52 protein-coding genes and 1 pseudogene (2 of these 53 cut by a window edge) are annotated in these 57671 nt (G+C 46.4%); 12 read left to right on the top strand and 41 right to left on the bottom strand.

What is annotated here, in order from left to right; all coding sequences use genetic code 11:
* From GO755_RS10400 to GO755_RS10415, 4 genes are all read left to right on the top strand, one after another.
* Nucleotides 1-1079, top strand: partial view of a glycosyltransferase family 4 protein gene (locus GO755_RS10400; protein ID WP_157584673.1) — the 3' portion only. Its footprint begins 178 nt before the window's first position; the window shows 1079 of its 1257 coding nt (coding positions 179-1257); its start codon lies beyond the left edge, outside the window; the stop codon is at nt 1077-1079.
* Nucleotides 1080-1223: 144 nt separating this feature from the next.
* On the top strand, nt 1224-2492 hold the full coding sequence (locus tag GO755_RS10405) for a glycosyltransferase family 4 protein (RefSeq protein WP_157584674.1): 1269 nt from the start codon (nt 1224-1226) through the stop codon (nt 2490-2492).
* A gap of 27 nt (nt 2493-2519) precedes the next feature.
* A complete protein-coding gene (locus tag GO755_RS10410) occupies nt 2520-3719 on the top strand; it encodes a glycosyltransferase family 4 protein (RefSeq protein WP_157584675.1) in 1200 nt (399 codons plus the stop codon).
* 7 nt (nt 3720-3726) lie between these two features.
* Nucleotides 3727-5430 (top strand): IPT/TIG domain-containing protein, encoded by a 1704-nt coding sequence (locus GO755_RS10415; protein ID WP_157584676.1) that lies wholly within the window; start codon nt 3727-3729, stop codon nt 5428-5430.
* Between the two features lie 351 nt (nt 5431-5781).
* Here the strand turns inward: GO755_RS10415 and GO755_RS10420 are convergent, their stop codons facing one another.
* Nucleotides 5782-6951, bottom strand: a complete 1170-nt coding sequence (locus GO755_RS10420) for a glycosyltransferase family 4 protein (protein WP_157584677.1) — start codon at nt 6949-6951, stop codon at nt 5782-5784.
* Between the two features lie 525 nt (nt 6952-7476).
* Here GO755_RS10420 and GO755_RS10425 point away from each other — a divergent pair.
* The 3 genes from GO755_RS10425 (at nt 7477) to GO755_RS10435 (ending at nt 9996) form a co-directional block, all read left to right on the top strand.
* Nucleotides 7477-7761, top strand: coding sequence for a transposase (locus GO755_RS10425; protein ID WP_157584678.1), 285 nt, complete (start codon nt 7477-7479; stop codon nt 7759-7761).
* A gap of 236 nt (nt 7762-7997) precedes the next feature.
* A complete protein-coding gene (locus tag GO755_RS10430) occupies nt 7998-9365 on the top strand; it encodes an IS110 family RNA-guided transposase (protein WP_157584679.1) in 1368 nt (455 codons plus the stop codon).
* A 100-nt stretch (nt 9366-9465) separates the two neighbouring features.
* Nucleotides 9466-9996, top strand: a complete 531-nt coding sequence (locus GO755_RS10435; RefSeq protein ID WP_157584680.1) for an IS3 family transposase — start codon at nt 9466-9468, stop codon at nt 9994-9996.
* A 172-nt stretch (nt 9997-10168) separates the two neighbouring features.
* Here GO755_RS10435 and GO755_RS10445 read toward each other — a convergent pair whose 3' ends face one another.
* The 17 genes and pseudogenes from GO755_RS10445 to GO755_RS10525 form a co-directional block, all read right to left on the bottom strand.
* Nucleotides 10169-10633, bottom strand: a complete 465-nt coding sequence (locus GO755_RS10445; protein ID WP_157584682.1) for a response regulator — start codon at nt 10631-10633, stop codon at nt 10169-10171.
* A gap of 170 nt (nt 10634-10803) precedes the next feature.
* On the bottom strand, nt 10804-11247 hold the full coding sequence (locus GO755_RS10450) for a response regulator (protein WP_157584683.1): 444 nt from the start codon (nt 11245-11247) through the stop codon (nt 10804-10806).
* Nucleotides 11248-11278: 31 nt separating this feature from the next.
* Nucleotides 11279-14401 (bottom strand): PAS domain-containing protein, encoded by a 3123-nt coding sequence (locus GO755_RS41400; protein WP_227686930.1) that lies wholly within the window; start codon nt 14399-14401, stop codon nt 11279-11281.
* Nucleotides 14402-14974: 573 nt separating this feature from the next.
* Nucleotides 14975-16330, bottom strand: a pseudogene (locus tag GO755_RS41405) (chemotaxis protein CheB); the annotation flags it as partial.
* Between the two features lie 118 nt (nt 16331-16448).
* Nucleotides 16449-16700, bottom strand: a complete 252-nt coding sequence (locus GO755_RS10460; protein WP_157584685.1) for a hypothetical protein — start codon at nt 16698-16700, stop codon at nt 16449-16451.
* A 150-nt stretch (nt 16701-16850) separates the two neighbouring features.
* The gene (locus GO755_RS10465; protein WP_157584686.1) at nt 16851-17015 is read right to left on the bottom strand and encodes a hypothetical protein; all 165 of its coding nucleotides are present in this window, start codon (nt 17013-17015) and stop codon (nt 16851-16853) included.
* Nucleotides 17016-17054: 39 nt separating this feature from the next.
* A complete protein-coding gene (locus GO755_RS10470; RefSeq protein WP_157584687.1) occupies nt 17055-17624 on the bottom strand; it encodes a recombinase family protein in 570 nt (189 codons plus the stop codon).
* Nucleotides 17625-18078: 454 nt separating this feature from the next.
* Nucleotides 18079-18567, bottom strand: a complete 489-nt coding sequence (locus GO755_RS10480; RefSeq protein WP_157584689.1) for a low affinity iron permease family protein — start codon at nt 18565-18567, stop codon at nt 18079-18081.
* A 78-nt stretch (nt 18568-18645) separates the two neighbouring features.
* A complete protein-coding gene (locus tag GO755_RS10485; RefSeq protein ID WP_157584690.1) occupies nt 18646-19392 on the bottom strand; it encodes a DUF3891 family protein in 747 nt (248 codons plus the stop codon).
* A 147-nt stretch (nt 19393-19539) separates the two neighbouring features.
* Nucleotides 19540-20505: a gluconolaconase gene (locus GO755_RS10490; protein WP_157584691.1), complete on the bottom strand. Its 966-nt coding sequence runs from the start codon at nt 20503-20505 to the stop codon at nt 19540-19542.
* 57 nt (nt 20506-20562) lie between these two features.
* Nucleotides 20563-21765 carry a PQQ-dependent sugar dehydrogenase gene (locus GO755_RS10495; RefSeq protein ID WP_157584692.1) on the bottom strand — a complete coding sequence of 401 codons (1203 nt, stop codon included), beginning with the start codon at nt 21763-21765 and terminating at the stop codon, nt 20563-20565.
* 193 nt (nt 21766-21958) lie between these two features.
* Nucleotides 21959-23107, bottom strand: a complete 1149-nt coding sequence (locus GO755_RS10500; RefSeq protein WP_157584693.1) for an alpha/beta hydrolase — start codon at nt 23105-23107, stop codon at nt 21959-21961.
* 395 nt (nt 23108-23502) lie between these two features.
* Complete coding sequence (locus GO755_RS10505; protein WP_157584694.1) at nt 23503-23682, bottom strand: hypothetical protein; 180 nt, start codon at nt 23680-23682, stop codon at nt 23503-23505.
* Nucleotides 23683-24217: 535 nt separating this feature from the next.
* A complete protein-coding gene (locus GO755_RS10510; protein ID WP_157584695.1) occupies nt 24218-25384 on the bottom strand; it encodes a glycoside hydrolase family 43 protein in 1167 nt (388 codons plus the stop codon).
* A 366-nt stretch (nt 25385-25750) separates the two neighbouring features.
* Nucleotides 25751-26113: a hypothetical protein gene (locus GO755_RS10515; RefSeq protein WP_157584696.1), complete on the bottom strand. Its 363-nt coding sequence runs from the start codon at nt 26111-26113 to the stop codon at nt 25751-25753.
* 616 nt (nt 26114-26729) lie between these two features.
* Complete coding sequence (locus GO755_RS10520; RefSeq protein WP_157584697.1) at nt 26730-27038, bottom strand: helix-turn-helix domain-containing protein; 309 nt, start codon at nt 27036-27038, stop codon at nt 26730-26732.
* 398 nt (nt 27039-27436) lie between these two features.
* Nucleotides 27437-27712, bottom strand: coding sequence for a hypothetical protein (locus GO755_RS10525; RefSeq protein WP_157584698.1), 276 nt, complete (start codon nt 27710-27712; stop codon nt 27437-27439).
* Nucleotides 27713-28062: 350 nt separating this feature from the next.
* On the opposite strand from GO755_RS10525, the gene GO755_RS10530 reads away from it, so the two are divergent.
* Entirely contained in the window at nt 28063-28443 is a 381-nt protein-coding gene (locus GO755_RS10530; RefSeq protein ID WP_157584699.1) for a beta/gamma crystallin-related protein, read from the top strand.
* A 49-nt stretch (nt 28444-28492) separates the two neighbouring features.
* Here GO755_RS10530 and GO755_RS10535 read toward each other — a convergent pair whose 3' ends face one another.
* The 19 genes from GO755_RS10535 to GO755_RS10625 all read right to left on the bottom strand — a co-directional run bounded on the left by GO755_RS10535 (nt 28493) and on the right by GO755_RS10625 (nt 47691).
* The gene (locus GO755_RS10535; RefSeq protein WP_157584700.1) at nt 28493-33349 is read right to left on the bottom strand and encodes a tape measure protein; all 4857 of its coding nucleotides are present in this window, start codon (nt 33347-33349) and stop codon (nt 28493-28495) included.
* A 238-nt stretch (nt 33350-33587) separates the two neighbouring features.
* Complete coding sequence (locus GO755_RS10540) at nt 33588-33986, bottom strand: hypothetical protein (protein WP_157584701.1); 399 nt, start codon at nt 33984-33986, stop codon at nt 33588-33590.
* Between the two features lie 423 nt (nt 33987-34409).
* Nucleotides 34410-35045 carry a hypothetical protein gene (locus tag GO755_RS10545; RefSeq protein ID WP_157584702.1) on the bottom strand — a complete coding sequence of 212 codons (636 nt, stop codon included), beginning with the start codon at nt 35043-35045 and terminating at the stop codon, nt 34410-34412.
* A 357-nt stretch (nt 35046-35402) separates the two neighbouring features.
* Entirely contained in the window at nt 35403-35792 is a 390-nt protein-coding gene (locus tag GO755_RS10550) for a LytTR family DNA-binding domain-containing protein (RefSeq protein WP_157584703.1), read from the bottom strand.
* Nucleotides 35789-36037 carry a hypothetical protein gene (locus GO755_RS10555; RefSeq protein WP_157584704.1) on the bottom strand — a complete coding sequence of 83 codons (249 nt, stop codon included), beginning with the start codon at nt 36035-36037 and terminating at the stop codon, nt 35789-35791. The genes GO755_RS10550 and GO755_RS10555 overlap by 4 nt, the downstream gene beginning before the upstream one ends.
* 48 nt (nt 36038-36085) lie before the next feature.
* On the bottom strand, nt 36086-36619 hold the full coding sequence (locus tag GO755_RS10560) for an antA/AntB antirepressor family protein (RefSeq protein ID WP_157584705.1): 534 nt from the start codon (nt 36617-36619) through the stop codon (nt 36086-36088).
* A complete protein-coding gene (locus tag GO755_RS10565; RefSeq protein WP_157584706.1) occupies nt 36619-37092 on the bottom strand; it encodes a hypothetical protein in 474 nt (157 codons plus the stop codon). Before GO755_RS10565 ends, GO755_RS10560 begins: the two co-directional genes overlap by 1 nt.
* A 200-nt stretch (nt 37093-37292) precedes the next feature.
* Nucleotides 37293-37502 carry a helix-turn-helix domain-containing protein gene (locus GO755_RS10570; RefSeq protein ID WP_157584707.1) on the bottom strand — a complete coding sequence of 70 codons (210 nt, stop codon included), beginning with the start codon at nt 37500-37502 and terminating at the stop codon, nt 37293-37295.
* Nucleotides 37503-37918: 416 nt separating this feature from the next.
* The gene (locus GO755_RS10575; protein WP_157584708.1) at nt 37919-38383 is read right to left on the bottom strand and encodes a hypothetical protein; all 465 of its coding nucleotides are present in this window, start codon (nt 38381-38383) and stop codon (nt 37919-37921) included.
* Nucleotides 38384-38403: 20 nt separating this feature from the next.
* Complete coding sequence (locus tag GO755_RS10580; protein WP_157584709.1) at nt 38404-39762, bottom strand: phage terminase large subunit; 1359 nt, start codon at nt 39760-39762, stop codon at nt 38404-38406.
* Nucleotides 39752-40303, bottom strand: coding sequence for a terminase (locus GO755_RS10585; protein ID WP_198174802.1), 552 nt, complete (start codon nt 40301-40303; stop codon nt 39752-39754). Before GO755_RS10585 ends, GO755_RS10580 begins: the two co-directional genes overlap by 11 nt.
* Nucleotides 40304-40562: 259 nt before the next feature.
* Nucleotides 40563-40853 carry a hypothetical protein gene (locus tag GO755_RS10590; protein WP_157584710.1) on the bottom strand — a complete coding sequence of 97 codons (291 nt, stop codon included), beginning with the start codon at nt 40851-40853 and terminating at the stop codon, nt 40563-40565.
* 141 nt (nt 40854-40994) lie between these two features.
* Nucleotides 40995-42500: a replicative DNA helicase gene (locus tag GO755_RS10595; RefSeq protein ID WP_157584711.1), complete on the bottom strand. Its 1506-nt coding sequence runs from the start codon at nt 42498-42500 to the stop codon at nt 40995-40997.
* Nucleotides 42501-42647: 147 nt separating this feature from the next.
* Nucleotides 42648-43247: a hypothetical protein gene (locus GO755_RS10600; protein ID WP_157584712.1), complete on the bottom strand. Its 600-nt coding sequence runs from the start codon at nt 43245-43247 to the stop codon at nt 42648-42650.
* Between the two features lie 450 nt (nt 43248-43697).
* The gene (locus tag GO755_RS10605; RefSeq protein WP_157584713.1) at nt 43698-44081 is read right to left on the bottom strand and encodes a helix-turn-helix transcriptional regulator; all 384 of its coding nucleotides are present in this window, start codon (nt 44079-44081) and stop codon (nt 43698-43700) included.
* A gap of 159 nt (nt 44082-44240) precedes the next feature.
* The gene (locus GO755_RS10610) at nt 44241-44504 is read right to left on the bottom strand and encodes a hypothetical protein (protein WP_157584714.1); all 264 of its coding nucleotides are present in this window, start codon (nt 44502-44504) and stop codon (nt 44241-44243) included.
* A 35-nt stretch (nt 44505-44539) separates the two neighbouring features.
* Nucleotides 44540-44692 carry a hypothetical protein gene (locus GO755_RS10615; protein ID WP_157584715.1) on the bottom strand — a complete coding sequence of 51 codons (153 nt, stop codon included), beginning with the start codon at nt 44690-44692 and terminating at the stop codon, nt 44540-44542.
* A gap of 579 nt (nt 44693-45271) precedes the next feature.
* The gene (locus GO755_RS10620) at nt 45272-46324 is read right to left on the bottom strand and encodes a hypothetical protein (protein WP_157584716.1); all 1053 of its coding nucleotides are present in this window, start codon (nt 46322-46324) and stop codon (nt 45272-45274) included.
* A 134-nt stretch (nt 46325-46458) separates the two neighbouring features.
* Nucleotides 46459-47691: a site-specific integrase gene (locus GO755_RS10625; RefSeq protein ID WP_157584717.1), complete on the bottom strand. Its 1233-nt coding sequence runs from the start codon at nt 47689-47691 to the stop codon at nt 46459-46461.
* A 478-nt stretch (nt 47692-48169) separates the two neighbouring features.
* On the opposite strand from GO755_RS10625, the gene GO755_RS10630 reads away from it, so the two are divergent.
* Together GO755_RS10630 and GO755_RS10635 are read left to right on the top strand one after the other, a co-directional pair.
* A complete protein-coding gene (locus GO755_RS10630) occupies nt 48170-48865 on the top strand; it encodes a hypothetical protein (protein WP_157584718.1) in 696 nt (231 codons plus the stop codon).
* On the top strand, nt 48858-49418 hold the full coding sequence (locus tag GO755_RS10635) for a hypothetical protein (protein ID WP_157584719.1): 561 nt from the start codon (nt 48858-48860) through the stop codon (nt 49416-49418). The genes GO755_RS10630 and GO755_RS10635 overlap by 8 nt, the downstream gene beginning before the upstream one ends.
* Nucleotides 49419-49459: 41 nt before the next feature.
* On the opposite strand, the gene GO755_RS10640 is transcribed toward GO755_RS10635, so the two are convergent.
* The 4 genes from GO755_RS10640 to GO755_RS10655 form a co-directional block, all read right to left on the bottom strand.
* Nucleotides 49460-49657: a hypothetical protein gene (locus GO755_RS10640; RefSeq protein WP_157584720.1), complete on the bottom strand. Its 198-nt coding sequence runs from the start codon at nt 49655-49657 to the stop codon at nt 49460-49462.
* 262 nt (nt 49658-49919) lie between these two features.
* Complete coding sequence (locus tag GO755_RS10645) at nt 49920-53072, bottom strand: fibronectin type III domain-containing protein (protein ID WP_157584721.1); 3153 nt, start codon at nt 53070-53072, stop codon at nt 49920-49922.
* 363 nt (nt 53073-53435) lie between these two features.
* Entirely contained in the window at nt 53436-54068 is a 633-nt protein-coding gene (locus GO755_RS10650) for a hypothetical protein (RefSeq protein ID WP_157584722.1), read from the bottom strand.
* Nucleotides 54069-54696: 628 nt separating this feature from the next.
* Nucleotides 54697-55398, bottom strand: a complete 702-nt coding sequence (locus GO755_RS10655; RefSeq protein ID WP_157584723.1) for a response regulator transcription factor — start codon at nt 55396-55398, stop codon at nt 54697-54699.
* Between the two features lie 508 nt (nt 55399-55906).
* Between GO755_RS10655 and GO755_RS10660 the strand changes: the two genes are divergently transcribed.
* Both GO755_RS10660 and GO755_RS10665 read left to right on the top strand, forming a co-directional pair.
* A complete protein-coding gene (locus GO755_RS10660) occupies nt 55907-56995 on the top strand; it encodes an efflux RND transporter periplasmic adaptor subunit (protein ID WP_157584724.1) in 1089 nt (362 codons plus the stop codon).
* Between the two features lie 25 nt (nt 56996-57020).
* Nucleotides 57021-57671, top strand: partial view of an efflux RND transporter permease subunit gene (locus tag GO755_RS10665; protein ID WP_157584725.1) — the beginning only. It continues 2556 nt past the right edge of the window; the window shows 651 of its 3207 coding nt (coding positions 1-651); it begins with the start codon at nt 57021-57023; the stop codon falls past the right edge of the window.

The raw sequence follows: 57671 nt of genomic DNA on the forward strand, positions 1-57671 counted from the left end.
TGACGTTTCATTATGTGATTGTGCCCGACTGGGTCGACAAATTTTGTCACTCTAACCTGATCGGCATGTATTTTCACTACATCTACTGGCAGTGGAGCGCCCTGAAAGTAGCCCGGCGATTAAATAAAATCCACAACTTCGATCTGGTTCATCACGTTACCTACGGCAGCATTCAACTAGGTAGTTTTATGTATAAGCTCCGTAAGCCTTTTGTGTTCGGACCTGTGGGTGGCGGGCAGCACGCACCTAAAGCGTTTAAGCGTTATTTCGGTGCTTATTGGTCACGGGAGTGGATGCGCGACTGGGTCAGTACGTTTTTGCAGTATATCAATCCTGGTTTCTATAGATCGGTGGCAACCGCTGATCGGCTGGTGGTAACGAATGCAGATACCTACAAACTAGCCCGAAAACTACGTCCCAGTCTACCCATCGATCGAATTTGGGACGCGGGTCTAAGTCCTTCATTTTTACCGCCAAGACCCATTGAACGGTACCCTGGCAACACCCTAAAACTGCTATGGACAGGCCGACTGCTCCCGCGTAAAGCACTTGAATTAACCATTCAGGCGCTGGGACAAGTTGATCCAACAATACCCATTATGCTCACTATTGTAGGTGGAAAAGGCGAAATGGTTGATCAGGTGCCCGAGTACATCCAGCGCTATGGCGTTCAGAATCGGATACACTGGGTTGGACATGTGTCCTATCAGGAAGTGAAGGATTACTATGAGCACTCGGATGTATTCTTTTTTACAAGCCTACGCGATTCCTGTCCGCACCAGTTGCTAGAGGCAATGGCTTACTCGCTGCCTATTGTCACACTGAATTTGCACGGACAAGCCGAATTGGTGAGTGATGAAACAGGCCTGCGTGTGTCGGTAACAAATGAAAATCAGGTTGTATCAGATCTGGCACAGGCTATTGAATGGATGTATACCCATCCTGACGAGCGCCTAAAAATGGGCCAGGCGGGTTATGCTTTTTCCCAATCTCAGATTTGGGAAACTAAAATCCGTCGATTCATTGATGAGCTCTATTCTCCTCTACTAGGAGAGAATGTGACCGTATCAATACGCTAATAGGAATATTGCCCTTGGAATCAGATCAAAACGATCTACTACATTATTCTTATAAAGCCATGGGCTAATCTAATACTATCAATACGACTAATAGCTTATGTAATTTATCCTCTGTAAAACCGATAATCTATCTTCTCTATCGTTATGAAAAAAGTATTAATCTCTGCTTATGCCTGCATTCCGGATCGAGGATCGGAAGAAGGAAACGGGTGGTATTATTCATCACTGGTCAGCCAGCAGGGCTATCAAGTCTGGTGTCTGACCCGTGATATTGGGAAAACCGAAATCGAGCGAAAACTACAGCAGTCCCCGCATCCAAACCTGACAATTGTTTACGTTACTGTACCTCTCTGGATTGATAAGGCATACTCTTGGGGACTGCTCGGATTGTATTTTCATTATATATACTGGCAATGGGCCACATTGAAGGTTGCCTTAGAACTTTCCAAAACGTATCAATTCGACTTAATACATCATGTGAGCTATACTAGCCTTCAGTTGGGCAGCTTTTTATATAAGCTAAAACTTCCATTCATCTATGGACCAGTAGGTGGTGGTCAAATAGCACCCAAGTCAATGCGTCATTATTTTAAAGGCTATTGGAGGAAGGAGCAAATGCGGACTTGGGTGAGCAATCTTATGCTCCGCTTTAATCCCGGATGCTACAAGTCAGTGCACTTTGCAACCTATGTGTTGGTCTGGAATGAGGATACCCGCAAGATGGTTCAAGCGTTGGGTAGAGAGAAGAACGTTGTGAAAGAGTTTGGCGGGGTTGGACGGTCATTCATTCCTTCTGAACCTATTTATCGACCCCATGATAAAACCTTGCAACTCGTTTGGGTTGGTCGCCTAATGCCTCGTAAAGCACTTGAACTGTCGCTACACGGGTTGAGCAAAGTAAATCCGCAAGTGCCTGTTCACTTGACTGTTGTGGGCGATGGTGAGATGGGAGAATACGTATCCGAATACATTTCTACCTACAATTTAGCGGATCGGGTCACCTGGGTGGGTAAAGTCAACTATGAACAGGTGAAAGAATATTACCGAAAAGCCGACGTCTTTCTGTTTACTAGCCTACGGGATACTGGTCCTGCCCAGTTAATGGAGGCCATGGCCTACTCACTACCTGTAGTTACTCTCGATTTGCACGGACAGGCTGAGCTTGTCGACTCATCGACGGGTATACGTGTGCCCGTTACAGAACCCGAAATGGTAGCCAACGATCTGGCGAAAGCAATTGAATGGATGTATCATAATGCAGACAAACGCACCATTATGGGGGTAAATGCTTTCCGGTTTTCTCAACAGCAGAATTGGGAATTAAAGGTTAATCATATTATCAAGACCTACTATCAATCAATCACTAATCCAGGACTTAGTTTAGCCCTTGTTGTTAGTCAGATCACAAATTGACCTTCCTCTTTTAAACTAACTTCAGCCATGTACATTGGTGTTTTAGGTGCCATTGCCACCAATGACCTACTTTCGGAATCGGCTAGACAGCAGCTGGATTCCTATCCTAAAGGTCAGGGGTGGGCTCCGTTGATCAGCAATCTCATTCATGAGTATCTGGCCCGTGGCTATAAAGTGCTGGCCATTACGACCGATGCTGAGATGGACGATAATGATCCGCCGTTTGTATATGAAGAAGGTCTGTTAACGTATGTCGTTATACCTAGTCGTAAACATACTTTCCGACCCAACGGTTGGCGATTGGGTCGTACCACCGATTTTTATCGATATGAGCGCAGCCGAATTCTGACCGTGCTGCGACAATATAAGCCCGACGTTGTGCATGCACACTGGACGTATGAATTTGCCTTAGCTGCACTCACCTATACGCCCGACGCACTCATTACGGTACATGATAATGCACAGATCATTTATAAGTATGTGCCAACGCTGGAACGTTACTTCATGCTGCTTTTGGCGCGCTATGTTTTTCGAAAAGGACATTGGTTTACGGCAGTCTCACCCTATATGGCTGAGTCTGTACAGAAATGGGTGAAATTACCCGTAACCGTTGTGCCTAATCCAGTGATTATACCATCGAAACAGCTGGGGTCAGCAATACCTAATGTGCCCATTATCAGCATAGTCGTCAATGGCTGGGATGAGCGCAAGAACTGTAAAACGGCGCTACTAGCCTTTAAGGGTATTCAGAAATTACATCCCAAAGCAGTACTATGGGCATTTGGAACGGCCTTTGACCCAGAAGCGCAGGCAGCCGCTTTTTGCCGGGAGCATCAGATTCAAAACGTTGTGCTTTTTGGACATACCCATCAGGCCAGAGTACTGGAGAAAGTAGGCCAAAGTACACTCCTGCTCCATGCATCTCTCGAAGAATCATTCGGGATGGTATTGGCCGAAGCAATGAGTTATGGAGTTCCGGTTGTAGCCGGAAAAAATAGTGGGGCTGTACCCTGGGTAGTCGAAGATGGCGGTATACTGGTCGATGTAACAAATGTTGAGGCAATTATCAAAGCCGCGGATAAACTCTTATCTGACCCAATAGTCTATGAGAAATTATCGACAAGAGCCGCTCAGATTATAAAAACACGATTCCAAATGCAACGAGTGGCCGATAAATACATAGCTCTTTATGATCGTACTAATATATCAATAACCGTTAACGATTGACTAACGTATGAAAACTGTAAAACACTTACTTACCATGCTGCTCCTGCTGTCGGGCCTGGCAGCGGTTATTGTCGCCTGTAAAAAAAATCCGGATGAGCCTACACCAGTTATAAAGCCCACCCCCAAGACAACGATAGCTAGTGTCGATCCGGCCACGGCTCCGGTTGGAAGCACTATTGCCATTACCGGAACGAACTTCAGCACAGATCCTGGTAGTAATACGATTACTATTGGTGGTGTAACAGCTACTGTAGTTTCGGCTACTGATACGCGCCTTGTCGTTGTAGTACCTGCTGGCGCGACAAGCGGCCCTGTCTCGGTAACTGCCGGTGGACAAACGGCGCAGGCTCCGGGTACATTTACGGTTTCTTTGCCTGCTGTTAAACCGGTGAAAGAAGTATCGGGAACCACCTTTGCTAATTTGAACTGGAAAAAGGACACTATTTATTTACTACGAGGTTTGGTATACATTCCGGCTAACTATACGCTGACCATTGAGGCAGGAACAATTATTAAAGGAGCTGGCCCAGAACGAGACCCTACCAGTACTAATCATGCAGGAGCCCTAATCATTGAAAAGAGGGGTAAACTAATAGCCCAGGGAACAGCGACACAGCCCATTGTATTTACCTCAGCCAAGGCTGTTGGCCAACGCAATTACGGTGATTGGGGTGGCCTTGTCCTGATTGGTAAAGCCCCTGTTAACCAGCTTGGCACAACGCTTTATCCAAATGGTATTCGAGGAACAGTTGAAACCTATGGTGAGCCGTTGGATAACTCCGGTACCCTGCAATACGTTCGGATCGAATATGCAGGTGCCGTACAGCCAACTACGCCCGTAACCAGACTTAGTGGGTTGTCTTTATATGGAGTTGGATCAGGTACCGTTATCGACCATATTCAGGTCTCATACAGTGGCAGCGATGGCTTTTCGTGGTTTGGAGGTTCGGCAAATCTGAAAAATCTGTTTTCTTACCGCAGTTTCGATGACGACTGGAGTGTTGACTGGGGTTATGTAGGCAATGTACAGTTTGGCGTCGCACTTCGTGATCCAGATGTGGCCGACCAGTCTGGGTCAAACGGGTTTGAGGTAGAAAATTTCACACCAACAGAAACCGCTGATGTTACCGCTGTTGTGCTAGTTAATGGGCTGACCCAAAACGCACCTGTTTTTGCTAACGTGAGTAATTTCGCGTTTAACACGACACCTACAGCGAATAATACAGCAAAAGGAACGGGGGGCTACCAATCAGGTATATATCTGCGCAGAAACAGTGCCATTAGTATTTACAACTCCATAGTGTATGGATACCCGGTTGGATTAACGCTGGATGGTTCCGGGGCAGGCCTGACGAGCGGCACCATTGATTTAAAAGGAGTTGTAGTGGCTAACGTATTAACGCCTGTGGTAGGGGTGGGTGGAATTTCTGCCGACCAGGCTACAGCTTATTTCACGGTAGCTGGACGAAGTAACCAGATTGTTCAGACATCAGACATGGCATCGCTATTGCTAAATGGGGCTAATTTCAGTCTAACTGCTCCTAATTTCTTACCCCAAGTTCTTTCCCCATTATTGGGATCTGGAACAACAGGTGGAAAATTAACCAATTCATTCTTCACCCAAGTAGCCTACCGGGGCGCGTTTGGCTCTGACAACTGGACCTCAGGCTGGATAAACATCGATCCTCAGAACAAGGATTACGACCGGTAAACAAACCCAAGTTGTTATAAAGTCAACTCTCTATGGGTGAATTCTGGCTAGAGTATACGTTTTATTACTTATCAGTTTAAAAATCGAGGAAATAAGTGTATGCAATAAAGGTGATTTAGGTCAAGTCGCCCCATCTTGGGACGACTTGATTTGTGAAAGGATAACACCACAAATACTCTTCCCAGTTAGGTTCTAGAGTGCTCGCTAGAATCTAACTGGGAAGAGTTCTTATATTGCCATTGGGCCTAAATCAGCTGATTTTAGAAAATCTATTAAATCGAGGAAAAGGCTTAACAAATCGTTCCTGTACCCCTCAACAAGTGCCAAGAATCGTAAGCCAATAAAGTTAGATCATCCCATTGCGTGGCTGGAGTGAATGATTGAGGAGGCAGGTTTTCCAGTGGTTTGCTCATAAAAAGCAAACAATTTCTTCAGATTAACCCGATGATTGAATCTTTGGTTGCCAAAAATGGATTGCTCTTCTGTCAACTGGGCGCGATTTTCTGAGTTGAAATAGTAAATTACCTCATCTGTTAGCGTACCAACATCAGTACCGCGTAATAGCCCAAAAGCATCAGGCAACATTTCTGGAATCCCGCCAACAGGAAGTGCCAGAACTGGTGTTTTTACGGCTAACGCTTCAATGATAGAATACGGACAATTGTCGTTTAGTGATGTATGGACATATAGATCGGATTGTGCTACTAACTGCCAGGGAGCTGGGTACTGCCCATAAAAATGCACCTGTTTCGAAAGGCCCAGCGATGCAGCTAATTGCTCATACTCGGTACGCTTCGGTCCATCGCCGATGAGCCAGATCGTAAAATTGGAAATACCTCTCTTACAAAGTTCGTGTCCAATCTGAAGCAGTAATTTCTGATTTTTTCGTTCGTCGATGTAGCCCACATTGCTAATCCGAAACTGGTCGGATGGGAGTCTAGTCAATTGGGAAGCAGTGGCTTTTAGGTTAACCGCATTGTAGAGAATTAGCTTGTTAATAGTAGCTGGTAAGTGATGTTTCGATTTTGTATAAGCGTACTCTGAGCTGAATACATAGTTTTTTATGTTTGATAATAGATATTTATACCAGCTTGTAAGACGAGCTGTGGCCCAGGATTTTAGTGAAAACCGAAGGACTAATTCCGTTACGGGATCATCGTTGAAATGGCAACTAAGAATTACTGGCACTTGTCTGTCAAGAGCCAGCCAGGCAGCCACTCCCGAACGGGCATCCTGAGCATGGATAAGATCAAAGTTGGAGTGGCGAAATTTACGCGTTGATAGATATATACCTGTGAAATAGGCAAACTCTTCATAGATAGCCCGGAAAGCCCCTCCCAATGGTTGAACTATACGTTTCAACAGGCCTAGACCTTTACGCCAGATAACAGGTGTATGCGACGAATCTACAATCTGTACACCCATACCAGCCTCTGTCAGATCATTGGCTAATGTTTGATAAGAGGTAACCACACCTGAAGGTGATGATGATACTAGGTAAGTTGCAATTAATACATTCATTCGGGTGCTTATTTGTTGACCAATAGGTATTGTTGAATCGAGTAGATTATAATTAATGGCAGATTCGGGTGATCTATATAGCTGAACTCATAACTAAAGGGCGTCAGTTTAATAATCTTGATTGGTAAGAGGCTGTCTAAAAATCAGGTTTTTAGTTTGATTAACCTATCCCCAACCTTTGAAGAGGGCTTATTTCCACGATGAACTAAGCCAGGGGATTGGGGGTAAAACTGAGATTGTTTTTAACAAATTTAGACAGCCTCTCAGTTTCATGCATTATCTCCATTAAAAATGGGCTTTAATAAGAAACCCGTTGAGAAGATATAACAAAGATAACACTTAGAAAAAATCCGTTTTAAGGACTTTAGACATTTAGCAGTATAAGTAATTGCTTTTAAGCCAGTAATAGCGTCAAAATTATCAGTCAAGACCTAATCTGATATAACATTAAGCATGACTTAGCTCTCACTGGACCTGCTCCCTTTAACTGGACATTAAGTTAAGCATGATCTAACTTAGTGAACTATGAAAACTAGGAGGCAGTACGACGACGAATTTAAACGAATGGCGGTGGAGTTGGTGGATGCCAAAGTCTCTCTAAAAGTGACCGCGCAAGAATTGGGCATAACCCCACAAATTCTAACCCGATGGCGCCGAGAACGAGGAGTTGCTCAAGGCACCCCAACCGTTAGCCGGGCTCAAGTGAGCCAAGAGCAGCAAGAAATCTTACGTCTAAAAAAGGACCTTAAGCAGGCTGAATTAGAACGCGAGATACTAAAATCAGTATACAGCGCGTACGCTGTTGAATGACCTTTACAACTTAAGTTCCGGCAAGAAACCCTACCTTTGGTCGACTTCCTGAACCAAGCCTCCCGCTTTTACTGGTATCTAACGGAGTCCTTCCTAAAATCTGGGCTGGAGCGCATGATGCCTTTCCTTCTTGGAAAGCATTTGACGAATGCATTGGTGATCGCTTCGGCGAATCCCGTACAGAAAACTCTTACTCTCTCGGTGCGCTCCCTGAAGTCATTAACCGTCAATGTCCAATGGAAAGCAACCAAGCCTCGTTTAAGATCATTCATCCCCGTGCCGCTGGCATCGATGTGGGCTCACGGAGTCATCTAGTGGCCATCGATCAGAACAAAGACAACGTTCGAGAATTTGGCGTCTATACCAAAGACCATCAGCAACTCATTGACCATTTGCACTTGCATAACATTACGACCATTGCGATGGAAAGTACCGGCAGTTATTGGCAAACGCTGTTTAATGCCCTTCAGCAGGCAGGTTTTGAGGTGCTGCTAGTAGGTGGTAACCAAACTAAAAATGTAAAGGGACGTAAGACGGATGTGATTGCTTGCATCTGGATTCAGAAGCTGCACTCGCTTGGCTTATTATCGGGAAGTTTGTTGCTGAGTGATACCTTTCAACAGCTATGTACTTACTATTATCATCGGCTGCATCTGGTTCAGCAGTCGGCTCGTTACTCGAATAAGATGCAAAAGGCACTACGGCTGATGAATATCCGACTGGATGTAGTGCTCAATGATATCACCGGTCAATCCGGTATGGCTGTCATTGAGGCTATTTTGGCTGGCCACCGCGAAGCCGACCAGTTAGTGTTGCTGGTCAGTGACCGGGTTAAAAAATTACGTCAGGAGATTGCCAATGCCCTACAAGGCTGGTGGCGGGAGGAGTTGCTCTTCGAGCTACAGGCTTCTTTAGATTTTTATCGACTTTACGAAGGTAAGATCAAAGAATGTGACCAGATCATTGGAATGTTTCTGATCAAGTACGCCCCACCCGTTGAGATAACGGTGGATGAAAAGAAGCAATTGAAAGCCCACCGCAAGCGAGCCGATAAACATGCACCCAGTTTTAATCTATCACATCTGGCTTACCAATACTTCCAAACCGATTTATTTGCCGTATCGGGCATCAGTTATAACACGGTGCTTTGCTTGTTGACTAGTCTGGGGCATGACATCCATAAATTTCCGAATGCCAAAAGTTTTGCCTGCTGGCTGGGCCTGGTCCCCAATAATAAGGTTAGTGGCGGCAAAGTCATTAGTAACCGTAGGCCTTCAGGTCGCAGTTATATCGCCAAAGCGTTGCGACATGCGGCCAATTCTATTGGGAACCAGAAAGATCATGAGCTAACCCCTTTCTTTAAGCGGATCGCTTTTAAGAAAGGGCGGGTTGCCGCCATTATTGCTACTGCCCGTAAACTGGCGGTTATTATCTGGAACATGATCACGAAAGTCGAAGCTTATCATAAGGAGCGAGTGGAAATGAACCAAGAAAAGCAGCGGACGATGAAACTGAAGCATCTGGATAAGAAGCTTCACGCTCTTCAACTGACGAAAGAGGAATTAGCAAGGCTATTCGTAAAGCACTCGTTGTCAGTAGGGTAGAAATCAGTTGTACAGAAAAAGGCGGTTGGCATCTTCTCCAGGAGCGACAGGAAATTTTTGGATTTATAAAGGCTCACCAAGCCCAGTTTCTGTTGAGACGATGTGTAAAGTACTACAAGTAAGCCGCAGTAACTATTATTTTTGGTTAGCCCAACGGCCCACCAAAAGAACAACAGAGAATGATACTATTCTGGCAATGATAAGTGATTCATTTACAGCTAGTGAAAAGCGTTATGGTAGTCCAAAAATCACGCAGGACCTCAGGGCACAAGGCGTAACCGTATCCCGCCCCCGAGTAGCCAGATTGATGAAGCAGGCCAATCTAAAAAGTGTCATTCAGAAGAAATATGTAGTTACCATCACTGATTCCAAGCACACATACCCAGTGGCCGAAAACCTTTTAAACCGCCAGTTCAATCCTAAAAAGTCGGGGCAAGCATGGGTTTCTGATCTGACGTACATTGCCACTGCTGAAGGCTGGCTTTATCTAACCATCATTATGGATCTGCTTAATCGAAAAGTGATCGGTTGGTCGTTAAGTACGTTGATGAAAGCGGCTGAGACGACCATTCCAGCTTGGCAAATGGCCCTGAAAAACCGGCCTATCGAACGGAATTTGATTTTTCCTTAGTAGCTACACCACTTACTTGCAAAGGTGTCCAGATAGGCCTTGGAGCTATCCCATTCACCCGGATGCCTTTGGGAGTATTTCTTCCAAATGGGCGAAAATTTACGGTTTCAAACCGCAATGGCGGACCGTGAGGTTTATAGTTGGCACTAAGTAAATGAGCGTTCATGATGACTCAAAATTCATGTCGGACAGGGGGGAGCGTTACGGTTTCCCACCAATACACACGCAACTGAGTAATACAAGTCAGCCAGTCCGCCAACTCAATTGGTTTTGTCAGGTAGGACGAAACGCCGAGTTGATATGCTTCTTCGATGTTGGCCACCGCTGACGAGTTCGTAAACATCACAACGGGAATGCGACGCAAGGCTGGAGACAGTTCTTTTACTTGTTTGAGTAGCTGCCAGCCAGCAGCCTCCGTCGGCAGAAAAAGATCCAGCAAAATAAGATGGGGTAGTTCCCCTTCCTGAGTGCGCCATTGCGCTAAGAAGCCTAACGTTTGCTCAAGGGTGGCTGTGCGCTGAAGCGTTGCCTCCCGAAAACGCAGATTGAAGGCCTCCTGCATGATAATCCATTGATCGTCATTATCCTCAATGATAAGAAGTTTAAGGGATTTTCTGGTAATCGTGTGGCCTGTCATGATTTCAGAAAGTTAGTTTGCTCTCGTAACTCGCTACCGCCCAAATTGATGAACTGGAATTGACTGGCTGTGTGGGTAAGTCACTTCTAACTAATTTTAGTAATGGCACATAAGAGGACATAATATAATAGGCAGTTGGGGGCTGGATGATCAGCCGCGCAACCGCTGAGTTACCCGTCCAGCCATTGATGACAGAGTTGCTCCAGGGTGTCTTTCAGCTCAACAAGTTCCATTGGTTTGCTCAAGTAGGCATTAGCGCCTAACTGATAAGCCCGTTCGAGTAATTCGGGCTCAATGCGATGACTCATCAGTACCACCGGTATGGATTGCCAAAGCGGATATTGTTTCAGGCGCTCCAGGGTTTGTAAACCACCCAAGCCCGGCATATCCATATCCAGCACAATCAATCCGGGCCTCGTCAGGTCGGGTACGATCAGTCCCGCCCCGACTGAACCCGTTGCAAGTTTAGGAACGAGGGGAGCCTGCTGCTCCACATACGCCAGTAGTTCTTGGCCGTCGACGAAGAAGCGCAAGGCATAGGCAGGCAAAAATAAACTAAATACTTGCTGGACTAAAAACCGGTAATCAGCAGCATCATCGACCAAATAGAGCATGTCGTAGGGAAAAATTAAAGAGGTACCTTCGTTAAGATGTAGGGGATAAATCGCTGTAGGTCCGGGGAAAGTGGATCCGAAACCGGCTCCCCACTCCCAGCTCGCTGATCACATGAAGCTGCGCGTCGAGCAAGCCGGTCAGTTGACGCACAATCCGCAGGCCGATGCCTTCACCGGGCAACTGGATCCAGTGTGTCTCTTTCGTAGGTTCAGTCGACGGAGCGGAAGGCGTCGCTTCGGTCCGATTGAGACCGGCGGTTAGTTCAGCCCCTAGCCCAGGCCCTGTATCCACCACCTCAAACCACCATCCGTCTCCGACTGCTTCCCAATGAACCAGTACTTGCCCCTGGTTGGTATATTTGAGAGCATTAATAATGAGGTTCTGGGCTAATCGGTACACCAGCTTGCGGTCATTGTCGACCAGCAGCGTATCGGATCCCGATGTGCCCAAGACTAGGTGTTTCTCCTGGGCCACGGGCTGAAGGCTCTGCACTAATTCCACAAGCAGCACACTGATGTCAAAGGTGGTAATGGTTCGTTGCTGCTGCCCGCTTTCCAGGCGGGCCAGTTCCAACAAATCCGTTAATAGGCCCGTTGCCTGTTTGACATTGCGGACTACCATGTCCATCATTCTAGCCCGGTCACTTTCGGTGATGGCCATCGCCAACAAGCCTAACCCCCCCTGAATAATGCCGAAGTTGCCCCGCAGGTCATGCGAAAAGGTTCTTAGTAGATCCGTACGCTGAGCTACTGATTCTTTTAGGGCGGCTAAAGCCTCGACGCTGTTACGGGAGGCTTCCAGTTCACCCAGCCATTGCTGCTGCTGAGCCTGAATCTGTTTGAGCTCGGTAATGTCGAGTCCCGTCAGTACCACCCCATCATCCTGGTGCGTGACGGTAACGCCCAGCCAGCGATCCTGATGCGGGGCGGGCATCCGTCTTTCATGGTAGCGGAGCGCGCTGGTCTGGTAAACCTGACGCAGATTGTCCAGTGTTTCCTCCTCCCATAGCATCGCCCCAAAGGGTTTGGTCGTTTGGCCCAGCAACTCCGCTAAGGGCTGGTTGAAAAAGCGCGCTAATTTGTTATTGCCCACCACCAACTCAAAATCAAGGATGTCCTGGGGGTATTGCTCATCGGGCACCGCTTTAAAGAGCCCAATGGCGGCCGGGGACGAATCCAGCACGGCCTGGAGATACTCGGCCGTGTCCCGAATTTGCTGCTGGGCGGCTAATTGCTCGGTAATGTCTAGGTCGACCCCCAGCACCCGGCCTTGATCCGCTTCACCGATCACTTCGGCTTTGATCCGCAGGGTTTTGACAGCTTCGTCCACCCGAATCCGCAGATCGACTTCGAGCTTACCCGTCCCTTCGTGTAGACAGGCTACCAGCCGTTGAGCCTTATTTAGGTCCTCGTGCAAGGCTCGCTCCAGATAGATGTCAGGCTGAACGGGATAGCCCAGTTCCAGCCCGAACAGCCGATACATGCCATCCGACCAGGTAAACTGACCGGTCGACCGATCATAATCCCAACTGCCGATCTGGGCTAACTCTTCGGTTTGTCCCAGCAAGGTCAGCGGCCGGAGACTGGCCAATCGGGCCTCGGTTTCGCGCAGCGCATGCTCGGCGTGGGCGCGTTCGACGGCAGACCAGATCCGTTCGGCGACTTCCTGCGCCAACTCGATGTCGAGGTCTGTCCAAGCTCTGGGGGTTCGTTGCGTCATGCTTAGCATCCCAACGGGCCTTCCTTCCTTCATCAGCGGAATAGTAATAAACGAACTAATCTGGAGCTGAATACAGGTTTGACGGAGTGGCTCATCCAGTGAGTTCGTCGTATATACGTCCTGCACCACCACAGGCTTTCCGGCTTCGAGCACGAGCTTATACAGGTCCATACTGCTCAATGGGTACGTACCGACCACGGAGGGCAGGTCAGGCCGGGAGGCATCCCGGCGAACGATAACACTATCGTCTTCTAGTTCGCCGTAGTAGCACCGATCGGCGCCAAAATGCGCCATCGTGGTCTGCGTGGACGTCGCTTGAATCGCCTCCGGGTCAGACACAGATCGTAACGCATCACTCAGCTTGAGCAGGAAAGCCTGCCGTTCTTCGGCCCGTTTACGCTCGGTGATGTTATTGTAAACGACGACGATCTGGCGGCTGCCCGCTCCGCCGACCCGCGCCAGATACATCTCGTACCAGTTATCATTAAGTCCCGCAACCGGATGTTCAACGCGAATTGGCTCGCCGGTCTTCACCACGCGCTCAATAGTCTCGAACCAAAATGCTTCGATGTTACCGGGAATATATTCACTGGCTTTCTTGCCGACGGTCTCGCTGGTCCATCCAGTCATCTTGGTCGTCGCTGGATTGGTTTCGAGCATGCGCCAGTCAACAACATTATCGTTCTCGTCGAAGATGATTTCGAGCGTGGTAACGGCTTCGTCAATCGAGTTGAACAGGGTGCGGTATTTTTCTTCCGATTCGCGCAGGGCTTCTTCGGTGCGGACGCGTTCGGTGATATCGACAAAGGTCAGCACCACGCCATTGATGCGGTCTTCGGCCGTTCGGTAGGGAAGTATCCGCATGATGAACACCCGGCCATCGGTGGTGGACACTTCCCGTTCGATGGGTTGCAGACTGCTCAGAACAGCCTCCGCATCGGCTTGCAAGTGGGCATACGATAGTCGGTTGGTAATATCCGTTAGGGGCCGACCAAAGTCGGACGGAATTAAATTGAAAATCTGGCGCGTAGCGGGTGTAAACAGATTCACCTGAAAGCTGCGGTCCAGAAACAAGGTCGCGATGTCAGTGGAGTTGATCAGGTTCTGCAAATTATTGCTGACCAGCGTGGACTCTTCCACCTTCACTTTCAGTTCTTGGTTCACCGTCGTCAACTCCTCATTGATTGACTGGAGTTCTTCTTTACTGGTTTCCAGTTCTTCGGCCGCCGAGCGCAATTCTTCATTTATAGCCTGCAACTCTTCGTTAGAGGCTTTTAACTCCTCGGCCTGTAATTCATGCTGTTCAGTGGCCGAGCGTAACTGCGTCTTCACCCGGATCAGCTCATCTTCCAGTTGACGCGCCATGGGCTCAACCTGGGTCAGTACCGGAGTGGCGTCATTCGCCCTATCGCCGGTTAATTCGAACAGGACCAAGATGAAGCCCCGGGCTGGATTGTCGTGGACGGGGTCTCCTTCGCCCAGCACGGGCCGGATGTGCAGGGTTAGGGTTTCGGTCGGGCCGTCGCTCCGTCGCCCCGGCTCGGTCGTTTCCTCCAGGCGGATGCGAAGGTTTGGCACTTCCACGTTCGTTTGTTGCTGGCTGGCCTGGTAAAGCGCCGTCCGCAGTTCCAGGCGCAACTCAGGCCGAATGAGTTTCAAGAGGTTTTTGGACAGTTCGCCCCCGGAAAAGTGTAGATACCGCCCGGCCAGGGGCGTAAAATGAAGAATATCGTAGTCGCCATTGATAATGATGGAAGGTGGAGCGTACTGTTCCAGGATCTGCTGATGCAGCTCGCCAAAACTCAGCCGGGCCACCGACCGATTCTCCAGCTCGGAAATCGGTTCGGGCATCCGCTTCCGAAGCGGATGCAACTGGGGAATGCTCTCCGGGATGGGATAGGATCGAGAAACTACCTGTCGACTTTGGTAGAGGTGGTACTCCCGGCTGACGGTTGCATACAGGTCGCCCGAGCCATCAATGGTCTCCGACAGGCCCAGCAGCAGATACCCCCCTGGATTGAGCGAAAAGTGAAACGTTTCCATCACCCGTTCCTGGGCAACGGGGTTGAGGTAAATCAGCAGGTTGCGACAGGTAACCAGGTCCAGTTTGGAGAAGGGCGGGTCTTTCAGAACATTCTGGTTGGCAAACAGAATCATCTCGCGGATTTCCCGGCGAACGCGATACGCGTCGCCTTCTTTGGTAAAAAAGCGACTCAACCGCTCCGGTGAGACATCGGCTGCATCGTTGATCGTATACAGCCCTTCGCGGGCGGTGGCAATGGCATCCTCGTCGATATCGGTAGCAAAGATCTGCACCTTGGGCGCATCAAAGACCCCCAGCGTCTGCTCAGCGCACAGCATCGCCAGTGAGTATGCTTCTTCGCCTGTGGCACAGCCCGTCACCCAGACGCGTAGCGTTTCTTTTCCTCGGCGCGTCAGTGCCGGCAGTACCTGCTGCTCCAAGTACTGAAAGGCTGGCTCATCGCGAAAAAAGTTGGTCACCGAAATCAGCAGGTCTTTTAGCAGGGCCTGCGTTTCGGCGGAATGGTCGCGCAGGAAAGCGGCATAAGCGGGCAAGCCAGGTAGGCTGTGAATACTGATTCGGCGTTCTAGCCGGCGCAGCAGTGTTGACCGCTTATAATTGGAAAAGTCGTGACCAGTGCGCAGGCGCAGTTGGGTAAACACCTCCCGCAGGGCCTGCTGCTGATCTTCGGGGCGCTGGGGCGCTTCTTCGGCAATTGAGATCGTACCCAGACTCTGGACATAGGTCAGTATCCGGGCTGGAATCTGAGCCACCGACAAAATATCATCGACCAGGTCGGTAGCGATGGCATGGCGCGGCATGTCATTATAAGCCGCTTCGCGGGGGTTTTGCACAAAGACGGCCCCGCCCTTTTCTTTGACCCGTTTAAGGCCCATCGAGCCGTTGGCTCCCGTGCCCGATAAAATGACTGCAATCGCTAGGGGGCCATGTGACTCCGCCAGGGTCCTCAGGAAAATATCGACCGGCGCCCGGCGCTCTTCCGGGCGCGCCGACGAGCGGACCGTAATCGTCCCATCCTGCATGTGCAGTTGTTTATCGGGTGGTATCACGTAGACATGGTTTGCTTCCACACGTACCGCTTTGGTCACCTGGGTCACGGAAATGGGAGCGACTTCCTGGAGGATCTTCGCAAGTTGGCTATCATAATCGGGGGAGAGGTGCAGAATGACCACATAGGCCAGCCCCGAATGAGCGGATATCTGGCCAAAAAACCGGGTTAAGGCTTCGACCCCGCCGGCAGAGGCCCCAATCCCCACAATGAAGGTTGGCTTTGATTGAGGTTGATGGGTCGTTTTCCGGGTTTCTTTCTTCTTACTCACGGGTAGAATTCGGCTACAGTTAATGGAGGTTGAAAATAGCTATGGCTTACTGAGACAACGGATCGGTTATTCCTTCGGCTTGCTGCAGGAGCCTATCCGGACTCAGGGTCTGGTGGTTTTAGACCACCGGTCGGACCTGATCGGACCGGTTCCGGGCTTTCTGAAAATACAGAGCCGCTCGTTTAGGCTGATTGGCTTCGGCGTGGTGGTCGCCCAGGTGATTGCGTGGGATGACGGCTTCGTCCACACTACGCAACGTGTTGTCGAGATTGGAATCAATGGTTTCAGTCACGGCCGCCAGCAGCATATCGACCGAATAAGCAGGGCGGGTATGGCAACGAAAGCGGGCCAGCTTCCCTTCGTTGAGCATCGTCAGCACCCCGTGGCATTCCGGGCATGTGTAGGGGCTCAGGGTTCCAAATGAGAAAATATTCATCGCTACTTCGTTTTATTGGGCAGCCATCCGAATTTCTAACGCTGTTTTTTGGCGGTCTGCCGATGCGGTTTCCTCGGTGTTGCCTCACTGACTGACGGTCTGCTCCACCAATCTGGTTAGTTGGGAAGCTAACTGTGCTGCGGGTAACACGTAATCAACGACTACCCGCTGGATGGTGTTTTCGGGCATGGACGGCACTTCGGCCTCGGTCGAGTTTCCTATGACAATACTATCTCGCTTTTCTACCACGTTGACACTTAGTAACCAATCCCATTTATTTTCTCACTGTTAAACCTGTTGAGCTTCCAGCAGCCGGCGATAGCGTTTGACACTCGAGGTACTGATGCCGGTTAGATTGACAATCCCCGAGACAGACAAACCCCGCTCCAGTGCTTTTTTGACCTTAGCCAACGGCTCGGGCTTAACGCCCCTGGGCCGACCCATATGCTTGCCTTTGGCTGCTGCCAGCAACTGGCCCGCCCGAGTTTTTTCCAACAGACTAAGTCGGTCATATTCGGCCAAAGCCGCAAAAATTTGTAGCACCAGTTGGCCGGCCGGCGTGGTGCTGTCGACGCCCAGATCCAGGGCTTTAAAGTGAATACCGTTGGCGGCAAACTCGCTCAGTAAACGGATTAAGTGATCCCGACTGCGACCTAGTCGAAAGAAACAGGCTACCAGAACCGTATCGCCAGCCCGTAATTTGGTCAGCAGTTCATCCAGGGCGGGCCGACTGGTGCTCATGCCGGTAATTTTGTCGTGGAAGATTTCCTGGCAGCCCGCCCGTTGAAGGATGTCGAGTTGGGTATCCAGGTTTTGATCCAAGGTTGAAACCCGGGCGTAGCCAAACACTTTATTCATGGCGTCGAAGCAGTTTCAAAAATCGGACCGCAGCCGCGGACGGTCGCCGAAGCGGTTAGTTCCATAAAGTGCAAAGATGATTTATTTTTGGTCTTACTTTCTGACTACTGATTTTTTACTTTCCGGGCGAATACTGACTTGTCCTCAGAAATGTTGACCATAAATAGTCGATTTATGGACAGACTTGTTAAACTACGCATGAAACAGCCTAAACCTGTTATGCGCCAAATGGTAGCCGCCGTTCTGCTCGGTCAGCTTAACATTGACCAGGCCGCAGAACGTACTTACTAGCACCTAGTTAATTCCTGGCTGCATCAGTGCCTATTTATGCCTAGGTCCCTATACAAAACAGATTCTATCAGTGAACAATGAGCCAATTGTAAACGCTTCATGTAGTTTGGACTTCGCTAGCCCCTTTAAGTGGACTAGTTAGCGGTCATTTCGCATATATTGCTCAAAGCGTGTGACCCAATTCCTGCTCATCCTCCAGTTTCTCAGACGCATCTTTGATGGCTTCCTCCACCGAGTGGGATTTTCGAATGTCAGAGGCTTTCTGCGTGATTTCGGCCATCGTCTGGTAGTGTTTTTGTAAAATACATAATTCATTCTCATTCAGATTTTCCACCGACACCAATCGGTTACTGGCTCCCTTAGTTGCTGCGATTAGCTCATTGAGTTTGAGCTGAACCGACATCGAATCTTTGTTCTGGGCTTTCTGAATGAGAAACACCATCAAAAAGGTGATGATAGTAGTACCTGTATTGATCACCAGCTGCCAGGTTTCCGAGAAATGAAACAAAGGGCCCGTTAGGCCCCAAATCAATATGGAGGCAAAAGCAATCAGAAAAGCAGCCGAACTGCCGGTCGCTTTGGTGACCGAAGAAGCAAAGCGTTCAAAAATGCTTTTAGGGGTCGAAACTGGGGCAGTTGTTTGGGCATCCATAAAGGGTAGGGAGTCAGTGTATGATTGTCTATCTAGATTAACTGATTCCAAGTCCCTTCGGCTAAACTTCACTTCTTTTTAATCACGCAGCTTAACCGACTGGGCACTAATTGTCCATGCCTTTCGGAGAATGTAAGCCTGTTGAATCGCATTATATAGTTGTTGATCCGTGGTAAAGGCTAGTTGTTTCAGTTGGAAAGCTTCGACCGCGAGCCCAAAGGATGGTATATCAAATGGCCAGGGGTCGACCAGTAAAGAGCCATTTGCCTGTTCCGAAAGAAAATAGGCTATGTCATCAGGCCCCAGACTAATTTCTATTCGCCTGCCAGCTGATGGAACAAGATCCTGGCATAAAATCAGGGAAAATGCATCGCACCACTGTAGAAAGTTATAGGCATACTGAGCTTGCTGCTTGGTCGCTTTCATGGCCCGCAGCCAATCTCGCTGGTTGTTACGTTGCTGATCCAGAAATCCAGCTATTTCTTTCTTTTTATCCCGCATTGGCTCATAGAGGAAGGAAGCGTGCATGGAAACCATCAGGGCATTCCAGCGGCTTTTTTCCAGGGCAATTTCCACCATTCGACGAGCCTGAGCCACCGAGTAATGCTGGAGTTGAAAATCCATTGGAGCTCCTGCCTGCGTGAGGTGATTTCGGCCCTGCCAGCTATCCTGTCCATCGTCGTGTTCTGTGATGGCCACCAACGTTTCGACCCAATTGATGGGCCTTATTTCGGGTCGCCAGTGCATGGCGATCTGAAAGGCTAATAGCCCATGAGCCTGCTGATGGATGATTTCCCAACCAACGTCTTTACTGCTAACAATCATGAACTCTTTTCTAGTTTGTCCTGCCTATTCCAGTTGAGTAGTTGTTCCACTTTAAAACGCTATGAAGCATCGAGCTTTTGAGTTGATTAGCAGTTCACTAAACCGATTCTGTTTTAGACAAATCGGATCGGATTCACGACGAGTCAACTACTTACTAGGTTTGAATTGGACGAGTTGAATCGAGAACTCTTTGGAAGGTCGCTTGGTCAGATCGGCTAGCTCGTTCATTTTAGAATTGAGGACATAACACTGTCCATCAACCAGCGTACCCGTTGTAGGTTGTTGAAAGCGGTCTTCTGCCGATGTGGCAGCCGTGACGTCAGCGGTTTGCCAATTATCTTTACTCACCAATTGAAAGACCTTGTCCACGCTTTTGTTCTGAATGACAATGAGGCTTTCGCCCATCCATAGCATGCCATCGGCACCTGGGAAGAACGTCTTGATCATCACTCGATTAATTTTGGTCGGATCGGCTAGATCCACTTTGTATAAAGCCCCCGAACTCGTGTTGTTAACCAGTAAAAAGCCTTGTGGGTGATAAACGATACCATTGAGGCCTACCTCCTCACCCTTAAACCAATCGCTTTTTGCCAATACCGAAGCGTGTCCACTCACATCCAGTTTATAAATCACCGGCGAATAGCTATCGGTAACATAGCCATTTCCCTGGTTATCAAACGCCAGATCATTAATGAAATGCTTGCCGGCATACAGTTTGGTCAGATCCACATCCGCCACTTTTTTACCTGTCGTTACGTCAATAGCAATCAAACGACCCAGTTTTTTAGCGGTGGTAGAATCCGAAAACTGACTATAATTCGCATCGGATACACAAACCCACAGCCTATTTAGTTTTGGATCAATTTTTAATCCATAAGTTGATTTAAGGCCATGATCCTCATATAGTTTCACATAGTTTCCCTGTCGGTCAACTGAGCCAATTGTCGCTGTTGTGACAGAGCTTACATAAAACCGATTGGTCTGATTTGAATACGTAAGTCCCTCGGGATACAGACCTGGAACCGGAATGGCGATACGGGGCGTTTGAGCATGGCTACTTAAACTGCCTACCAGGCAAAGGCTAATGAGTAATAAACCCGTCTTCTTATTCATGCAGGAATTGAACGTTAACTGGTGAAAAATCAGGACAGCTGGCCGTTTCGAGGAAATCTAGTTAGAAGCCATGATACAGTATATTACTCCATTCTCATCATCCGAGACATAAATCTTACCCGATTTAGTGGGCAAGATGCCCGCAGGTCGGCCAAACCGAGTTTTCCCGTCTTTACTCAGAAAGCCCGAGAAAAAATCGTGGACCGAGACCGGCTGCCCATTCACGAAATGAATGCGCTGAATTTTATAGCCTTCGGGTTGTTTACGGTTCCAGGAACCATGCCAGCTTACTAGGGCATCGTACGCATACTCACTTGGGAAACCAGGAAGTTTGCCCAGGAATCGGAAATCGATGGGCGCGCTGTGGGCCGGAAAAGTCATAACTGCTGGAACGGTCGTCTTGGCATAGGCTTCTTTGGTGGTTCCACCCGGATCTTCCCGAGTAACATCCACCTGTTGTTTGCCAAAGACCCAGGGCCAGCCATAATCACCGCCATCAACAATTTTGTTTAGCTCTTCGGGCGGAATCTCATCGCCCCGCCAGTCGGTCCCATTATCGCATCCCCATATGTCTTTGGTCTGTGGATGCCAGTCAAAACCAATGGTATTGCGTAGGCCCCGAGCAAAAATGCGACGATGACTCCCATCGGGGTTCATGACCAGCAGTGTGGCATGTTCTTTATTTGTTTCCGAGCAATCGTTGCAATCGCTGCCCACACTCATATACAACTGACCATCAAGACCAAAGCTAATCATGCGATTGTCATGCTGACCTCCGTCAGGTAGATCGCTAATCAGCGTCAATGTATCACCCACGGAACCATTGGAATTAAGCTTGCCTCGTTTAAGAATCTTGCTGGAAGCCAGGTAAATATAGCCCTGATAGATGCTTATGCCATGGACATCCAGAAATGAAGACCAAACTGTTTTAAGATCCTCAAATCGCCCGTCACCGTCTTTATCACTCAGGCGAAGCACATCCCCTACATCGCGCCGGGTGATATACAATGATCCATCGTCGGCCATTGCCATGATCCGGGGCTTGCCTAATCCAGTTGCTACCACGCTGGTTTTAAAGTCAGTTGGCACCACCAGTTGATTAACCATTGATTCGGCAAAATCAAGGTGCTGAGGGTACATGGTATTGACGGTAGCCGTAAAGGGTTGTTTGGCAGGCAGACCCTTTTGGCCTATAGCCAGCGAGCAAATCCCTAAAAAGAGAAAAGTACTAGCTAGTTGAACAGGGGATTTGTGGTTCATGACGGGGTTGTTGGAGATTTTGCACTAGCTTTCCAATACTGGCCGGGAAGCGCTTTATGCTTATTTTTTGCGAACGAAAATCGTTACCAGGCCAAAAGTTTTAAAACCATCCAGCCAACCTCTACCTGGTATTTACGACTCTTATCTCCTTAATAAAGTTTATACGCTCTATCAAGAGAAAGGATTCTTACCCTTATTTAAAAGCGTTTAGGAGTTGGGTAGCCGCCAACGTCTGAGCCTGCTGGGCCTGAGGAGCAATGGCATACATGCCAAAAAACTCATGGGTCGCACCAGTATATAATTGATACGTTACAGTTACTCCAGAATTTGTCAGCTTATCTCGTAGGTACATACCTTCGCTTTGTAAAGGATCAATCTCTGCCCCAATAATTGTCGTTGGGGGTAATTTGGTCAGATCGGCTACATCCACCAGGGATATTAGCGGGCTATTACCATCGGCTGGACTATTGAAGTAGTTGGCAGTGAAGTACTCGACCAGGGGACGATTCAGGGGTTTGGCATCTTTGTAAATGTTATATGAAGGAGTGTCCAGGTTATTATCGGCTACTGGAAAAACCGACAAGATATGAACAGGTAAAGCAACTCCCCGGTCACGAGCCAGCATGGCCGTCGTGATCGCCATGTTACCTCCTGCACTTTCACCCGCCAAGGCTATTTTCGCCGGATTTCCATTAATTGAAGCCGCATTCTGGGTAACCCATTTATAGGCCGCATAGGCATCCTCATGGGCCGTTGGAAACTTGTTTTCGGGCGCTAACCTATAGTCGACGGACACGACAACCGCACCTGTTTCTTCGGCGAGTGCCAGGGTCGAATATTCATATACCTCTGGATTGGCAATGACCCAGCCTCCACCGTGGTAATAAACAATGACGGGTAATGGTCCCGTCTTATTCTTGGGCGTATAGATCACGATGCGAATCGGCACATTGTTATAGCCCAGAATGGTCTGTTGGCTAATGGTTACATTAGGCGTTGGACGTGGAATCTTATTCTTATCGAGCAACGAGTTAACCGCATCTTTAAACGAAGGCTGCTGGCGGGCCTGCTGAGGGGTAATCGTATTAAGCGGAATGGGACTAAGCCGGCCGAGTTCTTCAATCACGGCCAACATTTGGGCCCCAATGGTAGGTCCCCAGTCGGGTTTGGGGCTGGATGACTGGATACTTTGTCCTGGCTGAGGAATACGGTGATCCTGGCAGGCATTCATGCCTAGTAAGAGGATAAAAACGACTAAAAAAGAAAGTATACCCAAGATATTTAGTTGGGTATAGGGAATCGAACTTTTTGGATTGGCGGATGGCCTACAGAAGTTTTTCATTGATTTTTGTTGAGTTGAGATGATCAACCGCACTACCATCAATAGATGTACTTTGTTTTCTAGTTGAGCCGATTCCCTATAAGCTTATTCAGTGGTCCTGATTCGCTAATTAATTCCCCGTTAGCTCACAGTTGGTAAAATATGAAGATTGGACTTGCTATTATTTACTGGAGACAACTTTAAACGATCTTTTCGGTATGTCCAATAAAGGACAGCCAGTCCCATGAGCCAGTATTTACCTAATCAAAACAAAACGGGAATAAACCTCATGTCGATACCAAATACATTTTATTGGCTATCGACATGAGGTTTATTCCCGTTTTGACATTCTGACGTTAAGACTGTCCTTTCCATTGGCCAGGATCAACAAAAGCGATTTTTGTACAGGTGGTGTGTTAGTTGTCAGATAGTTCCCTGACATTGGTTTGACCGAACGGATCATCCCCTTCCATGCCAGTTGACTTATCATCAACACCAGTTGGTTTTACATTTTCGGTTTCTTCGCCCACCAGGAAGTCGCCGGTTCCAGTTGGCTCATCTTGACCAGGATCTGGTTGTTTATCTTCAGTTTCCATAACGTATAATTGGCTCGTTTGTGACATAACCCACCCCAATCTGAATAGTTATGAAAAGTAAGATTTGGCTCAAGTCTGTCTACAATTAAACCTGTCGTTTTGGATTTGGCCTAGGATTCACTACGGTCATGGTATTATCCGGTCAGATTGGTTTCAATAAATAACGTGCAATTGAGGCTAGTCTTTGCTACTTGACTCAGCCTCATATAACGAGCCTGGAAATGGACCAACCAACAAGTATGACATTGGCACCGTTGCACGAGCCACCCCAGGCTTATAGGTTAACACTTGGTCACATTCATTATCCAGGCAGTGCCCTAGTCGTTATGAAAACTCATAGCCAGGTCGTTTTGGTCATTCTGTTCTGGTGGTTCCCCACCAGAACAGAGCGTGTCTGCTTATTTGGGTGACCCGATCGCCACGATAGGATCATGGGAGGTGGGCCAAGTCGCACAATGAGCTGGTATCTTCCACCAGCCCAACGAAGGAAATTCAGTAGCGCCGGCAGGTAGGGTAAGAAAATTTCTACGGTGTGTTAATGCGTAGCAACCGTCACGGCTATGCCTGAAGGTCTCTTCTGGGGCGTGGTGGTGGGACCCAAAATTGTTATTCGTCCATTGGCGACCTCCATTCGATCAATGCAGACGACTCGATCGGCACCAGATTTGGCCGTTCTTGCATGGTAGATGCAGAACATTTCTTTGCCATCGGGCGAGTACGTAATGCTATTATGCCCAGTACCAGTAACGGAACCCCCTTTCGTGGTATTTTTCTGTAAGATCGGATTATTGGTTGCTTTTTTAAATGGGCCCAGTGGCGAGCTGGCCGTAGCGTACCCAATGGCATAATACTGGCCGCCGAAGTGATTGGCCGAGTACATGATGTAATACAGAGCACCTTTTTTAAAGGTAACCGATCCTTCTGTCCAGCGGCGATTTACTTCGTGAGCCGTAACAGATCGACTTTCCCATTCAGCCTGTTTATCGCTCAGGTTAACGGGTGGCCTCAATAGTAAAACGGGTTCACCAATAACGCCCGAAAAATCAGGTTTGAGTTCGATGCCATACACCCAACTCTCTTCAATCTCGCTGAACCATCCTTTCTGCCGAGCTAACTCGGCCACTTCGCTTTCGACCGGGTGCTTGTAGCAGCACCGCGAAAAATATAAATACGCTTTGCCATTGGCATCAAAAAACACATTGGCATCAATGATGGGATACCCAGGATCAAAAATAGGTTTGTTGGTCAAATCAATAAATGGTCCGGTTGGCTTGTCGGCTACGGCCACACCAATACGGAAATTTTCCACTTCCTGAGTCGGGTTTATCCCCCATTGTGCACTGTAAAACAGGTAAAATTTCCCCTTGACCTCATACACCTCAGGTGCCCAGTAGGCTCCTCCCCACTTGGCATTTGGATCGCTCCAGCCAGTTGGGTTATTATGAAAATATACCTGTCCTTCTGGCTTCCAGTTCACTAGATCTTTTGATGAATAAGCCGAAAAACCTTTATCTGCACCACCACCGGTTCCATACATGTAATAGGTTCCTTGGGTGGACAAAACATATGGGTCCCCAAATTGGACTGGTAGTGGATTGGTATAGGTAAGTTTGGCCTTAGCGAGGTGTGGTGTTGTTTGAGCCCATAAATGGCTAAAAAACAGGAAAATGAAACCGAGAACCAGGAACAGCTTTTTTTTCATAGTAATAATCTTTATAGACTTGAGCCAGCGTTCAAACGATTTGCGGATAAGCTCATCCAGACAGGAAAGCCATAACTGCGCTTCTGGCTACTACTAGAAGGTGACCTTGATTAAAATCTTCGCTAGGCTTCATCCGTTTAGAAAACGTACCGCTTTGCTACGGTATCGAATGGCGGAATAAGCGAATTTAAGCTAGAAGCTAGAAGAAAGAATCTGACTACTGATTGAGAGAATGATTTCGGAGCTGGTCCTTAAGGAGATGGACCGAATTGGAGCCTGTACGAGTCAGTGGCTAACAACGTCCAAAAAGCCAAAGCCCCTGACGTATGGCAGGGGCTTTGGCTTCAAAGAAGTCGGAGTATACGCTTAGCTAGTCAGGAAATTAACCGCCTGCTTTAAGGTTCGCTCGTTATGAGTTTCCGGATCCATATATGACCGTTCGCCCACTTCAATAGTGAGCTCTTTGCCCAGAAGCTGCTTTGTATCGAGTTCCTTTCCCTCTTCGGCATCAATGCCGACCATCTCAAACAAGCCTACGATTGCGGGCATGCCTGCTGAGGATTGATAAAACCGGTGCAAAACGTAGCCATCCTCATTCTCAAACCGAACGGCAAAAAAGGGAATACTCTTATTCTCACTAGTTCCTTCTTCAATGTCCGTAATAATTACCTGCTGCCGACCATCGGCTAGCAGCGTCTTTTCCTGTCCTTTCTCAATTGCGATTTTCATACAGCTGAACTATATTTTAATTGTATTGTATAACAGAGTATCTATTTATTTGTTTTCGACCAAAAGCCTTCTTTATAATTGCAAAATATCATTAACTAATCTTAAACAAACTTTAACTGTATAATTCACTATATTTTATTTGTATTATAAAAAAGGCGAAATTAATACGATCTTTAACCCGCTTTAGCTTTCCCCGACTTTCCCAGGAGCTGGCTTTTTCCAGTCGTATATGTCGCCAGCTAAAAGTGATCAGATGCGTCGGGCCACTGGTATAGTGAAAAGAAAAGAGAGACTTTTACCCGCTTTGTAGGCGCTAAAAATGGGGCCGACACAACAAACCGTTAACGAAATTGTCTTTCCTCTTTTTTATTTCTTTTGTCCATTTTCATTTGACGATATACACACTCAGATATACCATAATGAATATGAGTATTAAAGAAATGTTGCCACTTTCCCAGTACTTCGCTAGGTTAATGAGATGCACATCGACGTCGGTCAAGGCGGTACCGTATTTATCGAACTCCTCGGCGATAGTTAATGCTTGTTACCAAAATGTTGAAGGTTGCTCGGGATGGGGGAAGTGCTCAGAGTAAGTGGCACTTCAGCCACAAATTCATTACTTCAGGACGACTCTCAGGAGTCGTCTATTACTTTCAGAATGGGGAATTTTTCGACTTTCCATATAATTGCGAACACTTTCAATTTCAAAAAAGACTTTAGCTCCTTCAGCTCGAACAGTAAATAAGTTTAACTTCCTATACCTCCAAATGGTAGACTGGCTGACTTTTAAAACTTCTGCAAGCTGTTTACTATCGATCCATTTATAACCGATCATAATTTGTTTTATGAAATCTAGCTCGTCTCTTAGCGTTTGTATCTCTTTTGTCAATTTTTCGAATTCCTCCCAACTGGGTGTCTGTACCATGGTTGATTTATGTTTTTGTGATTTATGTAGAGCCATAACTCCCTGATTTATACAATCACAACTCAAACGATTCTTGATTTAATGAGCCTGATCATCAGAAAAGCCCATCAGAATAAGATTTTTCTTGCGCCCAATTGGAGGCAATGTAAATCTGGCCCAGTTTTGGTTCGATGATAATGAAGTTAGCCAAGCTATGGGTTATCCTTCACTTTTGACTGAATCGCCTACTTTTTAAGAATGGAAGAGATGGTAGGTTGGCAACTCTATTTGTTATGAGACTTAACGAAACACATTAAGTTGCAAATCCCACGTAAAAGTCACATTACTTGACAAGCGATAATAAAGATCAATTAGTAATAAACAGCGATTCGATCATCGACTTTCCTATGAGGTGGTACTTAAACATTAGTGGAAGAGAATTTTATTTTATAGTACGCCATTGCTGATTTGATATTAGCTCGCGTATCCTTTAGCATGAGCGAATGGCGTTCCTTGACGGCCAATTGCTGATTCTGGGTTTTGGTATCAATCAGCGAGACATCGGTTAGATGGTTATCCAGTCGTTCGTATTCAGCCAGCGGGAGGACAATTACTGGCTCACCCACATAATAGCGGGTTTGAAGCTTGGGTAATTGTCTTGCTTTGATCTTAAGTTGCTGGTATATTCTAGGCATATTGGGTTAGTGGGTTAAGCGACCCAAAAGACACAGCACTCCTTAGGCCAACGTAGATGACTGTACGGAAGAGGAGGCAATCGAAATGAAGAGGGAGAGCCCCAAGAGGAGACTAAAGCACGGATAATACGCTTGAAATTTGAGTATAAAGCTACTAACTAAACCAAACTGGGAATCTGTATTGCATTTGCCAAGAAATACTCAACTGTATGAGCTATGGTCAAATACGGGAGATATACCCATTCATAAAGGGGATATCTCCCCTAGGTTTTGATTGGACAATGGGCCTATTTGCCACTCAATAAAGTACAAAAATTTCTAAAATTTCCACCATTAAAACTGACAGAAGTATGTACACGCAGAGTTTGCCCAATTTAGGTCCACCAACCGCCAGCGTTTTACCCCAAATTCAGGTATTCCGGCATATCAATTTCAATCGTCAGCTTGGCGATCGAAATCCGGAAGGTGATAAACCAACGGATGAAAATATATTGACTACTTTTAATGTCGATTTAGATGGTGATGATTTAAATGAGGGTATATCTTCCTTCATCATTTATTCAGGTTACTGGCAATTTTTCAAGAATGTAGGCTTCCAGGACCCGTTTCCAAAAATCTACGGACCAGGCCACTATCCTAAAACCGCAGACATTGGCATGGAAAACGATACTATAAGTTCATTTAAGCTCTTTTCCGTTGAAAAGCCAGCCCATCCTGATGTGTATCAGTAGCGTACTTTACCAAAAAAGTGTCCATAGCCCGTGAGCTATGGACACTTTTTTACTGTTGTTGAATCTTGGCGTGATAATCTGTCTTTGCCATCGCCGTTTTCAGGCTGGTATAAATACCGCCTTGATCCAGATTTAACGTCCACTCCTTTTTTTGGGCAACTACTTGCCTTAGCTCCCTTAGCTCGTTTAGAACACCTGATAGATCGACCGTTGATTGACCTCCTCCATTCAGCAAATGGGCGGGTAATTGCATCTTTGGGCCGGCGCTGGGCATAATCATTTGGGTACGGATGGTTTCAGGCATACTTGCTAAGAATTTATCATACATTCTTACCTTATCAACCAACTGTTTATTCGTCAGTGATTTGCCGCCAATGGCCAAATTATCGTCCGTCGGCAATACCCGTTCGCCTTCGTTCAATCGGGCCGGAATGGTATCACGTCCGGCGGGGTTTCCGTTTAATTCAACAAACGGACTACCCAGAAAGAAGGGAATACCTTTATCTCGCATAGCTTGTTCCAGTCGAGGGATTTCCTCTTCCAATTGCGGTATTTCAATCAGAATTGCATTGCGCCTATTTATTTTCGCATCCAGGTTGGCTTTTGTTTCGTTTATCTCCGTTGGATCACCTCGATCAAGCGCCCGATCATACGAATTTTGATATGTTGGAATATCCCGATTGTTTAAGGTTTCTAATTCTGCTTTATCAGAAGCCAATGTGGTTTTATCCTGCGCCCAACGCTGTTTTTCATAAGGGATATTCGTTCCATTTTGATCACTACCCACATTTTGATAAATCGGTGTGCCATCGGGATTGAAGCCATATATCTTCTTCCCATCCTTGTCAATCGCTAACGGGTTATCCTGTCCAGCCCCATCCCCTATACCACCACCAGAACTGCCTGAACCCGTATAGGGATTAGCTATGCCATTAAGTTGACTATACAGATAAGCACCAGCCCCAACGGCAGCCACAGCCCCAATAATGCCTAATATAGGGTTGATGGCAAAAAGAGCCGCAGCCCCTTGGATTAACGAAACGGCAATACTGGCCTTGGCCATACTCCGCTGTGCTTCAAATTGATCCGATTGAAGTGTTCGCACCTTTTTATCGTATTCATCATCAGCCGCCTTCTTAGCCGCCGTAAGTTGCTGCTGTAAAGTGACTTGGGCGTTTTTCCCAGTTTCAGCAATTGTACTTTGTTGGTCGGTATAGTCTTTCAATAACTTTGTCTGATCTTTCCCCGCCTGATCTTTGGCGGCTGTTATTTCGCCATCATACTTCACATTAATCGCTTTTATTTTGCTATTCTTTTCCTCTTCTAATCGTTGAATCTCAGCGCTATCATCGCCCGCCTTTTTTTCCTTTGCTGCATAATCCGCTTCAACATCCCTAATTTCCTGATCACGTGCAGCTGTTAAAGTGGTCAGTCGGTTAGCTAGCTGATCATCGAGAGACTTTTTGGCATTAGTATACTGAATAGTTGAGGCATCTAACTGGGCCTGCGTGGTAGCATCCAGATTTGCCTTCTCTTTCGTATACTTATCGTCAAGCATCGCAATGGTGGCATCATGCACCTTTGTGGCCGAATCAATTTCAGCTTGATCGTTTTGTATCCGTAGTTGTAGGCTCTGTTGAATGATCGTACCCACCAGTCCGGCAGCGGCTGATACGCCAGCGACTATTGTTTTTTGAGTTTTCTCGGAACTAGCGGCCTTCGTATCATCAGCCGCAATAGCGTCAGCAATTGATTGGGTTTGTCCGTTAGCAATACTGAGGTTTTTGGTTGTTTCAATTGCCTGAACCTTCAAGCTATAATCTTGGTCAATCTGGGTTCTAGCTGTTGTGAACCCCTGAAAAGCAGTCAGTGAAGCCGATAAAAAGGAAGTGACTTTACTTAGTGCATTCGCGGAATATAGCGTCTCTTGGACGTGCGCATCGTAATTGTCGATGATTTGTTTACGCTGAGCGAAGTTGTCCCCAGCCGCCGTTAATTCAGCCGCCAATTCAGTTTGTAAGCCACTTAAAGAGGCATCCCTTATCGTTTGGGTTTGCTGGTCGAAGCTATTCAGGGCTTGTACCATGCCCTGAATAGCTTGCTCGGTTAGTTGTTTTTTGCGCCCCTCCTGCTGTTCCCAGATTTTCACCAGTTTATCACTGAGTTGAGTCTGTAATTGAGTCGCATTAACGGAATAGTCTTTATCAGCATTGAGTTTATTGTCAACAGCATTTCGATAATTTTCCGAATCTTTGCCATACGTAAATTCGGCCCGTTCGACATCTAAACCGGCCTCGTAAGCCTTGTCTTTTAATCTGGCTAGCTCAAGAACTGCTAGGTCATCGCCCGTCTTTTTACCAAGTGTAACAATTACATCGTGTTTATCTTGTTCAGTTTTGGCCGCTAGAATGTAACTGGACAAGGCGCTGGCCTCCTCCTGTTTGGCCGTCGCATCGGCTAAATCTTCACGAAGTTTGGCCGTATTCTGGTAGGCTTTCTGTAACTCCTCCTGATTCTTTTTAATGGTTCCGACTCTGATTGCATCGTAACTGGCCACGGCCTCGGCGGCCTGTTTCTCCAGATCGGTTTCGGATTGGGTTGTTTTTAGTACTGAATCAATAGCGGCTTGGCGTACGGCTGTCCGCTTAGCCTCGTACTTTTCATGAATATCAAGGATGTCCTGCTGAGCCTTTTCTTCAAGTGCCTTTACCTCGGTGGTTGAGATCGTTTTAGAAACAACAGCCTTGCTAACAGCATCCCTTTCCACCTTCTCGGCGGCATCGAGGTAAGCTATTTTTTCCTTGAGCGTATCGGCATCGGCCCCCTTAATAATTTCAGAAATCTCGTTGGCCGAAACCAAAGTAATAGTTTTTACCTTTTCGGCGTGTGTGGTTGAGTCTTTTTGTTCCCTCTCCCGATACGTACCATTGGCTTTCGCTAAAGCTACCTTCTCATCCGCATTGATCTTGGTAATTTCTGCCGAATTTCCACCTGCCTGATCTCTCAGGATGGCATAATGCGTTTTAATTGCCTCAACCTCCTTACCGCGAAGACCTTCGTTTGTCGCCTGTATATCCTGCTGGGTTTTAGCCTCCTGAGCACCAAGACGGGTCAGATTATCCGCCACTAGTTTAGCCTGGGTCATATTGAAATCAACCTGGCCAGTCCAATCGGTTTTTAAGCGGTTGAATAGTTCAGGGTTGGCAAACAAATCCTGAACGGCTTTATTGATGTCACCGCCGTATTTGGCTTGTAGATCCGCCGGGAAAGCTGCCAAAATTTCGGCTTCTTCTTTCAGATTTTTCTTTATCTCATCTTGTAACCCCTCTAATTTATAAGCCTGCCGAGCCAGATTGATCCGGGTCATGTAGGATACATTCACCTTATCCAAAATACTCTTTAGCTCTTCGTTACTAGTCTTTTCATCGCTAAGTCCCGAGAAATATTCTGGATATTTTTTGACTAATAAATCAATGGCATCCTTCCTCTCTTTTGTGCCGCTAGCGGCACTCATGACCGCTTCGGTTAGTGCTCGGATGTCGCTCAGTTCAGCCTTTACCGCTATCTGCTGCTCACCTATCGAAGTGGTCACTTCATCGTTGACCGCTTTATAAGCGTAATAGGCGGATACTAAACCAGCAATGGCAGTGGCGGCCAATCCAATCCAGTTGGAGGAAATGGCAACGTTAAAGGCTTCGGCGGCAACGACCGCTTCAGCTTCAGCTGCAGTAAAGACAACTGTTTGAGCAGTAACAGCACGCATTGCAAGCAGATACTCACCATATAGAACATTCTTAGTGGCCTGATAAGCCGTTACAACTCCATCAACGACAGCCTGCGCCTTGGTTGCTACTGTCAGCGTGGCCATAAATGCCGCTGCTGATTTGACAATATCGACCGTTCTGGCAATAGCGGAGTTACTGCCCGTAGTCGCCTGCATTAAGTCGTTTAGACTTTCCGTTCCTCCTTTTATTTGCTTTTCAAAAAAATCTCCTATTCTGGCTTTTGCCACAAAAAAGGAGTCTGATAAATTTGATATTTGACCACCGACGGTTGTAGATAATTTCTCCATCATACCCTCGAACTGACCTCCCGAAGAGGACGCCAATTCAAATGCCTTTTTGACATCCGATGCCATGATGGTATGGGCGGAGGCCATTTGTTGAACTTCAGCCTTTGTTTTGCCCATTGATGTGGCTAGCAAACCGTACAGATCAACACCAGCGTCGACTAGTTGACGAATCTCGGTGCCCATCAACTTACCCATGTTCATGATTTGACCATAAGCAAGCGTAATTTGAGGTAACTTCTCTATCCCTACGGCTGAGGCTACGTTACCTAGATTAGTAAGCGTTGGAATCAGCTCAGAGGTTGCGACTCCGTACGCCTTTAGCCGTGTGACTTCCGTTTGCAAATCTTCTAAACTAAAGGGCGTGGCCTTGGCCAGTTGAACAATTTGGGCGTAGAGTTCGGCCGACTCCTTTTTGGAGCCGATCATCGTATCCAGTGCGATTTTGACGGAATCAATTTTCGTTTTGGCCTCGATGATATCCAGGCCGAACGTTTTGATTTCGTTGAGCGTGAAGGCGGCAGCAACTAAGGATTGAAAATTCCTAACCTGCTTACCCAGGTTGTCTAGTTCAGTACCTGCTTTTTTGCGACTTGCACTCGCTTCGTCGTCGGTTTGTTTCTGCGCTTTCTGTTGGTCTTTGAGCGCCTGGGTCACCCCGTCGATAGCGGATACGGTCTGAATCGAGCCGGTACGGGCAGACAGGGCCGCCTGTTGGGTGACTTCAATCTGTTGGCGAATGAGGTTATTTAGTTCGGTTAGGCCGTCAGTTGCCGAACTGAGTTCCGTTATGGCCTGTACGCGAACGCGTATATTTTCTTCCCGAAAGCCTGACATGGATCGGTCATCATAGCTTAATTGAGATTAAGTATTGTTTGCCAAAGACCAGAGGTCGTGACCAGAGATTTGCGTCCCCAAAGACGCCGGTAAGGAAAGGAGGTTTGCCAATTAGATCGGCCGGGTACGCGTTTGCTCAAGGGTGAGCCGGCACTATAAGAGGAGAGTACAATTTGCCGTTGATGGCACCCGGTGTAGGCCGGGGTAACTTCAATTCATCAATGCAGTCAAATAGTGATTAACCGTGCATTGACAGATCTTCTACTTTATGATCCATGGTCATGGTCACACTAGCGGACTTAGTGAATAGACCCGCCAACGTATAATAGCTAAACTGAGTCGCCTCGTGGGTGATCACGTCGTCAATCCGAATCCAGACCGAGGAATCGTATAGAGGTTGCTGAACGCCCGTTTCTTGGCTAGCGATAGAGCCAGTAAGCTTGACCTTGGGTAGTTGAATACTGGTGGTCGTAAGAACTTTTCCGGCTTTATCTAACAAATCGATTCGAACGACCAAGGCTGCCAGGCTTCGCCGATCAAACCACTCGAACCAGTAGCGATAAACAAGCGTTTGCTGCTCATTATACTGTTTTTTCGTGGATAAATGCCGCAAGGCAATACTGGGCTGATTGGCCATGATACCTGGAAACGGTGGCTATAGAAGTCCATCTGTAAAAATGGGATTTTCTGCTGAGTTTAACAAACCTTACTAGATGGCGAACGCGCAAGCAACTTTAATAGCGGTCCTTTTATAGCTAACGGCGCACAAGCTAAGCCAGCCCAATTCAATCCAGCCTCTGATGATGGCATCAACGTGTTCATGTGATGCAACTTGATGAAGCAGCGAGTATTTTATTTTTTCTGAGGATAAACACCCAAGTTCTGATGATGATGCTCCCCTAAAAACAGTTGAGCACCATCATCACGCATTTTACAGTAAAGGAAGCTGGTACAATTCCTTAAATAAGTCAGCCATTTGCTGGCGTTACCATTCAACTTATTTACTAGTTTCTGGCTCTCCGTTTTAACCGATCAACCTGGCGCTGTGGCACCCTATTTACTACCAATCACGCTTAAACATTCTATATTCTTTCCGTAGAAATTCTTCTAATTCTACTTCAGACATTTTTTGGTATTCATCCCATAGTAACCTCCCTTCATTCCTAGCACGCTCTATCAAACGTGTAAAGAATGGTCTGATTGTCGTTAAACCTATAATGATCTCAACCTCATTATCCTTATAAGAATGTTCAATATATTCAACGTAGAAATTAGCTTCGGCAGTTGTAGGATAAATGAATGGAATAGTAACCTGCTCTCCAACTCGGGGTATATGAGGAATACGGCAATAAAAACACAAAAAGGTATCCTCATAGCGACCTTTTGCACGGAAACATACTCGTGTTGTCTGAAAGCTCATCACCGCAGATTCAGACTCAATCAATGCAATAAAATCAGTATATAATTCCTGTGTCCATTTCTTCAATGTCGGAGGACTAATCTTCAATTTTGACTCAAGCACTTTTAGTTTTGGGGGCTTCTCCTCAGAATCGGGGTCTGGAAAAGCTAAAACCTCATCAATTAACGAATCATATGTCTTACCCCTATTTTTCAGGGTCGCAAGGGTTGGTTTGGCATCAGAAAGGCAGCTGAGAAAATCAATTGTCTTAGGTAAGCTGTAGTTGGGACGTTTCATCGCATGAGCTGGTATTAAAAATTGACTAGCAATTTCGTCTACTTCCCACGATTTGATTCACTTGTAATAAACTACCGATTCTATGATTCGCTTTTAACTACAAGACTTTCTCTTATAGGTTGTTTCCAGTATACTACCAGCTGAAGCGATGCCACAACTAAACCTCCCAAAACAGTGCACATGCGGAGGCCCATCGCTTGGCTATTGGGACAAATTCCTGCGCTGACTCGGGTCGTGAGGTTCTTACCTCCTTTGGTAGTGCTTCAAACTCAGATTTTAAGCTTGCAAATCGTCTAATTGATGATTCCGCAAGGCAAAGATGGTGCTATGGGCGGGGCAGTTGATTGATTATGCCTACTAGTAGGAATGAGAGTATGTTAAAAGTCGTAGTTGCAGACGAATCTGCCGTCGTCTCCGTCGTGCGATGGGGGCTTGATAGCCCGTTGATAAATGAAGCTTCCCTTCCCGTTGGACCGGTCGCAGGATGTAGAGGGGATTGATCAAATGTGAACGGTGTACCCGCCAGAAGCCACTTAATCTAACTTGCAACGATAGGATGTTTTGCGTCGTTAAGAACCGCTCCCCGTTTCGGGTGTAAATCCACGAATAGCAACCGGCGGCCTCTATACGAACAATCTGAGATAGGAGTAATTGCCGGTAGATCCGGTCAATGAGGATGGGAAGAAAGGGAGGTGAGGCAGAGCTAACGCCCTCCTCCCTTTGAGTAAGTTGCGCTGTCCTGTTCATTCCTCGGCGTAGTGAAGCTCCGACATAACAAGCGTATACAAGTGGTCTAATTGCCCATACCGCTCGATAGCATCCAATACGCTTTCCTTTCCAATCCGGATGAGTCGATAGACGCTCACCGAATACACCTCGTACATGCGTTTATAGAGGTAATTGTAGGCTTCCTGGGTACTGGCTCCGTGATAGTCGCAGTACTCCACGATGCGGGTATGGATATGCTGGCGCAACGAGGAGGTTTCCCCCATCTGCATACGCCGGTAGTAGGGAAAGGGCGGAAGACCGGGTAGACTCAGTTACTTACCAGAGCGAAGTGAGTTTTTGGGAGGCTTGTGGCCGTGCATAATACTGTCTACGTCAGAGCGGAGTTGGTTGAGCATCTGCTTAGTGTCGGCCATGAGCTGAGTCTGCTGGCTGACCAGTTGAATCAGGATTTGCTCATTGGTCAACAGGGTCGGAGCCGCCATTACTTTTTGCAAGGCTTTTTCAGCTTCGATGAAATAGAGCCGCGCTTGTTTGCCCTTCTCGTTTCGCTCGACCATCGCCAATTGTTTAGCCATATCCAGAGTAAGCGCGTAATCAGTAGCCGTTCGTCCCCCTTTGGGGTTTTTCATCGTTTTATGAATAACCTCATCTCCTCCTTTTACTGGATTTTCAGTAACTCCCTCAATCTCCACATAATCGACATCTTCAAGGAATCCATACCGAATAATCCGTTTCTTGATCCAATCGGAAAATTGCTGCTTTGCCTCTAAGAAGCTCCATAGTTCACGGGCCGACACGACGGGAGAGCCTTGCCCTCCCGTGGTAATGGTGATCAGCGTTTCCATTATTGGATTTTTCCCCCGTAAAAACTACGCAATTCACAAAGTGAGTCCAGTTCAGACAGGGATAAAGCAACCGACTCGGCATTAGTACGATCCAAATAGATTTTACCCCCAGAAATAGCTTTGACGCGGCCTATTATGAATATATCGGGCTTGCTTTTAGTGCAAACAGTTACGACCCCTTTGGCAGACGGGAAATAACTACTAGGCATGGCAACCATCAGTACGCGATAACCGGCATTGATTAGGGGAGCCATTGAATTATCCAGCACTAAGAAACCATAGGTACGACTATGTTCATGCTTGGGAATGTCGTGGGCAAGGAGAAAATCGCCACTAAAAGCACTATTGGGAATGTAAATATTCCGCTCTGCCCGATTGTCATCAGTGAGGGATATTTGGGCCGCTTTTTTGGCCGTCTGTGGAGTAAGGGACATAATTTTCCCTTTCCCAGAGTAACTTTGCTCTGTGTTCATGGAATTAATCGTTTTGTGGTACACATCGCCCCTTTGCTAACGTCGCCAAACAGATAGCATTGGGGTTTTTTATGTCTTTCAATCTGTTACATACATCCAGCGGGCAACCTCTTCGGTGCTATATCACCTTTTCTGTTACTGATTGACTTAACAAATATAGTAAAACTCACTATATATAGTGAGTATAGGGATAATTTTTTTTACAATCCTTGCAATATGCCAGACATGGTAGTTCCTAGAGCCTGAGCCACTTTGAAAAAAGTTCCAAGGGTAAGATTTTGACCTGATTCATACCTATTTATCGTCTGCATTGAAACCCCCAACTTTTCGCCCAACTCCTTTTGAGTCAAGTTTTGGCTTTTCCGTCTTTGGCGAATTAATTCACCTACTTGTTGTGGGATTTCGTGCATTGAATTGAGGATTGTAGTACAAAAATAATGAGCAATGTTTCTCTTACAACCCTTTTAGCCGTGAACGGTACAAGTATAGGTTGATTGGCGACTATGAGCCGTTTTACTAACTCATCTTCAGTACTTATCGCCTTATCTCGCATGTATGAGCGTTGCCAGGAGGGCGACTTGAAGCTGTTTAATGGCTATTGAGCCCGTTTGTAAAGAGTACCCATACCCTTTTTATGGACTCAAAAAACTCTTCTGCTGGCTGGAATTGGCGATTGGTGACATGTACTGGTCTAATCCACAAAGGGGACATAAGATTGGTATTTTCCTCAACAGAAAGAACACGTTCTGTCTATTCAATCACGACCAAATCAAGGCGAATACAAGTGGCCCCAAACAGCCCGACGATCAAGGATTTTATTCATTTTCTAACCTTCTAAGTAGCTAAGCGTCCAATCTTTATCATGCTCAGGCAGAATAAAATGTCGACTATGTGGCCAACACTGTGGCTCATAGAAATCTAGGGCTGCATCCAGATCATCGATAGCCTGTTGCTCCTGGATAGTCAAGGCTCTTCCTCGCTCAAAGTCTTTTGGACAAATGAACAACCAAAAGCCGCTCAGACGCTGAAATAAGTCCCCAACCCCCTCTATGTCACCTCCGGTTGGGTTGCGCTCCCAATTTGTTCGGATAAGCCCGCAGCGAATACAGCCATTCTCGACAAATAAATCCCACCAACTATCCACGGTCTTATTAACCCAGTCATTAGGTCTATTCTTAAGCGATTCCGGCACATTGCCTGCTTCCCATAAGGCTTGTAAGGAAGCTTCGACACAGGCAAAATGCACATCAATTACCTCCATATTCGGTTCTAGATCTGGTTTTATAGTCATGTCAGTTGATAAAAAAGTGATTAAACGGAATGGCCAAATTGACTAGCAATCCGCGTGTAGGTACTATACTCGAAATTGCAAAGGCTATACCGAAAGCAGTCCCCCAAATGCCCATAGTTATGCTTGTTGGCATCGTGTTTATCCAGTGAACCGTCCGTAGTGCGCATCATCCGCAGTACATCCGACACCAGGTTGGGGCATTTGGCCCGGTCGATGGTCAAAGCGTTCCGGTAATGACTAATCAAGGCATTGCAGATAAAGCAACTTGAATCGGTCGAAGGATTGAAGGTGGGCACCTGACTGTAATCGCAATATTTAGCTCCGTATTTGGCCAGATAGCCCCGAATCAGCTTCCAGGCCGATTGGTTTCCCGTGGTGTAGGCCGAACCGGCATTGCCCGAGGCATCCCCCGTGAAGTGCAGTTGATTGCGGCCATACCGTTCGGCCACAATTCGACACACGCCCTCCAGGTCGACTCCTTTCAGGTGGATTTCCTCTAGAAACTCCAATCGTTTACCTAGCTCCTTCCGCTGCATGACCAGTACTGAATTGGTAATATTGAAATCAAACGACAGATGAACCGGTAGGGCAGGATCGTAGGTGCAGGTGCCAAAATGCTTGTTGTGGTCAATGGCATAGAAATAAGGGCTTTCGGGTTTGGGGACGCCCCATTCGCCCAGGGCATCGATTCGGTAGCGCTCCGGGTCGACATCTTTAAGCCACGAAAAGAACTCCAGGGCCGAGGGTGGACAGAACGGGTTGGCATCATAGTTGGCCTGAACCCGGTGGGAAGGTATCTCCTTTTTTTCGAAGAACGTTTCGTGAATCCAACTGTAGACCGATATGGGGTTGAACGTAAAGTGAAATCGGGGAGTCACTCCATATGGATTACGCAGCGATCCGAACATATCTAAGAAATCCTGCCGCTTGATTTCGCCTTTGCGGGTAATGGGCTCTTCGACCCAGATGTCCGTCGGATCGGCAATCGACATAATCTTTTCGGGATGGTCGAAACTACCCGGAATGAGCATGTTGCCCGTATGGCGGTTGCGGATGACAAAATCCGAATCGCGGACTTCGAATTGCCGTTTGAGCCAAGGCTTGCGATTGATTTTATCCTTGAAGAGCTGGTACTGGCTATTCTTTACGTCCTCCTTATTTTGGCGGGCGTAAATACCCCGAAAGTAGGCGTTGCCACAGGCCTTGGCCAAATACTCATCAGCCTTTGTATAAGACTTGGCCGAAAACCGACTACCATACCAGATCTGAACCGGTGCTGGGTGCATAATGTGGGGCAGGAATACATCGGGTACCACAAAGCAACTCTCGGGTGTTGGAACTCCAGCAAAGAGGCTAGCCGGGAGGAATCTAATTGCCATCGGGTTGTTGACTTTGTTTCCACTTCTGGAAGGCGATTACATCCTCGGCCGACCATATTTCGATGTCTTCGCCTTTGTTGAGGTTGATGTCAAAACCCTCACGCCATAAGGTCGGAGCGCGGTTCTTTAACCAATTCATAGCTGCTCCGGGATCTGGAGGTAGATGTTTGGTAACAATCTTTTTCTTATAAGCATCCTGAGTAATAACCTGATCAGCCATCGACTCCAGAGTCAGCTTATCAGCGATCTTTTCAAAAGTTACTTCGCGGTATTTATAGCCCGTTGCCCGCTTATAGAGGGCCTTGGCCACATTGGCATCAGCGATGATTTTGCCCCGTTTAACCGACCCCAAAAACTCAACGTTTTCGCGTTTCCAGTTGTCGATGGTCGATTCCGAGACTTCGAAAAAAGTAGCCAGATCTTTGTCCGTTGCGCCTAGCAGGCAATAATGAAAGGCCTGTTTAGCATATCCTTTTTCGTATTTAGTTGGTCGACCACCGTCGTTACCGATCGCATTGTCGTTTCCTTCTGGAGCAGGCATAATTCGTCCATTGTTGAAAGTTCATCGAAAAAAGAGGAGGCACTCTAAGAGGAGGAGCTCTCTCGCTGGGTGGCAGCCATAGCCAGGAGAGGAAGAGAATGACCTGATGGTCGGAGGTCATCAAAAATAAGCAACTATTCTCTAGAAACGAAACGGGCTACAGGCCCCCAATCACCTGCTCGATCGGATGATCGGCTTCTGGTTTACCGAATACGCGATAAGCCAGTTAAGCTAACCACATGAGTCAGCATGGGAAAAGTTAATTTTCACGATTCCAGGTGTATGCTCGGTTTCTAAGCAGCTTCCGAAAGGCCTTGGCGATAAGCTCTAGTTTGGTCTGCGGTACGCGTGGGTTGGTTACCAGTTCGGTAAGCCCTTCTCCTGTGGCTGCCCACTCATTTTTTTCTGGATACCAGATTAGGTAGCAGCTATAGGCGGCATCAAAGTCTTCGGCATTCCAACTGGTCAACTCGTTGAGCTGAGCTAAACGGGCCTTCTGCATGGCCTTAATGTTAGCAATTTGAGCGGGATCTGGATTGAGAAAGAACATAGATTCAGGTGTTTTAAAGATGTTACTTGTTGGGAATTAATTATGAAAAGTCTATTCGCCAATGCGACTGCTAGGCTGAATTCAATTCGTGTCTGAACAAGTGAGATACGCCCTTACAAATAGATTGCCTGCGGGTCTTGATTAGAAACCCGCTTCTTTTAAGGGTTCACCCCAACCCAAAAGGGTTGTTTGGCGAATAGATGGCTCAGTAAGGGCAAGGGAGGTCATCTCCGAAATTGGGGCTTGGTCCGCAATTCGGTTGGTGGCAACATCCGTCCAGAACACGGCTGTCCCTGTTTCCCCGTCCCGGCTCTTGACAATGCCATATTCGAGGAGTTGATCAAACTGGGGTTCCATGTAGCCACCCCCATTAGCTTCGGCAGCATCCCTAGCCGCTTTCTCTTTGTAATAGTCATCCCGGTAGAGCATTATCACTATGGTTGCATCCTGTTCAAATTGACCCGTTGAGCGCAGATCAGCCATACCCGCTCGTTTGCTACCCTGCCGGGTTTCGACACCCCGACTGAGTTGTGCTAGTTCGATGATGGGGCAGTTTAAACGCTTGCGAAGGCTTTGGAGCTTGTTGGATACACTGGTGAGAATATCATACTCCGCTGAGGATTTGATGGTGCGATCGCTCATCTTTTGCACGTAATCAATGATGACAAGGCCAATCCCGTAGCGCTTCTTCCAGTGCAAAAGCTTGTAGGACAAATCATTCACATCCGCATTGTGGTCGTCGTAGAAGTGGATTGGTAGACGCTCAATTCGACCAATGGCACTATGAATCCTAGCTAACTCATCTTCGCCCACATTGCCCTTTTTAATCCTCGAATAGGGTATGCCCGTTTCGTTAGCGATGATTCGGTTCATCAGCGATTTGGCGGGCATTTCCAGCGATAAAAACGCAACGGGTATACCTTCCCGAGCCGCAGCAATGGCGTGGAAGACACCGGCCACACTTTTACCCATGCCCGGCCGACCAGCGATCATCACAATGTCCGAATCCTGCCATCCCCCTAAGTTTCGGTTAAGTTTTCCCAGGCCTGTGTTAACGCCCGTTAGGCTGCCCGGCTTGTTCATCGCCGATTCGAGTGAAGACAGCGAATCACGAAGGATATCATTCAGGCTTTGGTCGGCGCCAATCGTTACGCCCTCGGAAACTGATTCCGACGCATTGGTTAGCACATCGATAATCTGACTGACGGAACTACCCGAGCGCACCGCTGAGACAATACTGCTGGCGGATTCCAGAGCTGTTCGCTTTACCCATAAGCTCCGCAGGTGTTGGCAGGTATCCACCAGATCGATACTCTTGGCCTCTCTGGGTAGATCAATCAGGCTGATGCCCATTGCCAGGAGTTTGGCGGACTCTCCTGTCAGGTTAAGTTTCTGTAAAACCGTCCCGAGCTTAATCACTTTTCCCTCTTCATAGAGAACTTTTAACGTATTGAACAGGATAAGATATCCTTCATCAGTGATCACATCGCGACCGCCAAGCAGTTCCAGAACATCGGGCATGAACTGAGGAGAATCCAGGAGGATGGCAATCAAGGCGCGTTCGGCAGCCACATCACAGGTAAATGAGGTGTCGTAGAGGGGTTCAGTATCCTCGTTGGTTTTTTTGGGTTTGTAGGTTCTGTTCATACTCAAGTAATAGTTTGATCTCTTCTAATTCATCAAGGTCTACAGGGGCAGTTGGAAAGGTCAGGTCTGGAGTTGGTTTTAAGCGAGGACTGTTTAGGCTTCGATACGGCTTTCGCTTCAGTATTTCGTTGACTTGTTCAGACTGGTTCATACAAATTCTCGGAATGGTCTGCTCGTGGAGGGGACTGTTTGAGGTGTAAGGCTGCTGCTTCCGTTTGCAGGGCTTCTTATTTGGGTAGTAGCTTTGAGTGCAAATAAGCCTTGCCAACCATTTCGAATGCTTTGTTCGAGGACAGCGATCGCATCGACTTCGGCATGGTTAGCCAGTAACTTGAGTTGTTTGGCAACCGAAGTAGGGGTAAGCTTTTTTTTCTGTTCCTGCCGGAACTGCTCCCATTCCTGCCAGGCTAGTTTAAAATCTTCTGACTGGTATTGAAAAGACGAAAGCAGTTCAGCGATCGCTTCCCCCTTGGGGGATGGAGGGGGTTTTGTTGTTTTTATTGTTTTATAACTTTTAATTGTTTGCACTTGTATTGCAGTGGTATTGCACTGTAATTGCATTTCTGCAATAGCCACCTCCTCCGTAATTGCATCGCTATTGCAGTGCTTTTGCATAAATGCAATAGCGAGTTTGACCTTTGTGCCGTGTCCCTTTGTCTGCATAAGCACCTCGATAATTCCCCAATCAGCCAAGTCATCAATGGCTTTGGCGAGTGTATGTTGCGAGCCGATAAATGTCATCTGCATGGTATAGAGAACAGGTAAATCTAGAACTTCTCGCTTGGTCCGATTGCGCAGTTCGCATATCCAGGTATACAGACTTTGGTGGTGGGGCTTACAATTCATTTGCATAGTTTCGTTCTGTTCCACCTCCGTGTAAAAAGCTCTCGTAAGCGCGTATCCGGTGCCGACCATGGATAAAAATATTTAGACAGTATAGCGGCTACAATGCCTGAAGCGACCGTTTGGGAGAAAGAGAATCAAGCCAGACCTGTAAGTTTTGAACGGTTGAAATGACATGTGTTTTAGAGCTTGGCTCAGAGGGAATACATGTCTTTTTTTTAGCTCTATTGAGCACAATTAATCGGCAGGAATGACCTTTAATTATAGCTCGAACGATGTAGCCGAATGTTGTTGATCCACAAAGCAATACTTCACCCTTTGTCGCTCGAATAGCAGTGATGATTTGATAGAGAGTCATGCGAGTTTTCGCCCTCCAACGCGTTCTTTAGACTGCTTCCGTCGGTCAATTCTTGAAGCGATTTGAATGCGAGCCTGTTCATCCAATTCTTCGGATGTGGATTTTCGACCATTCTTAACCCATTCAGAAAGTTCGGAAAGAAAAAAGTACAAATTACCTGTTCCGTCAGGTTTATGATGAGGAATCTTTTTTTCGTAAACAAGACCGTAAACTGTTGCTTCTGTCTTGTTGAGAAAGGCAGCGACTTCTTTTACCCTAACAGGTCGCTCCTCATTAGGAGTCGATGATCTCGCAAGCTGATCAATTCGATCATGAAGGGTCTGCACCAATTGGCGCGTCTCACTAACCTCGTTCTGGAGTTTTTGAACATCAAGTATCATACATCGGCTGGTTTATCTAAGCCGATAGCAAAGAGACGAAACAAATAATGTCCACTTCAAGAGCAGTGGACATAAAACGGACATAGAGAGGAGATAAAAAATTACTTTTTATTTTTCATACCCTTTCCAAGTAAATATTTAACTGAGGGGTGGGCATTATTAAAAAGCGGTTTTGAATGCTTCCAATTCGGTCTGGTGGTTAAAATTATCGTACATCATCAATTGAATGGTGCCACTGGCCATCAACAAATAAGCACTGCTTCGGTCTATTCCTTTGTAAGGGAGTGGATTGGTGGCCGATAGCTGAGTCAGTTCTTTGATATGGGCAAAAGTAGGCTCAATCGAAGGCTTGCGTCGGCTGTAGGTTAACCGACCCACTACACTGACAGCCATGTCATTGTAGTACTTGGCGAAAGCACTCATCCGCTCGGTAAGCTTGAAAAGGCAAGGCGTGGTAACTAACACTGAAAACTGCTGGTAGATCGCCTGCAGGAACTGGTGGGCAAAGTACCACTATCGGCCACGAAGATGCCCAGGCTTTGCTGCAAAGGCGCAATCATTGTCTGAAGTAGCGTATAGTCTTTGGTGGAAGCCGTTGTTACGATTGCCATCAGGGGAAAGCGATAGCGATTACAGATTAGGTGGATACTATAGCCAAACCGTCAGCCGTGATAATCGCTTTTCGCCCAGGATGGCTCTGTATCAATACTGGAATGAGGCACTACCTTAAGCAGAATCTGCTTTTTATACTATAGCCTACCCAACGCCCGAAACACGCTTTTATCGGCAAAACTACAGGCATAGCCAAAAGTGGCATGGTGCAGTTGCTGGCCTTGCTGAGCAATCGAAGGCATAAGTTTATGAATCAAAGCAGATAGAGCCAAGAAACGGCTACGGATGGTTTTTTGATCGGGGCATGTTGCCAATCCAGCAGTCTATAATTGGCTTTAGCCCATTGATGCTTGGCAGCAAAAGGGTGAATACGTTTGAGTAGTATACGCATAAAAATAGCAAAAAGATATACTCGATCGGATCGACGAAGCTATTAGTTTGGGGTTTCTCCGGTTTGGGCTGTTTAGCTTCTAGCTGTTGGCAACAGGTAATAAGACAAAAAGAGTAATTTGGTTTGTATAGAACCGCGGGTGTAATTGGATTGATTTGGTCGTCAATCCTTTAAAATTCGTTGATTCCTATTTACGCCCACCCCTCAAATATTTAACTAAATTTTGAGGCTTAAAGTCTACTATACCCTTAGTAGTGTTACGATTGAAAAAGTTAGGAATCTGCTCACTAAGTAATTTAGCTCCTTGATCTGGAACAGCACCTGACGCGAAAAAAGCTAGGCCAAATTTACTAGCTAAGCTGGTTACTGTAATTTTATTAGTCGGCAAGATTCCATCAATCAGAAAGTCTGATAAAGCTAGATGATCTTTCTTTTCTACAGATTGGGCTATTTTATCGTACAAAATCTGTTTAGCCTCAGGAGTTATAAACAAAGTGGGTGTATTTTGGTCATCATTTAACGAATCACCCGTTTGCTGTTGATTTTTTATCGATTTAGCTTGTGACTGGTGAAGAACAGAATCGAATTTCTCGAGATATAGAGCAAAATCGTATTTACTTCTAGCGAATAGGTATGTATCAATTGTAGTCCAATTTAGCTCTGCATTATTAATGGATAAATGTGAGGCTAAGTCAATCGATTGGGCGAATCTAAGTTGTTCAATAAGTTGACCGAATAAGTGTAAATCAATTCCACGTAGACGGCCCCAGTTTTCTCGATCAGCAATAATGGCTTCATCTTTTTTCCATTTATCGGCTTGATTTCGTTGCGTTATCAGATGGATTTCTTTATCATCTTTCGACGGGATGGCCTCATAATTCTTGTCAAAATCTGCTTTGAGTTTCTCAATTGGTTCCACGAATCGATTTCGATTCATACTAGATCGTATCTCTAATGCCCACTCGGTGAGCTGGTGAGCTTCGTTGCGATTGTATGGGGCAAGTGTCAGGATATCGTATTGAAGTGTCTCTTGCCATGTTTGGCAAACTTGCAACCGGTATCTCAAAGCTACTAGCTCCCTTCCTGCATCATCTTTCGACTCACAAGCATAATAAAAAAGCTTATCAATTAAACCATGCCGCTCCCAGAAAAGCAACCTTTCAGCATACGTTTGTAAGGTTCGGTATTCAGGAAGTAATGACATTAAGTTAGTTTCTTCGGTCCGGTTATCAGAAGGCATAATGCAGGAAATAATAGCGGGGAAACAGATAAATAAAAAGGAAACAGGTCAGGAGAATCAGTAATTATTTCCTGTGAATTCTCTCATCAGTGGATAAATTCTGTAGGCCTTGAAAAGAGATAAGCGGTAGGTTTTCATTTTTTAAATCCTGTTAACGCATTAGCATATTGATGCTTAATCTCATCCTCGAAGCTATCCAGATAGTTCTTTGTCGTACTGACACTCTGATGACCTAAGCTCTCACTGATAAATTCTGTAGGAGCGCCAGAACGTTTAAGGATTGTCGCGAATGAATGGCGAGCGGTATAGGTTGTTACATCCTTCTCGACACCAACTGCTTTGGCAATTTGCCGGACATAAATATTAGTCATTTTGACAAACTGTCGAATTTTCCCCAGTTCCTGCTGTGGTGTCAGGCCAGGCGAGAGGATAGCAAACACATGTTGATTCGGCTTAATTGGCCGCTGACCCCACTTATCAATAATAGCCCGAACTTCCTCCGTTAGTGGAATACTAATTGGCATGGCATCGCGCTTAGTACGTTCGGTTTTAGCCCGTACAAAGCGGATATAATTACCATCAATCTGGGAGTAGGTCAACCGCCCAATATCCTTGGGGTTCATACCGTTGCATAAATACGAGAATAACCAGATGTCACGGTAGCGTTCTTCACTACTCCCCTCTTCTGCCGGGTAGTTGTAAATCTTTTCGATGTCGGCAAGCGTCAATGCTTTCTTGATATTCCGGCCAGTTGGAATCTGATAGCGACGTTTAGAGAAAGGGTAAGCCTCACGGTCAATAATGCCGTCCTCAATGGCTCGATTATAGATTGTTCTCAGACTGCGCAGATAAATGCCTACTGTTGTCAATGATCGCCCTTTACCTGTCATCCACTGCTCGAAGCCTTTAAGCCAGATTGGTGTAATGGCTGAAAACGGAAGTGGTTTCTTGCTGTTGTGATAAGCCTTCACGGCTGTTAGACCGTCCTTATAACTGCTGGCTGTTCCGGCGCGGCCTTCCTCAGTAAGATTTTGTAGATACTGTTCAAATACTAGCACGACATTATCAGGTCGATCAGTGGTACCTGTGGTGTAACGCTTTTCGAACTCTTCAAAGGTAAATACAGGCAGCGCATTGATAACCCGTTCTGCACGTCGGCTGATTGCTCCAAGTGTTGCCTTGGTATCTTTAACGAAATCCTCACGAGGTTTTAGCGAGCTTACTTTTTTCCACTGCTCAGTGGTTAGGTTAATTTCAGTCAGATAATAGCGCTGCTGGCGCTGGTAAGTAATCCGAAGTTTTACCGGGTAGGTACCGTCCTGTTTCAGTCGGCGGGTATCAAAGTAAAAATTGGCCGTTGCGCTCATAATGCCATTCGTATCAGATAGTCAGGCAGGCCAGATTCTGTGTCAGGCATCCGACCCATTTGCATACAAATTTGCATACACGTTTCCGTAAATACCAGAAATAGGACGAAAGTATTTTATAATAATATGCGTTTAAATGATGTATAGGCCTATTATGGCTTTGGGCGGTTTAGTCCTATTTTCCAATAGAAACCGATTTGTAATCAGGATGCGCAAGCGCGTCGGGGGTTCGAATCCCTCCACTGGCTCATTAAAAATAGCCACTTAGCAGAAATGTTAAGTGGCTATTTTTATGCATTTGCAATATATTTTACTGAATTAATCCACAAAATGATGCCACTTTACCGCTTATAATGGCCAATTATAAACCCGTACCTGCTGGATACGAGTTAGCGACTTTCCCGCTTTTAGATAGCATTAAATTTCCACCGTCTAACAAAGCAGTCAATGGATATGGCGGCATGACTACAGGAAAGTAATGGATGAAAGCACACTTAAAACAACCTTAATAGCCTTAGCAGCAGGCATTATTTTACTCGTTTTTGTCTACACGAGCTGGCAAAGTCGTAGTAGGCTAGCTCAGGTGCAGGCATTTCCTTCAGTGCTGCAAGCCGCTGGTCTACACTTAATCACAAACCCAACCCTACACGAATCCTATCGATTTCTACCCACGTTCTACCCAAATATGGGTGTTGATAAAACACTCTATGCAGCGACCAAACAGGAAGATCATACCCATATTAGTGCCCTAGTTTATGAGGATAAAAGGGTTCGGTCTATTCACCCCGTTTTGGTATTGATCGCTACGTTATCCTACACTGCCCCGGCGGTTGGTATTTATACGCGTAGTACTCCATTTGGGCCAATAACACCTACTGGTCAGCGTGTTTTTAAGACTAACGAGACTGAGCTTGATAAAGCATTCAAGATAACGGCCGTTTCGGAGCCTGACTTTCAATCACTTGTAACGCCTGAGCTACGGCAGTTTTTAGGTCAGAATAAGGATATCACCCATATTGAGATGGCCCATCACACCCTGGCCTTGTTTACATCGGATGACCGTTTCTTTGCATTAACTACCTTAAATGGAATCCCCTCGCCGGAAGTGTTTACCCGGCGATTGAGCCAACTACACGAACTGCAACGCCTACTTGACCGTCAATTTCATGAATAATGTATGGGCTTTTAAAACGATAGGGTTGACGGCTATGGCAGGGATGCTACTGGCCTGGCTGCTGGCGATTGCCATTAGTGAAGTGGATCAGTACTACGATTGGCTTCTGGTAGAGCAATCGGTGTGGCTTGGCTTAATCGCTGGCTCAGTCGCGGGGGCCGGATATGTGTATTTTCACACAAAGAAACTCAGCCTGACAAAAATGTTGGGGGCACTAAAAGCTCGTTTTATTACCCACGATTCGCCCTATTCCCCGAAGCCGGTAGAAACCTCTGGCGTAGCGTCCGAACCAGGCAAAACTAGCGGGTCAGGCATTTGGTCAACTATTTGGCGTAGCGGCCTGGGCGGTCTGCTGGGTTTGTTATCAGGCGGTATTGGAGGGATCTGGTACTGTGTGGACTCATATGGAGATCAAAGCCGCGAAGCTCAGGGCTGGCTCATTATTTACCTACCTGTCTACGCTATAATTAGTATAAGTTGTGCAGCTATGGGCTGCGTGATTGGAGTCATATTGGGCAATGTGTGGAGCGCACTGCGATCGTCCCGTAGTTAACTGGACATCACGTTAAGCATGATCTAATTTATTGATTGCAGTTATGCTTGTGCCACTAATAAAACCCGAATCAATTGCAACGTCTTAAGGCTGGACGTGTTACCATTTTTAGCCCCGCGCATAGCCAGATTTATGCAGTTGCGGAGGTTTTTGGAGTTGGTCCAATGAGAATAGTACTGGGTTGTTTGAGGTAGCTGCTGGGGCCCGTAGAAGTCAAGAAGTTCGTCAAGATCGCTCATAGTCAGTGGAATGTAATTTTAGAGAGCCTATATATATTATAAGCACTATATATCTTCTAAATTGACGTTGAGCTTTGTTTTTTAGACTACAAAACACTGAAATGGTAACAAAAAAAACGCTACCCTCAGGCGAAGGTAGCGTTAAGCTCTACAGTAGATATACAGACATATAAGCGTAGTCGTATGGCTTAAAATAGGTAGCAAGGAGGCCCATAAATAGAGCCTAAAATTAAACCCGACCAGTTACAGGTAGCAGGACCACTTACTGACCAAATCGGAGCGTACTACCCGAGCTAAAAATTAACTGCTGGCCCGCATCATAGCTGATCTGCTTCACCTGAGCCTGATAATTGGTAGGAATTGTCACCAAATGTTTCAGTTGGACCATATCTGAACTAAGCGGAACCCGGCCACAGGACCAGACCGCATTGTCATTCCAAAACCCGGCCTTAACGGTATGCATGTTCGGACAGACCTGCTGGGTCTGAAACGTAACTGACGGCGAAAAGTCAGAGCTTTCGGTTAGCGAACAAAGAGTTCGAATCTGCCATTCATACAGTGTATTGGCCAATAATGTCGTCAGTGAAGCGGTACCCGAATTGTTAATGCTGGTTAGATTAGATAGTAGGTTCCAATTGGCACTACCTACTACCCGATACCGGGCTTCATAGCGCGTCTCGGTATTGGCATATGAAAAGAACCAGTTTAGCTGAGCTGAATTGATCGCAATAGCAGTGGTTTGTAAACTGACTGGCGCACTACATAGGGAAGTAGTAAAGGTAGACACGGCCGAAAAATCAGTTACAATTCCGTCTGAGCAGTGCGTTCTAAGCTGCCATTCATAGCTCGTATTGCCGGTTAATCCAATGATGTTTGCGGAAGAACTGGTCACCGGGCTTAGCGTAGACCAATTGGTGGTACCTGCCACACGATAACGTACGTCGTAGGTTACATCTATTCCTACGGATTGCCAGGATAAACTAGCCGAAGTAACCAGTGGGTTAGCAGACTGATAGCTGGGTAGTTGACACTTTGTGGTAAACGAAGGGCCGGCTATAAAAGTAGAAAGATTAGTAGGCGAGCATACGGTCCTTATTTGCCACTCGTAGGTAATACTATTCGTAAGGCCCCGTACTATATAAGTCCCCCCAAATCCCGTAACGCTCGTTGTACTAGCCAATAACCAATCAGCAGTTCCTACCGGCCGATAGCGAATATCATATTGGGTACCCGGATCGTTCACCCCATTCCAATTTAACTGCACAGACGTTGAGCTCACTAAGGCTACCGTCAACCCATTCGTGGGTGGAGCGTTGCAGACAGTTGTGAATTGTTTTGTTACTGAGTAATCTGACTGAGCATTGGCTGTGCAGACTGTTCGAACCTGCCATTCATATTGAGTATTGATGGCCAAACCGGTTAAGGTGTAGATAATGCCACTATACCCACCTACAATATTACTGACCGTACTCCACCCCGAGCTTCCCACCGGGCGGTAGCGGAGCTCATAAATCGTACCTATATCCGGGGCAGCGCTCAGACTCCACCCCAAGGTAGCTCGGGTAGCGGTAATGGCGTTGTTCGTTAGTCCGATAGGTGTTCGGCAACTGGTTGTAAACGTAGCTATAGGCGCATAGCCCGAACTTTCGGTAGCCGAACAGGTGTGCCTGAGTTGCCATTCATAAGTGGTGTTATTGGTCAGATTGGTCAGAGTGTAGGTATGTGCATTGACTGTCTCACTACTAATGTTGCTAATCGTCGTCCAGGTAGGTGTTCCCACGACCCGGTAGCGGACTTCAGCTGTTCTACCGGGATCGGCAGTAGCTGTATACCAACTGATGTCGGCCGATGTGCTTTTTATTACACTTGTATAGGTTTGGCTTGGCGTCTCGCAGGAAAGGGTGGTGAAGGACTGAATGTCGGTATACTCTGATCCAAGGGTGTTTGAACAAACACCCTGCAGTTGCCATTCGTAAGCAGTAGACGAATTGAGCCCAGTCAGGGAGTACATTGACGAGAATTGCCCATTCGGTATAGCATTGATAGTTGTCCAGTTAGTAGTTCCGGCGGTTCGGTAACGAATCGTATTGGTTTGACCAGTATTACCAGCCCAATAAAGAGATGCTGAAGTCCGGGCTGGGCTGCTGGTTGGATAGAGAGGTGTTGGACAGGTAGAGATAGATATTATTGAACTCAGGTGCCCCAATATGGTATTGGAAGGACGGATACGATAATAATATCGGGTCTCAGGGCTAAGGAGCGTATCCGTAAAGCTGATCACATCTGGAGCCACACCACCTACTGCTACGAAACCGGTAGTAGGTGATATGGATCGTTCAATAAAATACCCCATTTCGTTCGTCGCGTTATCCTGCCAGGTTAGTTCAACAGAAGAAGCCCCATTAAGAAGTCTAACCTTAACATTAGTGGGCGGGCTCACATTGGTGGCCGGTGCAGTGAGTGAATAACTTGTGTGACTCTGGCGAAGAGCTAATCCGGCCTGTATTCGGTCATATTGGCCAGGCGTAAAGTCGTACGTACAACTGGGCCAGTAAGACATTAGATTCGATATTGATGGATGATAAGCCTCTCCATTGGCATCGCGAGGAGTGCTATTCGGATCATACTGGTAGCACGAGCCAAAAGGAATCGTAGCAGCACCGGGTATACCATATGGATCGGCGGGGGTGTCGCAGATTAAATCGCCCGCCGTTTCGCAATTGGCTCCAGGGCCACGAGTCACTAATTCATTGGTTGGTTCATTCCCATTAGAAAGGCCAAACGTGTGAAGGAGTCCAAAATTATGACCCAACTCATGTGGAATCAATCTATTGCCAAAATGAAAGGTTAGACCATTACTACTGTTGCCATACGTTTGGATCACGGAGCGGGTCGATTCTACATAATCGCCCGGAAAAAGGGCTCCGCCCGCAAGATTCGACCCTGGAGCAAATTGGTTGATGTAGTACTGGTTCAGGGCATTGTTAACATCGCGACCAGTGGGCGGTTCGTAAAAGCTTTGATAAAGTGCGTCGTCGTCAATATAGTCGGGCACCGCACCGGCAAAATAAAATTGAATGCCAAAACCATTGTGTAAGAAATAACGATTGGTGGAAGCCATTGCCTCATTTAGATTGGCTAACGGGTAGCCACCCGTGCCATCACTCCGGCGAACGATATGGGGCCGGATCGGGACGTATGTAATGTCGGTAAAAGCCTTTCTGGCTGCCTTTTTACGATTTAGCGCCAAACTACTCTGTTGCAGTAGGGCTTTGGCCTGAGCGGGTGTCAAGTCTTTAGTACCGCAAAATGGCTCATTAAGTGTAGGCGTACCTTGAGCCCACAGCTTACCACAGGGAATCAGGCCCAGAAGCCAGCCAATGACAAATAGGACTGGTAGCGCTCTATAGTTCATACGTTGGTACTTATCAGGGAAAGGAGTAAGCTGTTTATCTACCGGAAGCTCCCAAACTTTCGAGATTTTGCTTAGTGGGTCGAGGCAAATCCTAGTCGGTAAACCACAAGACATTTATAGTATTTTAGGGCTTTTACTGTAAGTGAAGTGGCAAATAAAGGAAGCCCATAAACTATATAGCCAGCACAATTTAATTCGAATTAAGCCCATTAATCTAATGAGCCAGCCTCTACTTACCAGATTGTCCCCAACTCGACTGAAATAGTCCCAAATGTGAAAGATAGAGAGATCTATTTTTGGCTACTGGCTTGACCTACTTATAGCCAAATTCCTAAAAAACAGTAAGCTCAACCGGTTCAATTACTATTTAGGGCCTTTTTTCAGACCGCCTTTTTCTGTTGACCTTTGAGACTCATTCAATACTTCCTCGAACTCCTCAGCGAAGGGACCACTATTTCGCAGTTCACAGTCGGAGGATAGAGTCGACATCTCCTGACTGGTAATTGTTAGTCTGACGAGTTGCTCCAGTTGGCAATCGGCATTATACCCTTTGGCGTGAAGAGCCAGCGCTAAAATATCCTTGTTCTGCCAGATTTCGCCCCAAACCAGCATGGACCTATCTTTCCCTTTGTCGCAAAATGTCAGATGGGTTGTGGGTCTGAGAGTACCTTTACCATATTGTTGGCTAAACACCTTCTGTAGCTCATCCGTGTAGTCGCATGAAATCCGAAATAACTTATTATCATAGAAGAACAAAGATAAGTTGGTGACAGGAAGGCCATCTATCGTTGCTTTGTTTGATGCAAATGCACGAATATGGGTACAGGGAAGGGCTAGTGTTCCTTTGACATACGATTGTTCCAGCTCTTTAATATCAACATTAGCAAGAGAATCAGGTGTTGTAATTCCGATTATGAATTGCCCTAGTCCAGTAAGTTTTGGCTGAGCATAAAGATCAGAAACAAGGAGCGTAAGAAGGAAGATAAGGTAGCGCATGTGTGCTTTTTAATCTATTAATTTGTTGAGTGTCTGTTAGTTTCTGAATCCACAGATCCATCATAGCCTTAAATTTCAGTAGTTACAACAAATTAATAGCGCTCAGCCAGCTTATTTATTTGCGCGATGACTGGCACAGGAAGTATAAACTGAACGAATGAGCTTAACGCTTACGGCAAAATCAGTCACGCCAACCATCAGGTTTATAAGGCGTTTTGCTCGCACTTGATACCTATTCGTATACTGATCGTCAAATACGTTGATATCGTGGCTGTAGAGAATTTCCCAACATTGAGTACGGCAGTTGTAATCATACGTATAAGCAGGTATCGGAGCACGCAGCGAAGGAGGAGGTGGCGTTAACTCATAATAACAGTCTTCCAGTAAGGTAGTATTGCCGGATGTATACACATACGTATTCCCCGGAGGGTAGGATGCATTAATTAAGTTAGCAGTGACAGTATAGATTGAGTATACACCCTGATAGCACGTTCCGTAGAACAACCGAGCACATAGAACAGGTTTAAATAGACTCCAGCGAATCTGTAAAACTATTCGTTCGGGCTATTCTACTTTTTCCCTATGACTGTATCAACTGGCAAGCGGTATTTAGGTAACTAACAGTGATTTAGATATTATCATATTCTTTCATTACAAAACCGATTCCCTTTCGGGTATGGATCAGTTTTACATCGAAGTCTTTGTCAATTTTTTTGCGTAGTGAGTTCATATACACGTTAAGTAGATTGGTACCTACAGTAGCAGGCATGTCCCATACATTCTGTGTAATTTCTTCGCGGCTAAGTACTGTTCCTTTGTTTCGTAAGAAGTATTCCAGCAGAGCAAATTCGCGTGGTGTTACGTTAATCTGTTTGTTGCCAGCCCGGTTTACCGTTTTTTTGCGTAAATCGAGGGTCAAGTCGGCCATAGTTAGCTGAGTTGACTCCGCTAATTCGGGGTCATAGGACTGGTAACTGCGTTTTATACTCGCCTTAATCCGAACCAGTAACTCATTAAACTCAACCGGTTTAACGATGTAGTCATCTGCACCTGCGTCAAATCCCGCTAGTTTATTGTCGATCGTTCCGTGTGTTGTCAGGATTAGAATAGGAATCTGGAGGTTTTGTGAGCGAATGTCGCGGCATAACTCGTATCCACTCATATCAGGCAGGCTTATTTCGGTTATTATCAGGTTAATTCCTCCGAACTCAACCAACTTGCGAGCGCTTGATCCATCCAGGGCTACCGCAACCTTAAAACCGTACTCTTTTAGGCTACGTTTCAAGGACATTGCCAGTTTAATGTCGTCGTCAACTAATAATATTTGCATAAGAATACTGCTATAACACTGCCAAATTAGTAAACCTCAACTCTATCTGGAAATCATTAAAATGCGTTCTAACCCGTTTTTAATTCATTTTTGATAATTCTTTAACTCATTTCAGGGTCGACTATCATAACGACAACTTATTCTTTAAATTGTACAATTAAAACTCAATGAAAAGCTGACTAACATGGTCGAACCTCGGTATTGTCCAAAAAAAATACATTGTTTAAAGAATTTCTAATCGCCCCTTAAGTTTATTTTAATGTACCTCGCCAATAGGTAAAATACCTTTGTGTAGGTCAATATTAAGCCCATCGGCGCTTAGGTTCTATTGATTTCTTTGTGCCCAGCGAGCCTTTCTTCAACTTGCCTAAGCCGCCGAAAACCCTTTTATAAAACTGGATATTTTTATAAATTACAGACCTGGGATCAGATCAACTTGCGTATTATTCATGGCCGATGCCTACCTATTAGAGTTAAAAATAGTTACTTGTAATAAATTAAGATTATCATGAAGAGAATTCTGATGCTCATGCTTATGAGCTTGTGTGCTTTGTTGGGTTATACAAGCTGTTCCCATAAAGAAGAAGAAAAAGAAGAGGAAATCAAATATTCGGTTAGCAGTCCTTTGCAGACGGATACTACGATTACGAATCAGTATGTATGTCAAATTCGGTCTATTCAGCACATTGAGTTAAGAGCGCTGGAAAAGGGTTACCTTCAGAAGATTTTTGTGGACGAAGGCCAATACGTCAAAAAAGGACAACTCATGTTCCAGATTCTGCCAATTCAATATCAGGCAGAATTACTAAAGGCAGAAGCAGAAGCCAATTTTGTTGGCGTTGAATATAAAAACACCAAATCACTGGCCGACAGCAACATCGTCTCGAAAAATGAACTAGCCCTGGCGAAAGCTAAGCTCGACAAGGCAAACGCTGAAGTGACTTTAGCTAAAGTACATTTAGGCTTTACGGAAGTAAGAGCGCCTTTCGATGGCATCATGGACCACTTCCAGGTACGACTGGGAAGCCTTGTCAACGAGGGTGATTTGCTGACTACACTCTCCGACAATAGTAAAATGTGGGTGTATTTCAATGTGCCGGAAGCCGAGTATCTAAATTACAAAACTCACGCCCAGCAGGAAAATTTGAACAGCGTAAATCTACTGATGGCTAATCAGCGGGTTTATAACTATCCGGGCGTGGTTCAGACTATTGAAGCCGACTTCAACAACGAAACCGGTAACATTGCTTTCCGGGCTACCTTCCCTAACCCTAATGGACTGTTACGACACGGCGAAACCGGTAATATTCAGATGACCCTGCCGCTTAAAAACGCAATGATCATCCCGCAAAAAGCCACCTTCGAAGTTCTGGAAAAGAAATACGTATATGTGATAGACAAAGACAGCAAAGTTCGATCAAGGGAAATCACTATAGGTGCAGAAATGCCTCACATTTTTGCTGTTCGATCGGGTCTGAGTAAAGATGATAAGATCCTTTTGGAAGGCTTACGTCAGGTAAAAGAAAACGAAAAAATTCAATACAAATTCGTGCAGCCTGCTTCTGTCATCGCGAATTTAGGATTGTACGCTGAGTAATTAGGTATTCTTAAAACCAGAAGACATGTTCACACAATTCATTCGTAGGCCCGTATTTGCTATTGTGATATCCATCATGATAGTCTTTATCGGCGTCCTGGCAATTAAGCAATTGCCTATTTCTCAATTCCCGGATATTGCCCCCACCACGGTAAACATATTTATTGACTATCCAGGGTCCAGTGCCGATGTTCTGGTAAAATCCACGCTGATTACCCTTGAACAGGCAATTAACGGCGTTCAGGACATGCGGTATATAGCAACCGATGCAACCAGCGCCGGTGAGGCTACTCTTCGGATCATTTTTGAACCGGGTACTGATCCGAATACGGCCGTTATTCGGGTGAAAACAAGGGTAGACCAGGTTATGCCGCTCTTACCCGAACTGGTTCAACGTGAAGGGGTTATTATCACGCCAATTCAGCCTAGTATGTTGATGTACGTCAACCTCTATGCAAAGGAAAAAGGTATTGATGAAAAATTCCTGTTCAACTACGCCACGGTTAAAATGATCCCTGAAATCCAACGGACTAAAGGGGTAGCCAGAGCGCAGATATTGGGTAGCCGAAGATACGCGATGCGTGTTTGGTTAAACCCTGACCGCATGCGGGCTTATAACATCTCCGTAGAAGAAGTAATGAAGGCGTTAGGGGAGCAAAGTATCATTGGGCGACCT

The organism is Spirosoma arboris (assembly GCF_009754945.1).
GTDB lineage: Bacteria > Bacteroidota > Bacteroidia > Cytophagales > Spirosomataceae > Spirosoma > Spirosoma arboris.

Excerpts from the sequence above, each read along its gene's own strand:
- GO755_RS10405 (WP_157584674.1), top strand. The coding sequence starts at position 1,224 with ATGAAAAAAGTATTAATCTCTGCTTATGCCTGCATTCCGGATCGAGGA.
- GO755_RS10410 (WP_157584675.1), top strand. The coding sequence starts at position 2,520 with ATGTACATTGGTGTTTTAGGTGCCATTGCCACCAATGACCTACTTTCG.
- GO755_RS10415 (WP_157584676.1), top strand. The coding sequence starts at position 3,727 with ATGAAAACTGTAAAACACTTACTTACCATGCTGCTCCTGCTGTCGGGC.
- GO755_RS10420 (WP_157584677.1), bottom strand. The coding sequence starts at position 6,951 with ATGAATGTATTAATTGCAACTTACCTAGTATCATCATCACCTTCAGGT.
- GO755_RS10425 (WP_157584678.1), top strand. The coding sequence starts at position 7,477 with ATGAAAACTAGGAGGCAGTACGACGACGAATTTAAACGAATGGCGGTG.
- GO755_RS10430 (WP_157584679.1), top strand. The coding sequence starts at position 7,998 with ATGGAAAGCAACCAAGCCTCGTTTAAGATCATTCATCCCCGTGCCGCT.
- GO755_RS10435 (WP_157584680.1), top strand. The coding sequence starts at position 9,466 with ATGTGTAAAGTACTACAAGTAAGCCGCAGTAACTATTATTTTTGGTTA.
- GO755_RS10445 (WP_157584682.1), bottom strand. The coding sequence starts at position 10,633 with ATGACAGGCCACACGATTACCAGAAAATCCCTTAAACTTCTTATCATT.
- GO755_RS10450 (WP_157584683.1), bottom strand. The coding sequence starts at position 11,247 with ATGCTCTATTTGGTCGATGATGCTGCTGATTACCGGTTTTTAGTCCAG.
- GO755_RS10460 (WP_157584685.1), bottom strand. The coding sequence starts at position 16,700 with ATGCTCAACGAAGGGAAGCTGGCCCGCTTTCGTTGCCATACCCGCCCT.
- GO755_RS10470 (WP_157584687.1), bottom strand. The coding sequence starts at position 17,624 with ATGAATAAAGTGTTTGGCTACGCCCGGGTTTCAACCTTGGATCAAAAC.
- GO755_RS10480 (WP_157584689.1), bottom strand. The coding sequence starts at position 18,567 with ATGGATGCCCAAACAACTGCCCCAGTTTCGACCCCTAAAAGCATTTTT.
- GO755_RS10485 (WP_157584690.1), bottom strand. The coding sequence starts at position 19,392 with ATGATTGTTAGCAGTAAAGACGTTGGTTGGGAAATCATCCATCAGCAG.
- GO755_RS10490 (WP_157584691.1), bottom strand. The coding sequence starts at position 20,505 with ATGAATAAGAAGACGGGTTTATTACTCATTAGCCTTTGCCTGGTAGGC.
- GO755_RS10495 (WP_157584692.1), bottom strand. The coding sequence starts at position 21,765 with ATGAACCACAAATCCCCTGTTCAACTAGCTAGTACTTTTCTCTTTTTA.
- GO755_RS10500 (WP_157584693.1), bottom strand. The coding sequence starts at position 23,107 with ATGAAAAACTTCTGTAGGCCATCCGCCAATCCAAAAAGTTCGATTCCC.
- GO755_RS10505 (WP_157584694.1), bottom strand. The coding sequence starts at position 23,682 with ATGGAAACTGAAGATAAACAACCAGATCCTGGTCAAGATGAGCCAACT.
- GO755_RS10510 (WP_157584695.1), bottom strand. The coding sequence starts at position 25,384 with ATGAAAAAAAAGCTGTTCCTGGTTCTCGGTTTCATTTTCCTGTTTTTT.
- GO755_RS10515 (WP_157584696.1), bottom strand. The coding sequence starts at position 26,113 with ATGAAAATCGCAATTGAGAAAGGACAGGAAAAGACGCTGCTAGCCGAT.
- GO755_RS10520 (WP_157584697.1), bottom strand. The coding sequence starts at position 27,038 with ATGGTACAGACACCCAGTTGGGAGGAATTCGAAAAATTGACAAAAGAG.
- GO755_RS10525 (WP_157584698.1), bottom strand. The coding sequence starts at position 27,712 with ATGCCTAGAATATACCAGCAACTTAAGATCAAAGCAAGACAATTACCC.
- GO755_RS10530 (WP_157584699.1), top strand. The coding sequence starts at position 28,063 with ATGTACACGCAGAGTTTGCCCAATTTAGGTCCACCAACCGCCAGCGTT.
- GO755_RS10535 (WP_157584700.1), bottom strand. The coding sequence starts at position 33,349 with ATGTCAGGCTTTCGGGAAGAAAATATACGCGTTCGCGTACAGGCCATA.
- GO755_RS10540 (WP_157584701.1), bottom strand. The coding sequence starts at position 33,986 with ATGGCCAATCAGCCCAGTATTGCCTTGCGGCATTTATCCACGAAAAAA.
- GO755_RS10545 (WP_157584702.1), bottom strand. The coding sequence starts at position 35,045 with ATGAAACGTCCCAACTACAGCTTACCTAAGACAATTGATTTTCTCAGC.
- GO755_RS10550 (WP_157584703.1), bottom strand. The coding sequence starts at position 35,792 with ATGAACAGGACAGCGCAACTTACTCAAAGGGAGGAGGGCGTTAGCTCT.
- GO755_RS10555 (WP_157584704.1), bottom strand. The coding sequence starts at position 36,037 with ATGGGGGAAACCTCCTCGTTGCGCCAGCATATCCATACCCGCATCGTG.
- GO755_RS10560 (WP_157584705.1), bottom strand. The coding sequence starts at position 36,619 with ATGGAAACGCTGATCACCATTACCACGGGAGGGCAAGGCTCTCCCGTC.
- GO755_RS10565 (WP_157584706.1), bottom strand. The coding sequence starts at position 37,092 with ATGAACACAGAGCAAAGTTACTCTGGGAAAGGGAAAATTATGTCCCTT.
- GO755_RS10570 (WP_157584707.1), bottom strand. The coding sequence starts at position 37,502 with ATGCACGAAATCCCACAACAAGTAGGTGAATTAATTCGCCAAAGACGG.
- GO755_RS10575 (WP_157584708.1), bottom strand. The coding sequence starts at position 38,383 with ATGACTATAAAACCAGATCTAGAACCGAATATGGAGGTAATTGATGTG.
- GO755_RS10580 (WP_157584709.1), bottom strand. The coding sequence starts at position 39,762 with ATGGCAATTAGATTCCTCCCGGCTAGCCTCTTTGCTGGAGTTCCAACA.
- GO755_RS10585 (WP_198174802.1), bottom strand. The coding sequence starts at position 40,303 with ATGCCTGCTCCAGAAGGAAACGACAATGCGATCGGTAACGACGGTGGT.
- GO755_RS10590 (WP_157584710.1), bottom strand. The coding sequence starts at position 40,853 with ATGTTCTTTCTCAATCCAGATCCCGCTCAAATTGCTAACATTAAGGCC.
- GO755_RS10595 (WP_157584711.1), bottom strand. The coding sequence starts at position 42,500 with ATGAACAGAACCTACAAACCCAAAAAAACCAACGAGGATACTGAACCC.
- GO755_RS10600 (WP_157584712.1), bottom strand. The coding sequence starts at position 43,247 with ATGCAGATGACATTTATCGGCTCGCAACATACACTCGCCAAAGCCATT.
- GO755_RS10605 (WP_157584713.1), bottom strand. The coding sequence starts at position 44,081 with ATGATACTTGATGTTCAAAAACTCCAGAACGAGGTTAGTGAGACGCGC.
- GO755_RS10610 (WP_157584714.1), bottom strand. The coding sequence starts at position 44,504 with ATGAGTGCTTTCGCCAAGTACTACAATGACATGGCTGTCAGTGTAGTG.
- GO755_RS10615 (WP_157584715.1), bottom strand. The coding sequence starts at position 44,692 with ATGGCAATCGTAACAACGGCTTCCACCAAAGACTATACGCTACTTCAG.
- GO755_RS10620 (WP_157584716.1), bottom strand. The coding sequence starts at position 46,324 with ATGCCTTCTGATAACCGGACCGAAGAAACTAACTTAATGTCATTACTT.
- GO755_RS10625 (WP_157584717.1), bottom strand. The coding sequence starts at position 47,691 with ATGAGCGCAACGGCCAATTTTTACTTTGATACCCGCCGACTGAAACAG.
- GO755_RS10630 (WP_157584718.1), top strand. The coding sequence starts at position 48,170 with ATGGATGAAAGCACACTTAAAACAACCTTAATAGCCTTAGCAGCAGGC.
- GO755_RS10635 (WP_157584719.1), top strand. The coding sequence starts at position 48,858 with ATGAATAATGTATGGGCTTTTAAAACGATAGGGTTGACGGCTATGGCA.
- GO755_RS10640 (WP_157584720.1), bottom strand. The coding sequence starts at position 49,657 with ATGAGCGATCTTGACGAACTTCTTGACTTCTACGGGCCCCAGCAGCTA.
- GO755_RS10645 (WP_157584721.1), bottom strand. The coding sequence starts at position 53,072 with ATGAACTATAGAGCGCTACCAGTCCTATTTGTCATTGGCTGGCTTCTG.
- GO755_RS10650 (WP_157584722.1), bottom strand. The coding sequence starts at position 54,068 with ATGCGCTACCTTATCTTCCTTCTTACGCTCCTTGTTTCTGATCTTTAT.
- GO755_RS10655 (WP_157584723.1), bottom strand. The coding sequence starts at position 55,398 with ATGCAAATATTATTAGTTGACGACGACATTAAACTGGCAATGTCCTTG.
- GO755_RS10660 (WP_157584724.1), top strand. The coding sequence starts at position 55,907 with ATGAAGAGAATTCTGATGCTCATGCTTATGAGCTTGTGTGCTTTGTTG.